Annotated in this window: 50 protein-coding genes and 1 riboswitch (1 of these 51 running past the window's edge); of the genes, 27 read left to right on the top strand and 23 right to left on the bottom strand. The window is 71.9% G+C overall.

All coding sequences use genetic code 11. The annotated features are described in order from the left end of the window. Positions 1–132 precede the first annotated feature (132 nt). Positions 133–1,659, bottom strand: coding sequence for an NAD(P)/FAD-dependent oxidoreductase (locus ACZ4MH_RS20250; RefSeq protein WP_351599214.1), 1,527 nt, complete (start codon positions 1,657–1,659; stop codon positions 133–135). A gap of 303 nt (positions 1,660–1,962) precedes the next feature. Beyond that, positions 1,963–2,856 carry a TIGR01777 family oxidoreductase gene (locus ACZ4MH_RS20255; RefSeq protein WP_351601153.1) on the bottom strand — a complete coding sequence of 298 codons (894 nt, stop codon included), beginning with the start codon at positions 2,854–2,856 and terminating at the stop codon, positions 1,963–1,965. Between the two features lie 38 nt (positions 2,857–2,894). On the opposite strand from ACZ4MH_RS20255, the gene ACZ4MH_RS20260 reads away from it, so the two are divergent. Continuing rightward, the gene (locus tag ACZ4MH_RS20260; RefSeq protein WP_351601150.1) at positions 2,895–3,425 is read left to right on the top strand and encodes a GNAT family N-acetyltransferase; all 531 of its coding nucleotides are present in this window, start codon (positions 2,895–2,897) and stop codon (positions 3,423–3,425) included. 177 nt (positions 3,426–3,602) lie between these two features. On the opposite strand, the gene ACZ4MH_RS20265 is transcribed toward ACZ4MH_RS20260, so the two are convergent. After that, on the bottom strand, positions 3,603–4,133 hold the full coding sequence (locus tag ACZ4MH_RS20265; RefSeq protein ID WP_351601159.1) for a DUF4240 domain-containing protein: 531 nt from the start codon (positions 4,131–4,133) through the stop codon (positions 3,603–3,605). A gap of 180 nt (positions 4,134–4,313) precedes the next feature. Here ACZ4MH_RS20265 and ACZ4MH_RS20270 point away from each other — a divergent pair, with 180 nt between their 5' ends. Further along, positions 4,314–5,282: an SDR family oxidoreductase gene (locus ACZ4MH_RS20270; protein WP_351601156.1), complete on the top strand. Its 969-nt coding sequence runs from the start codon at positions 4,314–4,316 to the stop codon at positions 5,280–5,282. Positions 5,283–5,357: 75 nt separating this feature from the next. On the opposite strand, the gene ACZ4MH_RS20275 is transcribed toward ACZ4MH_RS20270, so the two are convergent. The 6 genes from ACZ4MH_RS20275 to ACZ4MH_RS20300 all read right to left on the bottom strand — a co-directional run bounded on the left by ACZ4MH_RS20275 (position 5,358) and on the right by ACZ4MH_RS20300 (position 15,429). Beyond that, complete coding sequence (locus tag ACZ4MH_RS20275) at positions 5,358–6,413, bottom strand: helix-turn-helix transcriptional regulator (RefSeq protein ID WP_351601147.1); 1,056 nt, start codon at positions 6,411–6,413, stop codon at positions 5,358–5,360. 227 nt (positions 6,414–6,640) lie between these two features. Further along, entirely contained in the window at positions 6,641–9,316 is a 2,676-nt protein-coding gene (gene aceE / locus ACZ4MH_RS20280) for a pyruvate dehydrogenase (acetyl-transferring), homodimeric type (RefSeq protein WP_351601144.1), read from the bottom strand. A 284-nt stretch (positions 9,317–9,600) separates the two neighbouring features. Then, complete coding sequence (locus ACZ4MH_RS20285) at positions 9,601–10,224, bottom strand: GntR family transcriptional regulator (protein WP_351601141.1); 624 nt, start codon at positions 10,222–10,224, stop codon at positions 9,601–9,603. 145 nt (positions 10,225–10,369) lie between these two features. After that, entirely contained in the window at positions 10,370–12,106 is a 1,737-nt protein-coding gene (gene sucB / locus ACZ4MH_RS20290) for a 2-oxoglutarate dehydrogenase, E2 component, dihydrolipoamide succinyltransferase (RefSeq protein WP_467754611.1), read from the bottom strand. 54 nt (positions 12,107–12,160) lie between these two features. Next, positions 12,161–13,549, bottom strand: a complete 1,389-nt coding sequence (gene lpdA, locus ACZ4MH_RS20295) for a dihydrolipoyl dehydrogenase (RefSeq protein WP_351599318.1) — start codon at positions 13,547–13,549, stop codon at positions 12,161–12,163. A gap of 350 nt (positions 13,550–13,899) precedes the next feature. Beyond that, positions 13,900–15,429, bottom strand: coding sequence for a leucyl aminopeptidase (locus ACZ4MH_RS20300; RefSeq protein ID WP_351599317.1), 1,530 nt, complete (start codon positions 15,427–15,429; stop codon positions 13,900–13,902). A gap of 316 nt (positions 15,430–15,745) precedes the next feature. Between ACZ4MH_RS20300 and ACZ4MH_RS20305 the strand changes: the two genes are divergently transcribed. Then, positions 15,746–16,573 carry an endo alpha-1,4 polygalactosaminidase gene (locus tag ACZ4MH_RS20305; RefSeq protein ID WP_351599316.1) on the top strand — a complete coding sequence of 276 codons (828 nt, stop codon included), beginning with the start codon at positions 15,746–15,748 and terminating at the stop codon, positions 16,571–16,573. A gap of 13 nt (positions 16,574–16,586) precedes the next feature. Here the strand turns inward: ACZ4MH_RS20305 and ACZ4MH_RS20310 are convergent, their stop codons facing one another. The 4 genes from ACZ4MH_RS20310 to ACZ4MH_RS20325 all read right to left on the bottom strand — a co-directional run bounded on the left by ACZ4MH_RS20310 (position 16,587) and on the right by ACZ4MH_RS20325 (position 20,380). Then, entirely contained in the window at positions 16,587–17,396 is an 810-nt protein-coding gene (locus tag ACZ4MH_RS20310; protein ID WP_351599315.1) for an adenosylcobinamide-GDP ribazoletransferase, read from the bottom strand. A gap of 136 nt (positions 17,397–17,532) precedes the next feature. Next, on the bottom strand, positions 17,533–18,597 hold the full coding sequence (locus ACZ4MH_RS20315) for a nicotinate-nucleotide--dimethylbenzimidazole phosphoribosyltransferase (protein ID WP_351599314.1): 1,065 nt from the start codon (positions 18,595–18,597) through the stop codon (positions 17,533–17,535). 10 nt (positions 18,598–18,607) lie between these two features. After that, on the bottom strand, positions 18,608–19,075 hold the full coding sequence (locus tag ACZ4MH_RS20320; RefSeq protein WP_351599313.1) for a hypothetical protein: 468 nt from the start codon (positions 19,073–19,075) through the stop codon (positions 18,608–18,610). Positions 19,076–19,138: 63 nt separating this feature from the next. Continuing rightward, the gene (locus ACZ4MH_RS20325) at positions 19,139–20,380 is read right to left on the bottom strand and encodes a bifunctional adenosylcobinamide kinase/adenosylcobinamide-phosphate guanylyltransferase (protein WP_351599312.1); all 1,242 of its coding nucleotides are present in this window, start codon (positions 20,378–20,380) and stop codon (positions 19,139–19,141) included. 184 nt (positions 20,381–20,564) lie between these two features. Here ACZ4MH_RS20325 and ACZ4MH_RS20330 point away from each other — a divergent pair, with 184 nt between their 5' ends. Beyond that, complete coding sequence (locus ACZ4MH_RS20330; protein WP_351599311.1) at positions 20,565–20,798, top strand: hypothetical protein; 234 nt, start codon at positions 20,565–20,567, stop codon at positions 20,796–20,798. A gap of 67 nt (positions 20,799–20,865) precedes the next feature. Here the strand turns inward: ACZ4MH_RS20330 and ACZ4MH_RS20335 are convergent, their stop codons facing one another. Together ACZ4MH_RS20335 and ACZ4MH_RS20340 are read right to left on the bottom strand one after the other, a co-directional pair. Next, on the bottom strand, positions 20,866–21,573 hold the full coding sequence (locus ACZ4MH_RS20335; RefSeq protein WP_351599310.1) for a class I SAM-dependent methyltransferase: 708 nt from the start codon (positions 21,571–21,573) through the stop codon (positions 20,866–20,868). Between the two features lie 86 nt (positions 21,574–21,659). Further along, on the bottom strand, positions 21,660–22,259 hold the full coding sequence (locus ACZ4MH_RS20340) for a DUF3043 domain-containing protein (protein WP_351599309.1): 600 nt from the start codon (positions 22,257–22,259) through the stop codon (positions 21,660–21,662). Between the two features lie 252 nt (positions 22,260–22,511). Between ACZ4MH_RS20340 and ACZ4MH_RS20345 the strand changes: the two genes are divergently transcribed. The 5 genes from ACZ4MH_RS20345 (at position 22,512) to ACZ4MH_RS20365 (ending at position 29,084) form a co-directional block, all read left to right on the top strand. Next, positions 22,512–23,312 (top strand): PspA/IM30 family protein, encoded by an 801-nt coding sequence (locus ACZ4MH_RS20345; protein WP_351599308.1) that lies wholly within the window; start codon positions 22,512–22,514, stop codon positions 23,310–23,312. 56 nt (positions 23,313–23,368) lie between these two features. Beyond that, complete coding sequence (gene pspAA / locus ACZ4MH_RS20350; protein ID WP_351599307.1) at positions 23,369–23,647, top strand: PspA-associated protein PspAA; 279 nt, start codon at positions 23,369–23,371, stop codon at positions 23,645–23,647. 151 nt (positions 23,648–23,798) lie between these two features. Beyond that, positions 23,799–25,088 carry a sensor histidine kinase gene (locus ACZ4MH_RS20355; RefSeq protein ID WP_467754612.1) on the top strand — a complete coding sequence of 430 codons (1,290 nt, stop codon included), beginning with the start codon at positions 23,799–23,801 and terminating at the stop codon, positions 25,086–25,088. Continuing rightward, positions 25,085–25,762 carry a response regulator transcription factor gene (locus tag ACZ4MH_RS20360; RefSeq protein WP_351599306.1) on the top strand — a complete coding sequence of 226 codons (678 nt, stop codon included), beginning with the start codon at positions 25,085–25,087 and terminating at the stop codon, positions 25,760–25,762. The genes ACZ4MH_RS20355 and ACZ4MH_RS20360 overlap by 4 nt, the downstream gene beginning before the upstream one ends. 160 nt (positions 25,763–25,922) lie before the next feature. Continuing rightward, positions 25,923–29,084, top strand: coding sequence for an efflux RND transporter permease subunit (locus ACZ4MH_RS20365; protein ID WP_351599305.1), 3,162 nt, complete (start codon positions 25,923–25,925; stop codon positions 29,082–29,084). A 59-nt stretch (positions 29,085–29,143) separates the two neighbouring features. Here ACZ4MH_RS20365 and nadA read toward each other — a convergent pair whose 3' ends face one another. Beyond that, positions 29,144–30,340 (bottom strand): quinolinate synthase NadA, encoded by a 1,197-nt coding sequence (gene nadA / locus ACZ4MH_RS20370; RefSeq protein WP_351599304.1) that lies wholly within the window; start codon positions 30,338–30,340, stop codon positions 29,144–29,146. Between the two features lie 310 nt (positions 30,341–30,650). On the opposite strand from nadA, the gene ACZ4MH_RS20375 reads away from it, so the two are divergent. Beyond that, the gene (locus tag ACZ4MH_RS20375) at positions 30,651–31,004 is read left to right on the top strand and encodes a HesB/IscA family protein (RefSeq protein ID WP_351599303.1); all 354 of its coding nucleotides are present in this window, start codon (positions 30,651–30,653) and stop codon (positions 31,002–31,004) included. Between the two features lie 120 nt (positions 31,005–31,124). Here the strand turns inward: ACZ4MH_RS20375 and ACZ4MH_RS20380 are convergent, their stop codons facing one another. Both ACZ4MH_RS20380 and ACZ4MH_RS20385 read right to left on the bottom strand, forming a co-directional pair. Next, on the bottom strand, positions 31,125–32,744 hold the full coding sequence (locus tag ACZ4MH_RS20380) for a hypothetical protein (protein WP_467754613.1): 1,620 nt from the start codon (positions 32,742–32,744) through the stop codon (positions 31,125–31,127). 136 nt (positions 32,745–32,880) lie between these two features. After that, on the bottom strand, positions 32,881–33,114 hold the full coding sequence (locus ACZ4MH_RS20385; RefSeq protein WP_351602233.1) for a hypothetical protein: 234 nt from the start codon (positions 33,112–33,114) through the stop codon (positions 32,881–32,883). Between the two features lie 140 nt (positions 33,115–33,254). Here ACZ4MH_RS20385 and ACZ4MH_RS20390 point away from each other — a divergent pair, with 140 nt between their 5' ends. Beyond that, on the top strand, positions 33,255–34,229 hold the full coding sequence (locus ACZ4MH_RS20390; RefSeq protein ID WP_351602227.1) for a carbohydrate kinase family protein: 975 nt from the start codon (positions 33,255–33,257) through the stop codon (positions 34,227–34,229). Positions 34,230–34,238: 9 nt separating this feature from the next. Here ACZ4MH_RS20390 and ACZ4MH_RS20395 read toward each other — a convergent pair whose 3' ends face one another. Then, complete coding sequence (locus ACZ4MH_RS20395) at positions 34,239–35,633, bottom strand: aminotransferase class V-fold PLP-dependent enzyme (RefSeq protein ID WP_467754614.1); 1,395 nt, start codon at positions 35,631–35,633, stop codon at positions 34,239–34,241. Between the two features lie 313 nt (positions 35,634–35,946). Between ACZ4MH_RS20395 and ctaC the strand changes: the two genes are divergently transcribed. From ctaC to ACZ4MH_RS20415, 4 genes are all read left to right on the top strand, one after another. Further along, positions 35,947–36,909, top strand: a complete 963-nt coding sequence (gene ctaC / locus ACZ4MH_RS20400; RefSeq protein WP_351594114.1) for an aa3-type cytochrome oxidase subunit II — start codon at positions 35,947–35,949, stop codon at positions 36,907–36,909. After that, the gene (gene ctaD / locus ACZ4MH_RS20405; RefSeq protein WP_351594111.1) at positions 36,906–38,639 is read left to right on the top strand and encodes an aa3-type cytochrome oxidase subunit I; all 1,734 of its coding nucleotides are present in this window, start codon (positions 36,906–36,908) and stop codon (positions 38,637–38,639) included. Before ctaC ends, ctaD begins: the two co-directional genes overlap by 4 nt. Continuing rightward, positions 38,636–39,034 (top strand): cytochrome c oxidase subunit 4, encoded by a 399-nt coding sequence (locus ACZ4MH_RS20410; RefSeq protein WP_351594108.1) that lies wholly within the window; start codon positions 38,636–38,638, stop codon positions 39,032–39,034. Before ctaD ends, ACZ4MH_RS20410 begins: the two co-directional genes overlap by 4 nt. A gap of 141 nt (positions 39,035–39,175) precedes the next feature. After that, positions 39,176–40,426 (top strand): L,D-transpeptidase, encoded by a 1,251-nt coding sequence (locus ACZ4MH_RS20415; RefSeq protein WP_351594105.1) that lies wholly within the window; start codon positions 39,176–39,178, stop codon positions 40,424–40,426. Positions 40,427–40,515: 89 nt separating this feature from the next. On the opposite strand, the gene ACZ4MH_RS20420 is transcribed toward ACZ4MH_RS20415, so the two are convergent. Further along, on the bottom strand, positions 40,516–40,917 hold the full coding sequence (locus ACZ4MH_RS20420; RefSeq protein ID WP_351594103.1) for a DNA-binding transcriptional response regulator: 402 nt from the start codon (positions 40,915–40,917) through the stop codon (positions 40,516–40,518). A gap of 286 nt (positions 40,918–41,203) precedes the next feature. On the opposite strand from ACZ4MH_RS20420, the gene ctaE reads away from it, so the two are divergent. The 6 genes from ctaE to ACZ4MH_RS20450 all read left to right on the top strand — a co-directional run bounded on the left by ctaE (position 41,204) and on the right by ACZ4MH_RS20450 (position 48,431). After that, complete coding sequence (ctaE, locus tag ACZ4MH_RS20425; RefSeq protein WP_351594101.1) at positions 41,204–41,824, top strand: aa3-type cytochrome oxidase subunit III; 621 nt, start codon at positions 41,204–41,206, stop codon at positions 41,822–41,824. 79 nt (positions 41,825–41,903) lie between these two features. After that, positions 41,904–42,713: a cytochrome bc1 complex diheme cytochrome c subunit gene (qcrC, locus tag ACZ4MH_RS20430; RefSeq protein ID WP_351594099.1), complete on the top strand. Its 810-nt coding sequence runs from the start codon at positions 41,904–41,906 to the stop codon at positions 42,711–42,713. Next, positions 42,710–43,771 carry a cytochrome bc1 complex Rieske iron-sulfur subunit gene (gene qcrA / locus ACZ4MH_RS20435; RefSeq protein WP_351594097.1) on the top strand — a complete coding sequence of 354 codons (1,062 nt, stop codon included), beginning with the start codon at positions 42,710–42,712 and terminating at the stop codon, positions 43,769–43,771. Before qcrC ends, qcrA begins: the two co-directional genes overlap by 4 nt. Further along, positions 43,768–45,408, top strand: a complete 1,641-nt coding sequence (gene qcrB, locus ACZ4MH_RS20440; RefSeq protein ID WP_351594094.1) for a cytochrome bc1 complex cytochrome b subunit — start codon at positions 43,768–43,770, stop codon at positions 45,406–45,408. Before qcrA ends, qcrB begins: the two co-directional genes overlap by 4 nt. A gap of 158 nt (positions 45,409–45,566) precedes the next feature. Continuing rightward, a complete protein-coding gene (gene trpD / locus ACZ4MH_RS20445; RefSeq protein WP_351594091.1) occupies positions 45,567–46,631 on the top strand; it encodes an anthranilate phosphoribosyltransferase in 1,065 nt (354 codons plus the stop codon). A gap of 77 nt (positions 46,632–46,708) precedes the next feature. After that, a riboswitch (SAM riboswitch) is annotated at positions 46,709–46,825 on the top strand. A gap of 199 nt (positions 46,826–47,024) precedes the next feature. Continuing rightward, entirely contained in the window at positions 47,025–48,431 is a 1,407-nt protein-coding gene (locus tag ACZ4MH_RS20450) for an aminotransferase class V-fold PLP-dependent enzyme (RefSeq protein ID WP_351594089.1), read from the top strand. Between the two features lie 85 nt (positions 48,432–48,516). Here the strand turns inward: ACZ4MH_RS20450 and ACZ4MH_RS20455 are convergent, their stop codons facing one another. Continuing rightward, entirely contained in the window at positions 48,517–48,798 is a 282-nt protein-coding gene (locus ACZ4MH_RS20455) for an Lrp/AsnC family transcriptional regulator (RefSeq protein WP_031056779.1), read from the bottom strand. After that, positions 48,795–49,544 (bottom strand): rhomboid family intramembrane serine protease, encoded by a 750-nt coding sequence (locus tag ACZ4MH_RS20460; RefSeq protein ID WP_351594085.1) that lies wholly within the window; start codon positions 49,542–49,544, stop codon positions 48,795–48,797. Before ACZ4MH_RS20460 ends, ACZ4MH_RS20455 begins: the two co-directional genes overlap by 4 nt. Before the next feature lie 190 nt (positions 49,545–49,734). Here ACZ4MH_RS20460 and ACZ4MH_RS20465 point away from each other — a divergent pair, with 190 nt between their 5' ends. From ACZ4MH_RS20465 to ACZ4MH_RS20490, 6 genes are all read left to right on the top strand, one after another. Continuing rightward, entirely contained in the window at positions 49,735–49,974 is a 240-nt protein-coding gene (locus ACZ4MH_RS20465) for a hypothetical protein (RefSeq protein WP_351594082.1), read from the top strand. A gap of 18 nt (positions 49,975–49,992) precedes the next feature. Next, the gene (locus tag ACZ4MH_RS20470; RefSeq protein WP_467754615.1) at positions 49,993–51,363 is read left to right on the top strand and encodes an NYN domain-containing protein; all 1,371 of its coding nucleotides are present in this window, start codon (positions 49,993–49,995) and stop codon (positions 51,361–51,363) included. A gap of 315 nt (positions 51,364–51,678) precedes the next feature. Beyond that, positions 51,679–52,701 (top strand): C40 family peptidase, encoded by a 1,023-nt coding sequence (locus ACZ4MH_RS20475; protein WP_351594079.1) that lies wholly within the window; start codon positions 51,679–51,681, stop codon positions 52,699–52,701. 296 nt (positions 52,702–52,997) lie between these two features. Next, complete coding sequence (locus ACZ4MH_RS20480) at positions 52,998–54,047, top strand: C40 family peptidase (RefSeq protein WP_351594076.1); 1,050 nt, start codon at positions 52,998–53,000, stop codon at positions 54,045–54,047. Positions 54,048–54,133: 86 nt separating this feature from the next. After that, on the top strand, positions 54,134–55,399 hold the full coding sequence (locus ACZ4MH_RS20485) for a hypothetical protein (protein WP_351594129.1): 1,266 nt from the start codon (positions 54,134–54,136) through the stop codon (positions 55,397–55,399). A 99-nt stretch (positions 55,400–55,498) separates the two neighbouring features. Continuing rightward, positions 55,499–56,641, top strand: coding sequence for a glycosyltransferase family 4 protein (locus ACZ4MH_RS20490; RefSeq protein ID WP_351594074.1), 1,143 nt, complete (start codon positions 55,499–55,501; stop codon positions 56,639–56,641). Positions 56,642–56,727: 86 nt separating this feature from the next. On the opposite strand, the gene ACZ4MH_RS20495 is transcribed toward ACZ4MH_RS20490, so the two are convergent. Further along, positions 56,728–56,981 carry the 3' portion of an AMP-dependent synthetase/ligase gene (locus tag ACZ4MH_RS20495; RefSeq protein WP_351594071.1) on the bottom strand. Its footprint extends 1,540 nt past the window's final position, so 254 of the gene's 1,794 nt are visible here — the last part of the coding sequence; the start codon falls outside the window, past its right edge — the gene reads right to left on this strand; the stop codon is at positions 56,728–56,730.

Genomic DNA, 56,981 nt, shown 5'->3' on the forward strand with positions numbered 1-56,981 from the left:
GGGGGGGGGGGGGGGGGGGGGGGGGGGGGGGGGGGGGGGTGGGGGGGGGGGGGGGCGGGGGGGGGGGGGGGGGCCCCCCCCCCCCCCCCCCGCGGTGTGACGGTGTCCGCGGGCGTTCGCCCTCCGGCGGGCTCAGGCGGCGTCGGAGAGGGGGCGGCGGGAGTCGTCGGGCGCCGGGATGCCGAAGTCGAGCAGCAGGGCGCGCGCGGCCCGTCGGCCCGAGCGCAGCGCGCCCTGGACCGTGCCGGTGTCGCGGTGGTCCCCGCAGACGTACAGCCCGGCCAGCACGCGTACGGGGCGCAGCGGATCGTGCGGCGCGGGCATGGCGGGCACGGCGTACGGATCATGGTGCGCGGCCAGCAGCCGCCAGCCGTCGGTACTGGTCCCGTACAGCCGCTCCAGCTGCGGACGGACGGTCTTGTCGAGCGCGCCGGCGGGCAGCGTGGCGGCGGAGCCGAGTACCGCGGTGGTGATCAGCGGCCTGCCGGGCGGTGTGCGCGAGGGGTCGACCGCGCTCGCGGCATAGCTGTACGCCACCGGCCCCTCGGTCGGCAGGAACAGCGTCGCGTCCTGTGCCTGTGGATAACTCGGGGCGGTGTCGGCGGTGTGGTGCAACATGGTCACGGGATGGAAGTCGGGGACCCGCAGCCCCGGCAACAGCTCAGCGGCGTCGCGCGCTCCCGTGGCCACGAGCGCCGCGCGGCACCGCAGTTGACGCTGATCGGAGGTGGTGACGAGCGTGGTGGAGACGGAGACGGCGCGGACGGACGTGCGCACGGTGCCCGGCGGCAGCGAGGCGGCGAGCAGCTCGGGGACGCTCGCCGCACCTCCCGCCGGCAGACACAGCCGCCCGGTGGCGAAGGCGCGCAGGGTGAGTGCCGCGCCCAGGCTGGAGCCCTGCAGCGTGGGATCGCCGAGCAGGGCGGTGAGCAACGGACGCAGCGCGGCGGCGCGGGGCGAGAGGACGTCATGGACCGGCTGGTCGCGTCCCGGACCCGAGGCGCTGCGGGAAGCCCGTTGCGTGCCCTGGGGGACGCGCAGCGTGGGAAGAAGCGAGGTGCCGAGGCCGGGGAGCCGGGAGGTCGCGAGACCGGGAAGGCGCGACGTGCCGAGACCGGGGAGCCGGGAGGTCGCGAGCGAGGGGAGGCGGGGTGTGCCGAGTGCGGGGAGACGGGGGGACGGGCTCAGCGGTCCGCCGGGCGACGGCAGGCGGGGACCGGGCAGCGAGGGGATACGGACGCCGGTGCGCGGCGAGGGGCGTGCAGAGGCGCGCGAAAGGGCGCGCGCTGTGGCCAGTGCGACCCTTGTGCTCCGGACGGCCCCGATGCGCTGCGCGCGCCGCCCGTTGTGCAGACATATACCGGGCGCGAAGGGCCGCAGCGTGAGGTCCTCGAGCGCGGGGGTTCTGCTCAGCTCGGGATAGGAGCTGACCAGGAGCTGACTGCCGCGGTCCAGGCGGAAGCCGTCCAGCTCCTCGGTGACCGCGCGGCCACCGACGCGGTCGGCGGCCTCCAGGACGGCGACGGTGGCGCCGGCGCGGGTGAGGTGGTGCGCGGCGGCCAGGCCGGCCACTCCACCACCGATGATGACGACGTCCACGGTGTCCGCCGGGGGCGCTGGCTGGGACGAGGGGGTTCGGGAAGCGGGGCTGCGCGGCACGGGTCCCTCCCTGGGTCGGCCGGGGTTTCGGCCCACGTCTCATGCCCTTCGCACGCACCGCTGATACCCACACATTCGAACGGAACGGCGCACACGGGCTCACATGCGAGCCATGCCACGGGCAAGCCATGCGAGCTATGCAAGCTATGCCGCAGGCAAGGGCGGTGGGGGTGGGGTGGGGGGAGGGGGAGGGCCCCCGGGAGGCGGGGATCGGGGGGGGCGGATCGGGGGGCGGGACGAGCGCCGAGCCCGCCCCGGGCCCGCCCCTGCGCGCCCCGCCCCGGGCCCGTCCCGCACGCCCCCTTATGCCGTCTCGATCGCCGATGTGATGGTCGGGTGGGTGAAGGTGAAGTCGGTGTTCAGGAGGCGGGTTGGGAGGACGCGTTGGCTTTGGAGGACGTTGGTGGCGAATTCGCCGAGGGCCAGGCGGAGGGCCGGCGGGGGGACGGTGAGGAGGGTGGGGCGGCGGAGGACCTTTCCCATGGCGGCCGTTGCCTCGCGGTTGGTGACCGGCTCGGGGGCCGTGAGGTTGACCGGGCCCGACAGCGTCTCGTCGTCGATGAGGTGGCGCAGGGCGCGGATGTGGTCGTGGAGGGAGATGAACGACCAGTACTGGCTGCCGTCGCCCAGGCGGCCGCCGAGCCCCGCCTTGAACAGCGGGAAGAGCCGGCCCCAGGCGCCGCCGGTGCGCGAGACGACCAGGCCGGTGCGCGGGAAGGTGGTACGGATACCGGCCTCGACGGCCGGGTCGGCGGCGGCCTCCCAGTCGACGCAGACCTTGGCGAGGAAGTCGTCGCCGGGCGGGGCGGTTTCGTCCACGCGGCGCTCGCCGGTGTCGCCGTAGTAACCGATCGCGCTGCCGCAGACGAAAGAGCGCGGCGGGGTGTCGAGGGAGGCGAGGGCCTCGGCCATCGCGGCGGTGCCGAGCACCCTGCTGTCGCGGATCTGCTTCTTGTAGGCGGGCGTCCAGCGGTGGTCGCCGACGCCGGCGCCTGCGAGGTGCACGACGGAGTCGCAGCCGGCGAGCGACGCGGCGTCGACCGTCTGCCGTTCGGGATCCCAGGCCACTTCGTCGGCGGCGTGTGGCGCGTGCCGGACGAGGCGCAGTACCTCGTGGCCGTCCGCGCGCAGTGACCGCAGGAGTGCCGTGCCGATGAGACCGGTGGAACCGGTGATCGCGATCCGCATGGTCCCCATACTGCCCGTGGCCGCACACGCGTGGCACAGTGACCGGCATGCCCGAGCCGATCGTACGTACCGCCGTGCCCGCCGACGAGGCGGCGCTGGGGGCACTGGACAGGCGGACCTGGTCGCCGCTGCACTCCGTCCAGCCGCGCCCGGTGCCGCCGTACGACCCGTTCTTCGACGCCTGGCACGTCCCGGAGGACTTCCTGGTGGCGGAGGCGGACGGCCGGACGGCCGGGTACCTGCGGCTGGTACGGGCGATTCCGCTGGCCTCCAACGCGCACGTGCGGCAGATACAGGGGCTGGCCGTGGACGAGTGGGCGCGCGGCCGCGGGGTGGCCCGCGCGCTGCTCGACGCGGCGATCGGCCGGGCGGTGGCGGAGGGCGCGGAACGCATGACGCTGCGGGTGCTGGGGCACAACACGCCGGCCCGGCGGCTGTACGAGTCGGCGGGGTTCAGGGTGGAGGGCGTACTGCCGGGGGAGTTCCGGCTGGACGGGCAGTACGTGGACGACGTGCTGATGGGGCGGTGGCTGCCCGACGGCGAGCGAGACGGAAGGGAACGGGCCGGCAGGAACTAGCCGTGCCGGCCGGCAGGAGCTAGCCGTGTCAGCCGGCTGGGCAAAGGGAGCGGGCTGACGAGGCACGCGCCGCACCATCCGGCTGGGCAGGACGACTCCAGCTGGGCAGGCCGGCCCGGCCGGCGGGACGCCCCAACCGGCGGGATGCCCCAGCCGGTGGGACGGTCCGGCTTTCGATCAGGCGTATGACTCGCCTCGGAAGCGTTCCCACAGGGCGGGGAAGCGTTCCTCCAGGGCCGTGTCGTCCTCGAAGTCGATGACGGTGCCGAGTGGTTCGCGGGGCGCCGGGGCGATCCCGAGGTCGGGCATCACGGTGCCGGTGAGGCGTTCGTACGCCTCGTCCGCCGCGTACCCCAGGTCCTCCGCGTCGCCGTCCTCCTCCTCATCGAAGTCCGGGAGGAGGTCGGCCAGCCGGTCGGGGTCGTGCAGCGCGCCCTCGAAGACCTCGCGGCCCTGGCCGATCAGCCAGCAGCGGAAGTAGTCGAAGGCGTCGTCGCTCGCGCCGTCCAGCAGGATCACGGCAGCGGCCCACAGGTCCCAGGTGTACGCGCGGTTGTAGCGCGCCTCGAAGTGCCGGGCGAAGTCGATCACGGCGTCGGGATCGCGCCGCATCAGCCGCTCGATCAGCAGATCGGCCTGTTCCTCGGGGTCGTCCTCGGCCGCCTCGCGGGAGTCGTCGATGAGCTCCCAGAACTCCGTCTCGTCCATCACAGGGTCAAGCATCCAGCTTGCCGCCCGGCCGCGCACGCGGAGCGCGGGCATCCGTCCGGGTCGTTACCGACACGGAATTCACCGGAAAACCGGACAGGAGATGACGGGTTTGGGTGTGAGGGTCGCCGTATGCAGAGCGATACGCAGGGCGATATGCAGAGCGATATGCAGAACGGGATGCCCAACGATGGGCAGGGCGGGCAGCGCGGGCAGGACGGACAGCGGGACGACGAGCGGGCGCTGGCCGGGAAGGTGGCGCTGGTCGCCGGGGCCACGCGGGGCGCGGGGCGGGCGATGGCGGTCGAGCTGGGCCGGGCCGGCGCCGTCGTCTACGTCACGGGGCGGACGACGCGGGACCGCGTCAGCGAGGTGGGGCGGACGACCGAGACGATCGAGGGCACGGCGGAGCTGGTGACCGAGGCCGGCGGTACGGGGATCGCGGTAGCGGTCGATCACCTGGAGCCGGATCAGGTACGCGCGCTGATGGAGCGGATCGAGCGGGACCACGGGCGGCTGGACGTGCTGGTCAACGACCTCTGGGGCGGTGACCGGCACGTCGAGTGGGACAAGAAGGCGTGGGAGCACGACCTCGACAAGGGGCTGCGGGTGCTGCGGCTGGGCGTCGAGAGCCACCTGATCACCAGCCGGTACGCGCTGCCGCTGCTGATCCGCCGGCGCGGCGGGCTGGTCGTGGAGGTGACGGACGGCACGGCGGAATCCAACCGCGAGTACCGCAAGCCGCTCTACTACGACCTCGCCAAGAGCGCGCCGATCCGGATCGCGCGGGACCTGGGGGAGGAGCTGGCGGAGTACGGCTGTACGGCGGTCTGCCTCACGCCGGGGTGGCTGCGCTCGGAGGCCATGCTCGACACGTATTTCGAGGTCACGGAGGAGAGCTGGCGGGACGGCTGCGCGAAGGATCCGCACTTCGCGATCTCGGAGTCGCCGGTCTTCGTGGGGCGCGCGCTGGCGGCGCTGGCCGGTGATCCGGACGTGGCGCGGTGGAACGGGCGGTCGCTCTCCAGCGGCGGGCTGGCAGGGGAGTACGGCTTCACGGACGCGGACGGCTCGGCGCCGGACGCCTGGCGGTACATCGCGGAGGTGCAGCGGCCGGACAAGCCGGCGGATGTGACCGGGTACCGGTGATCACCGGCGGCCGTTACTGGATACCGGCGACCGCCCGCCCACGCGCCCGGTTACGAGTACACCCCGTACGCCCGGCTACGAGTACACCTCGTGCATACGGCGGGCCGCCTCCGCGAAGCGGGTGCGCAGCTCCGGCGGGGCGAGGAGCTCGGCCTCGGGGCCCAGGCCCAGCAGCTGCCCGTAGGCGACGTCGAGGGTCTCGACGGCGAGGGTGACGGTGATCCGGCCGTGGTCGTCGGGGTCCGTCGCCGTGTCCAGGGCCTCCCCGGCCGCCACGCGGTCGGTGACGTGCGGGAGCTGCCGGGCGCCCGCGGGCGTGAGCCGTACGGTCACCTCCTCGCGCAGGATCGAGCGGGCGAACTGGGCGGCCCGCTCCGCCCAGAAGGCGGGCAGGTCGAAGTCCGGGTCGCGGACGAAACGGTCCTCGCCCGCGGCGACCGCGCGGAAACGGTCGACCCGGTAGACGCGGTAGCCGCGGTGACCCCCGTGGCCGCCACGGCTGCCGTGGCCGTCGCTGCCGTCCTGACCGCCGCGGTCGTCCTGATCGCCGTGGCCGTCCTGGCCGCCGTCCGTGCGCGCCGCCAGGTACCAGACCCCCGCCTTCAGGACCAGTCCGTACGGCTGCAGGACCCGTTCGACCTCGGTGTCCTTGCGGCGGTAGCGGGCGGTCAGTACGCGGTCGTCCCAGAGGGCCTCGGCGATCGCGGGGAGCAGTTCGGGGGTGCTCGGTGCCTGGTACCAGCCGGGCGCGTCGAGGTGGAAGCGCTGGGCCGCGCCCGCGGCGGCGTCGCGCAGCTCGGGGAGGAGTGCCGCGGAGACCTTCAGGCGGGCGGCGGAGGCGGCGTCGGCCAGGCCCAGCTCGCGCAGCGCCGAGGGGACGCCGGAGAGGAAGAGAGCCTCGGCCTCGCTGCGGCCGAGGCCGGTGAGGCGGGTGCGATAGCCGCCGATGAGGCGGTACCCGCCGGTCCGGCCGCGGTCCGCGTAGACGGGGATGCCGGCCTCGGAGAGGGAGAGGACGTCCCGGGCGACCGTGCGCTCGGAGACCTCCAGCTCGCGGGCCAGCTCGGCCCCCGTCATCGAGGGCCGGGACTGGAGCAGCAGCACCATCTTGATCAGCCGGGCGGCACGCATGAGTTCATGATGCCGCGCGGCACTGACAACGCGATGGAGAAAGGTTCCCGTGCGGAGGTCCGGGCGCGGGTGGATTGCCTCCGCACGGGAGCTGTGGGGCGTACGGGCGCGCGGCCCGTACGCGGGAGGGGTGGCGCCGGGGCTCCCTCACGGCCCCGACGCCCACCGGAGCGCTAGGGCCCCGATGTCTCAGACACGAGTCGCATGACTCGCACGAGTCGCACGGCTCACAGGCCGTACTTCTCGGCGGCCTCCTTGACCGTCTCCGCCTTGACCTCGCCGCGCCGGGAGAGCGCCGCGAGCACCTGGACGACGACGGACTGCGGGTCGACGCCGAAGTAACGGCGGGCGGCCTCACGGGTGTCGGAGAGGCCGAAGCCGTCCGTGCCGATGGAGACCCAGTCCTGCTCGACCCAGGGGGCGATCTGGTCGGGCACGGCCCGCATCCAGTCGCTGACCGCGACGACCGGACCCTCGGCGCCGGCCAGCGCACGCGTCACGTACGGCACGCGGTCCTCGCCCTTCAGGCGCGCCGCGTCGCACTCCAGCGCGTCCCGGCGCAGCTCGCCCCACGAGGTCGCGGACCACACGTCGGCGGCCACGTCCCACTCCTCGGCGAGCATCCGCTGCGCTTCGAGCGCCCAGTGGATCGCGGTGCCGGAGGCCAGCAGCTGGGTGCGGGGGGCCTTGCCGGTGGCGCCCTCGGCCTCCTTGAAGCGGTACAGGCCCTTGACGATGCCCTCTTCGACGCCCTCGGGCATCGCGGGCTGCACCTTCGGCTCGTTGTAGACGGTGAGGTAGTAGAAGACGTTCTCGGCGTCCGGACCGTACATCCGGCGCAGACCGTCCTTGACGATCACCGCGATCTCGTACGCGAAGGCCGGGTCGTAGTTGAGCGACGCCGGGTTCGTGGAAGCGGTCAGGTGCGAGTGGCCGTCGGCGTGCTGGAGGCCTTCACCGGTCAGCGTCGTACGGCCGGCCGTCGCGCCCACGATGAAGCCCTTGCCGAGCTGATCGGCGAGCTGCCACATCTGGTCGGCGGTGCGCTGCCAGCCGAACATCGAGTAGAAGATGTAGAACGGGATCATCGGCTCGCCGTGCGTCGCGTACGACGTCGCGGCGGCGATGAAGTCGGCCATCGCGCCGGCCTCGGTGATCCCCTCGTTGAGGATCTGGCCGTCGGTGGCTTCCTTGTAGTACATCAGCTGGTCGCGGTCGACCGGCTCGTACGTCTGGCCCTTGGGGGAGTAGATGCCGGCCGACGGGAAGAGCGACTCCATACCGAACGTACGGGCCTCGTCGGGGACGATCGGCACCCAGCGCTTGCCGGTCTCCTTGTCCCGGATCAGGTCCTTGACCAGCCGGACGAAGGCCATCGTGGTGGCCATCTCCTGCTTGCCGGAGCCCTTGTACAGCGCCTTGAAGGCGCGCTCCTCGGGCTGGGGCAGCGCGGCGGAGGCGTGGAGGCGGCGGGCCGGGGCCGGGCCGCCGAGGGCCGCGCGGCGCTCCTGGAGGTAGCGGATCTCGGCGGAGTCGGCGCCCGGGTGACCGTAGGGCACCAGCTCCTCGTCCAGCTTGGAGTCCGGGATGGGAAGGTCGAGCAGGTCCCGCATGGCGCGGAACTCCTTGCCCGAGAGCTTCTTCATCTGGTGGTTGGCATTCTTGGACTCGAAGCCGGCACCCAGGGTGTAGCCCTTGACGGTCTGCGCCAGGATGACGGTCGGCGCGCCCTTGAACTCGACGGCCGCCTTGTACGCCGCGTACACCTTGCGGGCCTCGTGGCCGCCGCGGGAGGTGTGGAAACACTCGGCGATCTTCGCGTCGGTCAGCAGCTTCGCCAGCTCGACGAGGGCCGGCTCGGCGCCGAAGAAGTGCTCGCGGATGTAGGCCGCGTCGCGCGTCTGGTACGTCTGGAACTGCGCGTCCGGCACCTGGCGCAGCCGGCGGACCAGCGCGCCCGTGGTGTCGAGCTGGAACAGCTCGTCCCAGGCGGAGCCCCACAGGGACTTGACGACGTTCCAGCCGGCGGCGCGGAACTGCGCCTCCAGCTCCTGAACGATCTTGAAGTTGGCGCGGACCGGGCCGTCGAGCCGCTGCAGGTTGCAGTTGATGACGAAGGTCAGGTTGTCCAGGCCCTCGCGGCCCGCGAGCGCCAGTGCGGCGGTCGACTCGGGCTCGTCCATCTCGCCGTCGCCCAGGAAGGCCCAGACGTGCGAGTTGGCGGTGTCCTTGATGCCGCGGCCCTGGAGGTAGCGGTTGAAGCGGGCCTGGTAGATCGCCGACAGCGGGCCGAGGCCCATGGAGACGGTCGGGAACTCCCAGAGCCAGGGGAGGCGCCGCGGGTGCGGGTAGGAGGGGAGGCCGTTGCCGCCGGCCTCCTGGCGGAAGTTGTCGAGCTGCTGCTCGTCCAGGCGGCCGTCGAGGAAGGCGCGGGCGTAGATGCCGGGCGAGGCGTGGCCCTGGATGTAGAGCTGGTCGCCGGAGCCGTCGCCTTCCTTGCCGCGGAAGAAGTGGTTGAAGCCGGTCTCGTACAGCCAGGCCGCGGACGCGAAGGTCGCGATGTGGCCGCCGACGCCGAACCGGGAGCCGCGCGTCACCATGGCGGCGGCGTTCCAGCGGTTCCAGGCGGTGATCCGGGCTTCCATCGCCTCGTCACCGGCGAAGTCCGGCTCGTCGGCGGTGGGGATGGTGTTGACGTAGTCGCTCTCCAGGAGCGGGGGGAGCGCGCTGCCTTCGTTGCGCGCGGTGTGCTCCAGGGCGCGGCGCATCAGGTAGTCCGCGCGCTGCGGGCCCGCTGCCTTGGTGACGGCGTCGACGGACTCGCGCCACTCGGCCGTCTCCTGCGGATCCCTGTCCGGGAGCTGGTCGAGCTGGCTGTACGGAGAACGTACGGGATCGGGCATGGGTGGCCCCTTTCCGGACGGAGGGAGGGAGGTGCGAGGTTTTGCTGGCAGGCAGGGTGTCGCGCCCCGAGGAGTGACGATACGCCCCTGATCGATGATCGATCAACGCTCCGAGGCGGAATAACCGCAGGTCGGCACGGGGTGCCGTCGATTTGGGCACCGCGTGCCAGCCTCAAATGAGCCTGCGGAGGCTCACTCCGCTACGGCTCGTCACCCACCCTCAAGATCCTTCCGGCACCTCGCTCAAGATCCTCCGAGCCTCCCGCAAGATCCTTCCGGACCCCTCAGACGCGAGGTGCGCAGCTCAGGACGTGTGCCTTGAGGATTTCGCCGATCCTGGGGTCGCGCCGCCGGAACGCGTCGACCAGATCCTGATGGTCCTGGGCGTGCGAGCGCGGGTCGGGCGAGAACCAGCGGATCGACAGCGTCGTCCACACCTCCACGCCCAGCGACTCCCAGGTGTGCAGCAGTACGTCGTTCCGCGCGGCCCGGACGATCTCGCGGTGGAAGGCCACCGTGTGCCGCACCTGCGCCTCGCCGTCCCCCGCGGCGTCGGCCGTGGTGAGCGCCGAGACCTCGCGCTCCAGGGCCGTCACATCGTCCGCCAGCCGGCCGGCCGCCAGCTCCGCCGCGACCTGCTCCAGGCCCGCCCGGACCGGGTAGCTCTCCTTCAGGTCGGCCGCGGTGAGGTTCCGTACGCGTACGCCCTTGTTCGGTGCCGACTCGATCAGCCGCAGGCTCTCCAGCTCGCGCAGGGCCTCGCGTACGGGCGTCTGGCTGACCTCCAGCTCCACCGCGATGCGCCGCTCGACGATCCGCTCGCCCGGCTGCCAGCGGCCGCTGACGATCCCCTCGAGGATGTGCTCGCGGATCTGCTCGCGCAGCGAGTGGACGACGGGTGGGGTCATGCGGTGCTCCTTAGCGGCGGACGGGCCGGCGCACGGGACGGGCAGGCCAACGGTTCATTATCTGCGGGGACGCAACGGGGGACGGCCCCGGTTCGTACGAACCGGGGCCGTCCCCTTCGTCACACCCGCTGATGGCCGGGCCGGATCAGAGACCGATCTCGGTCTCGAACTCGGCGGCCTCCAGGATCTGCTTGACCGTGGTCAGGTAGCGGGCGGCGTCGGCGCCGTCCACCAGACGGTGGTCGTAGGAGAGCGACAGGTACGTCATGTTGCGGACCGCGATGGTCTCGCCCAGCTCCGGGTGGTCCACGACCACCGGGCGCTTGACGGTGGCGCCGATGCCCAGGATGGCGACCTGGTTCGGCGGCACGATGACCGTGTCGAACAGCGCACCGCGCGAGCCGGTGTTGCTGATCGTGAAGGTCGCGCCGGACAGGTCGTCCGGGCTGATCTTGCTCGCGCGGACCTTGCCGGCCAGCTCGGCGGTCTTCTTGGCGATACCCGCGATGTTCAGGTCGCCGGCGCCCTTGATGACCGGGGTCATCAGGCCCTTCTCGTTGTCCACCGCGATTCCGACGTTCTCGGAGTCGAAGTACGAGATGGTGCCCTCGTCCTCGTTGATCCGGGCGTTGATGACCGGGTGGGCCTTCAGCGCCTGGACAGCGGCCTTGACGAAGAACGGCATCGGGGACAGCTTGACGCCCTCACGGGCGGCGAAGGCGTCCTTGGCCTTGTTGCGCATCCGCATGATCTTGGTGATGTCCACCTCGACCACGGAGGTCAGCTGCGCCTGGCCGTGCAGGGCCTTCATCATGTTGTCGCCGATGACCTTGCGCATCCGCGGCATCTTGACGGTCTGGCCACGCAGCGGCGACGCCTCCAGGGCCGGAGCCTTGGGGGCGGCGGCGGCAGCCGGGGCGGCAGCGGCCGGAGCCGCGGCCTTGGCGGCCTCGGCGGCGGCGATGACGTCCTGCTTGCGGATGCGGCCACCGACGCCGGTGCCCTTGACCGCGCCGAGGTCCACGCCGTTCTCCTGGGCCAGCTTGCGGACCAGGGGGGTGACGTAGGCGCCGTCGGGCTCACCGGCCGGGGCGGCCGGGGTGACCGGGGCGGGCTGTGCGGCGGGGGCCGGAGCCGGGGCCGGGGCCGGGGCGGCCGGAGCCGCGGGGGCGGCCGGGGCCGGAGCCGGGGTGGGCTCGGGCTGCGGGGCCGGGGCGGGCTGCTCGGCGGCCGGGGCGGGCGCCGGAGCGGCCGGGGCCGGGGCAGCCGCGGGGGCAGCGCCGGCGGCACCGATGACGGCGAGCTTGGCGCCGACCTCGGCGGTCTCGTCCTCGGCCACCACGATCTCCAGCAGGGTGCCGGAGGCCGGGGCGGGGATCTCGGTGTCGACCTTGTCGGTGGAGACCTCGAGCAGCGGCTCGTCGGCCTCGACGGACTCGCCGACCTCCTTCAGCCACCGGGTGACGGTGCCCTCGGTGACCGACTCGCCCAGCGCGGGCAGCACGACGTCGGTGCCCTCGGCACCACCGGCCGGGGCGGCGGGGGCCTCGGCGGCGGCCGGGGCCGGAGCCTCGGCAGCGGGGGCGGGCTCGGGCTGCTCGGCCGGAGCCTCGGCAGCGGCCGGGGCCTCGGCCGGGGCGCCGGAGCCGTCGTCGATGATGGCCAGCTCGGCGCCGACCTCGACGGTCTCGTCCTCGGCGACCTTGATGGACGCCAGGACGCCGGCCGCGGGGGCGGGGATCTCGGTGTCGACCTTGTCGGTCGACACCTCCAGCAGGGGCTCGTCGGCCTCGACGCGCTCACCCTCGGCCTTGAGCCAGCGGGTGACGGTGCCCTCGGTGACGCTCTCGCCGAGCGCCGGAAGGGTTACGGAAACCGCCATGGTTTCAGTTGCTCCTTACGAATTGCGGATGTGGTCGTCGCGCCCGGACTGGGGTCAGTCGTGGGAGTGGAGGGGCTTGCCGGCCAGGGCCAGGTGGGCCTCGCCGAGCGCCTCGTTCTGCGTGGGGTGCGCGTGGATGAGCTGCGCAACCTCGGCCGGCAGAGCCTCCCAGTTGTAGACCAGCTGGGCCTCGCCGACCTGCTCGCCCATACGGTCACCGACCATGTGGACGCCGACCACGGCACCGTCCTTGACCTGGACGAGCTTGATCTCGCCCGCGGTCTTGAGGATCTTGCTCTTGCCGTTGCCCGCGAGGTTGTACTTCAGAGCGACGACCTTGTCGGCGCCGTACAGCTCCTTGGCCTTCGCCTCGGTGATACCGACCGAGGCGACCTCCGGGTGGCAGTACGTCACGCGCGGCACGCCGTCGTAGTCGATCGGCACGGTCTTGAGACCGGCCAGTCGCTCCGCAACCAGGATGCCCTCCGCGAAGCCGACGTGCGCGAGCTGGAGCGTGGGGACGAGGTCGCCGACGGCGGAGATCGTCTCCACGTTCGTCCGCATGTACTCGTCGACGAGGACGTAGCCGCGGTCCATGGCGACCCCGGCCTCCTCGTAACCGAGACCCTGGGAGACGGGGCCGCGGCCGATCGCGACCAGCAGCACCTCCGACTCGAAGGTCTTGCCGTCGGCAAGGGTGACCTTGACGCCGTTCTCGGTGTACTCGGCCTTCTCGAAGAAGGTGCCGAGGTTGAACTTGATGCCCCGCTTGCGGAAGGCGCGCTCCAGCAGCTTGGAGCTGTTCTCGTCCTCGACCGGGACGAGGTGCTTGAGGCCCTCGATCACGGTGACGTCGGTACCGAAGGACTTCCACGCCGAGGCGAACTCGACGCCGATGACGCCGCCGCCCAGGATGATCGCGGACTCCGGCACGCGGTCCAGCGTCAGCGCGTGGTCCGAGGAGATGATGCGGTTGCCGTCGATCTCCAGACCCGGCAGCGACTTCGGCACGGAGCCGGTCGCCAGCAGGATGTGGCGGCCCTCGACGCGACGTCCGTTGACGTCGACGGAGGTGGGGGAGGACAGTCGGCCCTCACCCTCGATGTAGGTCACCTTGCGGGAGGCGACCAGACCCTGCAGACCCTTGTACAGGCCCGAGATCACGTCGTCCTTGTACTTGTGGACCCCGGCGATGTCGATGCCCTCGAACGAGGCCTTGACACCGAACTGGGCGGCCTCACGGGCCTGGTCCGCGATCTCACCGGCGTGCAGCAGCGCCTTGGTGGGGATGCAGCCGTTGTGCAGGCAGGTGCCGCCGAGCTTGTTCTTCTCGATCAGGGCGACGTCCAGGCCCAGCTGAGCCCCGCGCAGGGCAGCCGCGTAGCCGCCGCTTCCGCCTCCGAGGATCACTAGGTCGAAAACGGTGCTGGCGTCGTTCGCCACGTCACGTCCTCCATGCATGGGTACGCCGGAGCCGGTCTCCGATGACCGGACGGCGGCTGTTGTTCGGCCGCTAGTACTTCGGCCCTGGGTAAGGGGGGCCCTGTCCTGCCGAGCCCCATCTTCGCACTTGTTGAACACGGGCGGGACGGCGGGCCGGGCCCGGGGCCCGTCGATCGGCCGCCCGGACGGGCTACTCAGCCGTACGGACCTACGGATTTCGTCGAGAGCGAACACCTGTCCGCGCCCGTACGCATCGCCTGTCCGCGCCCGCACGTACGGCCCCGTGCGAAGAGCCCGGGGCCGTGTCGATGCGCTGCGTCCGCAGCAGGTCAAGCAGCAGGTCGAGCGGGTCAGAGCAGGTCGCCCGCGGCGGTGCGCTCGGCGAGCCGGACCAGGGTGCGGACCGAGGAGCCGGTGCCGCCCTTGGGGGTGTAGCCGTAGGGCGCGCCCTCGTGGAAGGCCGGGCCCGCGATGTCCAGGTGCGCCCAGGTGATGCCCTCGCCGACGAACTCCTGGAGGAACACGCCGGCCAGCAGGCCGCCGCCCATCCGCTCACCGATGTTCTTGAGGTCGGCGACCGGGGAGTCCAGGGTCTTGCGCAGCTCTTCGGGCATCGGCATCGGCCAGGACTCCTCGCCGACCTCCTCCGCGATCTCGTGGAGGGAGCTGCGGAAGGCGTCGTCGTTGGCCATGATGCCGAAGGTGCGGTTGCCCAGCGCCACGACCATCGCGCCGGTCAGCGTCGCCACGTCGACGATCGCGTCCGGGGTCTCCTCGGAGGCGCGGGTGATCGCGTCGGCGAGGACCAGGCGGCCCTCGGCGTCGGTGTTCAGCACCTCGACGGTCTTGCCGCTGTACATGGTCAGCACGTCGCCCGGGCGGGTGGCCGAGCCCGAGGGCATGTTCTCGGCCAGCGCGAGCCAGCCGGTGACGTTGACCGGGAGGTTCAGGCGGGCGGCCGTGACGACCGCGGCGAACACCGCGGCGGCGCCGCTCATGTCGCACTTCATCGTCTCGTTGTGGCCGGCCGGCTTCAGGGAGATGCCGCCCGAGTCGTAGGTGATGCCCTTGCCGACCAGCGCCAGGTGCTTCTTCGCCTTGGCGTGGGTGTGGCTGATCTTCACCAGCCGCGGCGGGTTCTCCGAGCCCTGGCCGACGCCCATGAGGCCGCCGAAGCCGCCCTTCTTGAGCGCCTTCTCGTCCAGCACCTCGACCTTGAGGCCGTACTCCTTGCCCGCGGCCTGCGCCTGCGCGGCGAAGGCCTTGGGGTTCAGGTCGTTGGACGGGGTGTTGATCAGGTCGCGGGCGCGGTTGATCTCCGCGGCCAGCGCCTGCGCACGCTCGGCGGCGGCCTTGTGGGCCTTGTCGCGCGGCTTGGCACCCAGGACGGCGATCTCGGCCGGCGGCGCGGACTTGTCCGCTGCCTTCTTGGCGTCGCCGTTGGTGTTGCGGTAGGCGGTGAAGCTGTACGCGCCGAGCAGCGCGCCCTCGGCGACCGCGGCGACCGCGTCGGCGTCCTCGACGGGCAGCGCGAAGGCGGCCTTCTTGGCGCCGGTCAGCGCACGCGCGGCGGCACCGGCGGCGCGGCGCAGCGCCTCGTTGTCGTAACCCTCGCCCTCGGCCGGGGCCTCGCCCAGGCCGACCGCCAGTACGACCGGCGCCTTGAGCCCGCCGGCGGCCGGAACCTTGGTCACCTCGCCCTCGGCGCCGCTCGCGCCCAGGGTTTCCAGGACGTCGGCCAGCTTGCCGTCGAAGGCCGTCTCCACGGCCTCGGCGCCGGGCGCCACGACGGGGCCCTTGGCGCCCTTGGCGAGGCCGACGACAACGGCGTCCGCGCGCAGCGTCGCGGCGGATGAAGTACTGAGGGTCAGTGCAGTCACGGTATTGAAGGTCCTGTTCCGTCCGGGGAATCCATGGGCACTCGTGGCGCCGCTGGCGCCGAGCCTACGCTCGGGTGCCCCGCCCGGTCCCGCCCGATGCGCTACCTGTTCCCCCGGCCGACCGGTCGAATTGCCGCCCGGGGAAGCGAACGCCCTTGGTTTTCCTGGTACTTGGGTGACTTGGAGGCGGTATGGCGGATTTATCCGGAGGGTGAGCCACCGGATAAATCCCCGTCCGGGCAACCACCCACCGGTGATCACCGTCCTCAAGGCGGGGCGCACCACCGTGCCTCCTCGCAGACAGGAGAGCCGGTACATGACACGGCCGTTCGTCCATGCCCTGGCCGTGTTGCTGCTGGCCTTCGCCACGGCCTGTACGACGGCCCCGTCCGACCGCGCCGACGGCGGGCGGCCGGCAGGGGAGCGGTGGCGGCCGAAGCCGGGTACGGACTGGCAGTGGCAGCTGAGCGGCCGCCTCGACACGGACGTGGACGCGCCCGTCTACGACATCGAGGGCTTCGACCACGGCACGGCCACCGTCGCCGCGCTGCACCGCCGCGACCGCAAGGTGATCTGCTACCTCAGCGTCGGCGCCTGGGAGGACTGGCGCCCGGACGCGGCGGACTTCCCGCGCTCCGTCATCGGCCGGTCCAACGGCTGGAAGGGCGAACGCTGGCTGGACATCCGGCGGCTGGACGTGCTGGAGCCGCTGCTGGCCGAGCGGTTCGACATGTGCCGCGACAAGGGCTTCGACGCCATCGAGCCGGACAACGTCGACGGCTACGCGAACCGCTCCGGCTTCCCGCTGACCGCCGCCCACCAGCTGGAGTTCAACCGCATGGTGGCCCGCCTCGCGCACGAGCGCGGCATGGCGGTCGGCCTGAAGAACGACCTCGGCCAGATCCCGCGGCTGGTGGACGACTTCGACTTCGCGGTCAACGAGCAGTGCGCGGAGTACGACGAGTGCGAGAAGCTCACGCCGTTCGTCCGCGCGGGCAAGGCCGTCTTCCACGTGGAGTACGACCTGCCGCCGGAGCGCTTCTGCGCGACGTCCCGGAAGCTGAGGCTCAGTTCGCTGCAGAAGGAGATGGACCTGACGGCCTGGCGGAAGACCTGCAGAAAAGAAAGCCCGTCCGGCGATTGAGGACCACTCGGCGTCAGCCGAGTGCCATCACCACAACCGTTGCGAGCCCGGCCGTTTCCGCGAGCCCGCCGAAGACGTCTCCCGTCACGCCGCCGAAGCGCCGCACGCAGTGCCGCAGCAGTACCTCGCCGGCGGCGAGGCCGAGGAGGACGGCGACGGCCGCGTGCACGGCGCCGTACGGATCGCCGTACGCACCGAGCCCCGTGGCTGCCACCACGGCGACCACGGCAACCCCGACGGCGCAAGCCGCCCGTACGGGCACCGTCCCCGCGACCGCCGCCCCCAGCCCCTCAAGCCGGGCCGCCGGTACGCCCGTCCGGGAGGCGAGGGTGAGGGCCAGGCGGGCCGTGACCGCGCCGGCCACCGCCGCCACCGCGCCCGCCGCCCAGCCGGCCGCGTACAGCTCGTACAGCGCGGCGACCTGGGCGAGCAGCGCCAGGAGGAGCACGAGCACGCCGAACGGGCCGATGTCGGACTGCTTCATGATGCGCAGCGCGTCGTCCGCCGGCTTGCCGCTGCCCAGTCCGTCGGCGGTGTCCGCGAGCCCGTCCAGATGCAGGCCGCGGGTGAGCGCCGCGGGCACCGCGACCGTGCCGACGGCCGCCAGCAGCGGGCCGCCGCCCAGCAGGAGCAGGGCCGCGCCGAGCGCCGCCGCGCACAGCCCGACGACCAGCCCGGCGAGCGGCGCGCAGAGCATGCCGCCGCGGGCCGTCGGGCGGTCCCAGCGGGTCAGCCGTACGGGCAGCACGGTCAGCGTGCCGAACGCGAAACGGAGCGCGTCGGAGGTGGCCTTGGCGGCCGGCTGGTCGGGGGTGTCGCTCACCGCGGCAGGTTAGCCTGCGGCCTTGTGGGGGCGGGCGCTGGGGCGGAACCAGGGGTGCCCCCGTGAGCGCCGTTGCCGACTGCTGCGTCGTCGTGGCCGGTCGCGCAGTTCCCCGCGCCCCTGGCGGGGCGCGGTCTCACTCCCCCGTGGGCTCCTCGTCCCGTACCGGCAGCTCCGCTGCCAGGGAGGCCGCGGCCTGGACCAACGGCAGTGCGAGGAGGGCGCCCGTGCCCTCGCCGGCTGTGACGCCGTGGTCGAGCAGCGGGGTGAGCGCGATCCGGTCCAGCGCCTTGGCCTGCGCCGGCTCGCCGCCGGACTGCCCGGCCACCCACCAGTCCGGCGCGCGGAACGCGATCCGCTGCGCCACCAGCGCGCAGGCGGCGGAGACCACGCCGTCCAGGATCACCGGCGTCCGGCGCACCGCGCTCTGCAGCAGGAAGCCGGTGGCCGCGGTCAGGTCGGCGCCCGCCGTGGTGGCCAGCAGCGCGAGCTGGTCGCCCAGTACCGGGCGGGCCCGACGCAGCGCGTCCCGGATCGCCGCGCACTTGCGCATCCAGGCCAGGTCGTCGATGCCGGCGCCGCCGCGCCCGGTGACCACCGAGGCGTCGGTGCCGCACAGCGCGGCGATCAGCGCGCCGGCCGCGGTGGTGCCGCCCACGCTGAGGTCGCCGAGCACGACCAGGTCCGTACCGGCGTCCGCCTCCTCGTCGGCGATCGCCATGCCCGCGCGGAACGCCTGCTCGGCCTCCTCCGCGGTCAGCGCGTCCTCGATGTCGATCCGGCCGGAGCCGCGCCGCACGCGGTGCCGGGTGACGTCCTCGGGCAGCTCGCCGGGGTCGCAGTCCAGCGCCATGTCGACCACGCGCGGCGGGGCGTCGAACCGCCGCGCCAGCACCGCCGCCGGGCTCGTCCCCTCCAGCACCCCGCGCACCAGGTCCGTCGCGCTGCCCGCAGGGCGGCCGGAGACGCCCAGCTCGGCCACCCCGTGATCGCCCGCGAACAGCACCGTACGGACCCGGTCGAGGGGCCGGGCCGGAACCTGCTGCTGCACGGCGGCCAGCCAGTCGCCCAGCTCGTCGAGGCGGCCCAGCGCGGCGGGGCGCACGAGGCGGCGCTCCCGCCGCTCCTCGGCGTCCCGGCGCAAGCCGCCGTCGGGGCGCTCGATCAGGTTCGCGAAGTCATCGAGGTTCAGGGCGCTCATTCGGCGCAGGTTACCGGCAACGTCGCCCCCGGTGCGCGGACGGCCGGTACCGGCGCCGGAGCGGGGCCTCCAGCAGCAGCGTCGAGCCCGGCAGCCGGCGGGCGCACAGGGCACGCAGCTCGCGCAGCGCCTCGGCGCCGGGCGGCGGTCCGAAGGCGAGGACCAGGACGCCGAGCGCGGGGCGGGCGACGGCGGCGGGCCAGTGCGGCCCGGTGAGCCGGCCGGTGAGGGTGCGCCACCGGGGGCCGTCCGGCAGCAGCATCCGGCGCAGCGCCGCGGTCGCCGGCTCCTCGACGGTCAGCCAGCGCAACTGCCCGTTGTCCACCCGCCAGAAGCCGGGGTCCAGGCCCTCGCCCAGCGCCACGACCGTGGCCTGCGGCCGGTCGCGCAGATAGCGGCGCACCGCCTCGTCGAACCGGCCGGCGGGCCGAGAGCGCCGGGCGAGCGTGGTGCGGTCCGTGCCGTGGGACGGTTCCATGCCGTCAGGTGACGGTACGGAAGGCCGTCCGGCAAGCGGGACACGGGCCGCCGCCCGCGCGCGTCACCCGCGCAGCGTAATGGCCTGCCCCGCGACGACCAGCAGCACGTGCTCGCACTCGGCGGCGAACGCGGCGTTCAGGCGGCCCAGTTCGTCCCGGAAGCGGCGGCCCGCCGGGGTCGCGGGGACCACTCCGGAGCCGACCTCGTTGCTGACCGCCACCAGCGACCTGCGGGTGGCGCGCACCGCGGCCACCAGCTCGTCCACCCGCGCGTGCAGCGCCCGTTCGCCGCCGTTCGCCCAGGTCTCGTCGTCCCAGGCGCCCACGTCGTCCATGGCGTGCGTCAGCCACAGGGACAGGCAGTCGATCAGCAGCGGGGAGGCGGCGGTCTTCTCCGCGGTGCCGGAGCCGTCGCCGTCCTCGTCCTCGCCCGCCAGCAGCGGCACCAGGTCGCAGGTCTCGGCGGTCCGCCAGGAGGACGGGCGGCGCTCGCGGTGGGCGCTGACCCGGGCGGCCCACTCGGTGTCGCCGTCCCGCAGGCCGCCGGTCGCGACGTACAGCACGTCGGGGAAGGCGGTGAGCCGGCGCTCGGCCTCGACGGACTTGCCGCTGCGCGCGCCGCCCAGCACCAGCGTCCTGCGCGGCAGGTCGGGCACCGCGTGGTACTCGCCGACCAGCAGCGACGTGCCGTCCGGCACGGCGCGCGCGCCGACCGCCGCGAGCCGCCGGTGCAGCTCCTCGCCGGGCGGGACGGCGTGGTCGATGTGCACCGCGAGCACGTCGGTCGCCGCGTCCACCGCGCCGCTCGCCCGCAGCCGGGCCAGCGCGTCGGGGCGCCCCAGTATGTCCAGTACGACCATTTCGTACGGCCCCTTGCCCTCGGCGGCCCCGGCGGGCGCGGCGCCCGGCGGCAGGTACAGCAGCCGCTCGCCGTAGGTGCCGCCGATCTCGTAGCCGGTGCCCGGCACGTCCACCGCCACCGCGCGTACCCGGTGCCCGTCCAGCAGCGCCAGCTCCCGCCCGTCCGCGACCCGGCCCGGCTGCGGCACCCCGGTGGGCACCTCGACGGCGGGTCCCTCGTGCGGGTGCGTCAGGAGCACTTGGCGCACGCCGGTGAGCGACTGCCCGGCGCGGGCCGCGGCGAAGGCGGCGCCCGGGGTGAGGTCGAGGAGCAGCGCGCCGTCCAGGAGCAGCGCGGTGGCCGCCCGCGCCGCGTCGCCCGTGGCGGCGGCGCAGGAGGCGCAGGGGCAGCCGGGGCGGGGCAGGCCCTCGGGGGCCCCGGTGCCGAGCAGTGTCAGTTCCACCCGCCGATTTTCTCCTGTCCCCGGCCGACGGGCGCGCGGGGGGACGTCTCGACACGGCCGTTAGGCTGCTGATCAGTATTCGAGGACCAGTACGGGACATGTCACCTGAGCGGCAGCACAGGGCATGACCACTGCACGGCACCAGCACGAGCAAGCACGTACCCGGTGGTACCAGGAGGCGGACATGGCGTGGACGTGGCGGTTCGAGAAGGCCGACGGTACGGAGGCACCCGCGGGGGAGGCGCCGGAGGACTTCTCCACGCAGGGGGACGCGGAGTCCTGGATCGGCGAGGAGTGGAAGACGCTCCTGGACCGCGACGTGGACCAGGTGGTCCTGTTCGAGGACGGCGTGAAGATCTACGGCCCGATGAGCCTGCACGCCGAGGCCGAGGAGGGCGACGAGGCGGCGGAGGGCTGAGCGGCTCCCGGCACGCGTGAGGGGCGGGGGGCCCGAGGGCCCGCCGCCCCTGTCACGTTCCGCGTGCTCAGTCCCGCACGCCGCACAGGTGCAGCAGGGCCGCCACCGCGCGGTACGGGTCGGTGCGCCCGGCCCGTTCCTCCGCGGCCAGCAGCCGGGTCAGCTCCTCGACGGGCGGCGGCACGGCGTCGTCGGCCGCGAGGTCGGTGAACAGCCGCACGCCGTACCAGGCGTGCAGCGGGGCGCCGATCCCGGCGAGGGTGGTGGTGAGCGCGTCGAGCCGGTCGGCGCGCACCATGAGGCCGAGCCGGTTCTTGTACCGGGGCGAGTCGAACGCGGCCGTGGCCGCGTCCCAGTCGCCGGACAGCCCCGGGCGCAGCGCGAGCGCGTCGGCGTTGCGCACCAGGACGGACAGCAGGCCGCCGGGCGCCAGTACCCGGGCCAGCCCGGCCAGCATCGGGTCGGGCTCCTCGACGTACATCAGGACGCCGTGGCAGAGCACCACGTCGAAGGTGCCGGGCAGGAAGTGCACGCCGGTGTCCCGGCCGTCGCCCTCGATCAGCCGGACCCGCTCCTGGATGCCGGCCGGCTCACCGGCCAGCGACGCGCGGACCGCGGCCAGCATCGTCGGGTCGGACTCCAGCCCGGTGACCTTGTGGCCCGCGCGGGCCAGGCGGAGCGCCTGCGTGCCCTGGCCGAGGCCGACGTCCAGGACGCGCAGCCGCTGGCCCACCGGGAACCGCGCGGAGATCTGCTCCTCCAGCTGCCGGGCCACCAGCTCCTGCCGGACGGTGTTCCGGATGCCCCCGAGCTCGTCGAGCCAGGGGCCGGCCCCTCCGGCAAAGCCGGAAGAAGCCGTGTTCAGGGTCGCTCTCCCCGCTTGACCTGCGGCTTGGGGAGCCGCAGGCGGCGCATCTGGAGGGTGCGCATCAGGGCGTAGGGCTTGACGCCCTTGAGGTTCTCGTTCGGGAACCGGTCCTTGAGGCGCTTGGTCAGGCCGATCCAGACGGCGATCGAGTCGAGCACGATCAGCAGGATCACGACCAGCCACAGGATGAGCGCGATGCTCTGGATCTGCGGCACCCGGACCATGGTCAGCACCAGGATGACCACGGCCACCGGCAGGAAGAACTCCGCGACGCACCAGCGCGAGTCGACGTAGTCCCGCGCGAAGCGGCGGACCGGGCCCTTGTCCCGGACGGGGAGATACCGCTCGTCGCCCTTGGCCAGCGCTTCGCGCTGCCTGGCCATGTCGGCGCGGCGGGCCTCCCGCTGGGCCTTGACGGCCTCCTTGCGGTTGGCCGGTGCCGACTGCGCGCGAGTACGGCGCTGAGTCTGCGCCTGACTGCGCTTCGGCGTCGGGCGGCCCTTGGGGGCCTGCGGGTCGCGTGGCTGCTGGGGCTGGTCCGCGGTCACCTTGGAGGTCGCGGACCGCTCATCCTTCGAACGGCTTCGGAACACAAAGCCCAAGGGTACGCGGTCGCCCTCCGTGGGCCAGAGCCCGAGGGGAACGATCCGGCAACGGCCGGGCGGGTACCCGTACCCCGCCTACTCCCTGCGCCGGAGAAAGGGAGATACCTGATCGTCCTGCAGGAGGAGCACATCCGGGTCCAAGCAGTGCGGTAATGGAACCGGGGCCCGTACTGTGGGGTCTGTAGATGTGCTGGAGCCGAAGCCCGAAGAAACTCGGTCAGAAGGGGGCGCTCGAGGCCCATGAGCGACGGTGTCATGAAGCGGATGGGGATGATCTTCCGCGCGAAGGCCAACAAGGCCCTTGACCGGGCCGAGGATCCGCGCGAGACCCTCGATTACTCCTACCAGAAGCAGCTGGAGCTGCTCCAGAAGGTCCGGCGCGGGGTCGCCGACGTCGCGACCTCCCGCAAGCGCCTGGAGCTCCAGCTCAACCAGCTCCAGGGCCAGTCGTCCAAGCTGGAGGACCAGGGCCGCAAGGCCCTCGCGCTCGGCCGCGAGGACCTGGCCCGCGAGGCGCTCTCCCGCCGGCAGGCCCTGCAGCAGCAGGTCACCGACCTGGAGACGCAGCACCAGACGCTGCAGGGCGAGGAGGAGAAGCTCACGCTCGCCGCGCAGCGCCTCCAGGCCAAGGTGGACGCCTTCCGTACGAAGAAGGAGACCATCAAGGCCACCTACACCGCGGCCCAGGCGCAGACCCGGATCGGCGAGGCCGTCTCCGGCATCTCCGAGGAGATGGGCGACGTGGGCCTGGCCGTGCAGCGCGCCGAGGACCGGACCGCGCAGATGCAGGCCAGGGCCGGGGCAATCGACGAGCTGCTGGCGTCCGGCGCGCTGGACGACCCGACCGGCATGGCCAAGGACGACCTCACGGCCGAGCTGGACCGGATCTCCGGCGGCGGCGACGTCGAGCTGGAGCTGCAGCGCATGAAGGCCGAGCTGGCGGGCGGGTCCTCCGCGGGTCAGCAGGCCATCGAGGGCGGCCAGGGCGGTCAGGCCCAGCAGGCACCGCAGCAGGACCAGCCGCGTTTCGACAAGCAGTGAGCGGCGGGCGCGGATAGCCTCGTCGGGATCGCCGGACCGGACCAGAGGAGACCGTCGTGATCGTACGGATCATGGGCGAGGGGCAGGTAACGGTGGCGGACAGCCACCTCATCGAGCTCAACAAGCTGGATGACGAGCTGCTCGCCGAGATGGAGAGCGGCGACCAGGACGGCTTCCGGCGGACCCTGGGCGCGCTGCTCGACGCCGTACGCCGGCTGGGCGAGCCGCTGCCCGACGACTCCCTGGAGCCCTCGGAGCTGATCCTGCCAGGGCCCGGCGCCACTCTCGACGAGGTCCGCGAGATGCTCAGCGACGACGGCCTCATCCCGGGCTGACCAGCCCGCTCCGGCGGCCCCGTCCCCGTGCCCGCGGGGACGGCGACCGCCCGGCTTCCTCCAGCACGTACGCGCCCCGTTCGCCGGGCCGCCGCCCGCCGACCACCTCGGCGGGCCGCGTCCGGCGGCCGGGGCGCTACCGTTTCCTGTCGTGACTCCCCTCGCCACCGGACAGGGCCCGCTGCCCGGGCCCGCGCTCCTCGCCCGGCTCCGCGCGCACCCCGTCGTGCTCGACGCGGTCCTGGCGGTGGCCGTCTTCGCGGTGATCCTGGTCGGCGCGGCGGCCGGCCCGCACGGCCGGTACGGGCCGCGCTTCGGCGCCCACCCGCTGGAGCCGACGGCGGTCCTCCTCGCCGCGCTGGCCTGCGCCGCGCTCGTACTGCGCCGCCGTTACCCGCGCAGCGTCCTCGCCTTCACCTGCGCCATGACGCTGGCCGAGCTGGTGACCGCCAGCAGCGAGCCGCGCGCCCCGGTGGCCGTGGCCTCGGTCATCGCCGTCTTCACCCTCGCGGCCCGCACCGACCGCCCCACCACCTGGCGGATCGGCGCGCTGACCGTCCTGGTGCTCACCGCCGCCGCGATGCTCACCAGTACACGCCCCTGGTACGCCCAGGAGAACCTGGCGATCTTCGCGTGGACGGGCATGGCGGCCGCGGCCGGTGACGCGGTCCGCAGCCGCCGCGCCTTCGTGGCCGCCATCGAGGAGCGGGCCGAGCGGGCCGAACGCACCCGCGAGGAGGAGGCCGGACGCCGGGTCGCCGAGGAGCGCCTGCGCATCGCCCGCGAGCTGCACGACGTCGTCGCGCACCACATCGCGCTGGTCAACGTCCAGGCCGGGGTCGCCTCGCACGTCATGGACAGCCGCCCCGACCAGGCCAAACAGGCCCTCGCGCACGTCCGCGAGGCGTCCCGGTCCGCGCTGGACGAGCTGCGCGCCACGGTCGGCCTGCTGCGCCAGTCCGACGACCCGCACGCGCCCACCGAACCGGCCCCGGGCCTCGGCGTCCTGGACCAGCTGATCGACGGGTTCGTACGCGCCGGGCTGCCCGTCGAGCTGGAGCTGCCGCCCGGCAGCCCCGAGGGCCTGCCCGCCTCGGTCGACCTCACCGCGTACCGCATCGTCCAGGAGGCGCTGACCAATGTGCACAAGCACGCGGGGGAGGGCGCCCGGGCCACGGTACGGATCGTCCGCTCGGCCGAGGCGCTGACGGTGACGGTGCTGGACGACGGCGGCGGGCGGCCCGCCGGACCGCGCCCGCGCCCCGGCGAGCAGGAGGGACCGGAGGACCGTACGGACGGTGGCGGGCACGGACTGATCGGGATGCGGGAACGGGTCGTGGCGCTGCGCGGCACGGTGGAGACCGGGCCCCGCCCGGCCGGCGGATTCAAGGTACGGGTGCGGCTGCCGCTGCAGCCCGCGCGCACGGGGGAGACGACATGACGATCAAGGTGCTGCTCGCCGACGACCAGGCGCTGCTGCGCAGCGCGTTCAAGGTGCTGGTGGACTCCGAGCCCGGGATGCGGGTGGTGGGCGAGGCGTCGGACGGCGCCGCGGCGTACGAGCTGGCCCGCTCCGCGGCGCCCGACGTGGTCCTGATGGACATCCGGATGCCCGGCGTGGACGGCCTGGCCGCCACCCGCATGATCAGCGAGGACCCGGAGCTGGCCGGCGTACGGGTGGTGATCCTGACGACCTTCGAGGTCGACGACTACGTGGTGCAGGCGCTGCGGGCGGGCGCCAGCGGCTTCCTCGGCAAGGGCGCGGAGCCGGACGAGCTGCTGAACGCGATCCGTATCGCGGCGGCCGGCGAGGCGCTGCTCTCGCCCGTGGCCACCAAGGGGCTGATCGCGAGGTTCCTGGCGCAGGGGAGCGGCGAGGACGGCGCCGAAGGGCCGGACGCCGCGCGGCTGGCGTCGCTGACCGGCCGGGAGCGCGAGGTGCTGGTGCTGGTCGCGGGCGGCCTGTCCAACGACGAGATCGCCGGGCAGCTGACCGTCAGCCCGCTGACGGTCAAGACGCACGTGAACCGCGCGATGGCCAAGCTGGGCGCCCGCGACCGGGCGCAGTTGGTGGTCATAGCGTACGAATCCGGACTCGTCCGCCCGCGGGTGTAGCAGCGGGTGGAGCGGGGCGTACTACGGACGCGGTACGCCCCGACGCCGGAAATGGACCTGGGTGCTAGGGAAACGACGCTTCTCGTGCCGGATGGTGTAAGCGGGCCCGCCATGGCCCGTTGCCGAGAAGGTTTACGAACAAAAGAGAGAGACCCCACCCATGTTCAGGCTGTCCCGACTCAGCCTCGCACAACGGGGCCTGATAGCACTGATGTCGATCGTGGCGATCGTCTTCGGGGCCATCGCGATCCCACAGCTCAAGCAGCAGCTGCTGCCGTCCATCGATATGCCCATGGTGTCCGTCGTGGCGCCGTACCAGGGTGCCTCGCCCGACGTCGTCGAGAAGCAGGTCGTCGAGCCTCTTGAGGACGGCATCCAGGCGGTCGACGGCATCACCGGCGTCACCTCGACGGCCGGCGAGGGCTCGGCCGTGGTGATGGCCGAGTTCGACTACGGCAACGACTCCAAGGCGCTGGTCGCCGACGTCCAGCAGGCCGTCAACCGGGCCCGCGCCAAGCTGCCCGACGACGTCGACCCGCAGGTCGTGGCGGGCTCCACCGACGACCTGCCGACCACCGTGCTGGCCGTCTCCTCGGCGGGCCAGGACCAGCAGGCCCTCGCCGACCGCCTGGACCGCAGCGTCGTCCCGTCCCTGAAGGACATCGACGGCGTCGGCCAGGTCACCGTGAGCGGCGTGCGCGACCGCGTCGTCGCCGTCACCCCGGACGACGCCAAGCTCGCGAAGGCGGGACTCACCCCGGCGGCGCTCGGCCAGGCCCTGGAGGCGGGCGGCGCTTCCGTACCGGCCGGCTCCTTCTCCGAGGACGGCAAGAGCCGCACCGTCCAGGTCGGCAGCGGCTACACCTCGCTCCAGCAGATCAAGGACCTCACCGTCTCGCCGGCCGCTGCCGGTGCCGCGGCGGGCAAGCCCGGGGGCGGCGCGCCGGTACGCGTCGGCGACCTCGCCACCGTGCGGCAGGAGTCGGCCACCCCGACCTCCCTGACCCGCACGGACGGCAAGCCGAGCCTCGCCGTCCAGATCACCATGGACCAGGACGGCAGCGCCGTCGCCATCTCCGACGCGGTCAAGGACAAGCTCCCGCAGATCCGCGCCGACCTCGGCAAGGACGCGGACGTCACGGTCGTCTCCGACCAGGGCCCGCAGGTCTCCAAGTCCATCGAGTCCCTCACCACCGAGGGCCTGCTCGGCCTGGTCATGGCCGTGATCGTGATCCTGGTCTTCCTGCTGAGCCTGCGCTCGACGCTGGTGACCGCGGTGTCCATCCCGCTGTCCGTCGTCATCACGCTGATCGTGCTGTGGACCCGCGACCTGTCGCTGAACATGCTCACCCTGGGCGCGCTGACCATCGCCATCGGCCGGGTCGTGGACGACTCCATCGTCGTACTGGAGAACATCAAGCGGCACCTGGGCTACGGCGAGGAGCGCAAGCCCGCCATCCTCACCGCGGTCCGCGAGGTCTCCGGCGCGATCACCTCCTCCACCCTCACCACGGTCGCGGTCTTCCTGCCGATCGGCGTGGTCGGCGGCATGGTGGGCGCCCTCTTCGGCGACTTCTCGATCACCGTCACCGTGGCCCTGCTGGCCTCGCTGCTGGTCTCCCTCACCGTCGTGCCCGTCCTCTCGTACTGGTTCCTGCGCGCCCCGAAGGGCGCCGAGGGCGGCGACCCCGAGGCGCTGCGCAAGGCCGCCGAGGAGAAGGAGAGCCGCAGCGCGCTGCAGCGGCTCTACGTACCGGTGCTGCGTTTCGCGACCCGGCGCCGGATCACCAGCGTGGTCATCGCCGTGGTCATCCTCATCGGCACGTTCGGCATGGGCCCGCTGCTCAAGACCAACTTCTTCGACCAGGGCGACCAGGACACCCTGTCCATCAAGCAGGAGCTGGCGCCCGGCACCAGCCTGACCGCCGCCGACAAGCAGGCGAAGCGGGTCGAGAAGGTGCTCGCGGACACCGACGGCGTGCAGGACTACCAGGTCACCGTCGGCTCGTCGGGCATGATGGCGGCCTTCGGCGGCGGTTCGGCCGCCAACCAGGCGTCGTACCAGGTGAAGCTGGCCGACGCCGATGACTCCGACCGGGTCGTCGCGGACATCCGGGACGGGCTGAAGAAGCTCGGCAAGGGCATCGGCGACACCACCGTCTCGGCCGGCCAGGCGTTCGGCAACCAGGACCTGAGCGTGGTCGTCAAGGCCGCCGACGGCGACGTACTGAAGGACGCCGCCGAGCAGGTGCGCAAGAAGGTCGCGGGCCTGGACGACGTCACCGACGTCACCAGCGACCTGGCGCAGAGCGTGCCCCGGATCTCCGTCACCGCCAACAGCAGGGCGGCGGCCGCCGGTTACACCCAGGCCACCCTCGGCCAGGCCGTCGGCCAGGCGGTACGCGGCACCACCAGCGGCACGGCGCTGCTGGACGACGCCGAGCGGGACGTCGTCGTGAAGTCGGCGCACCCGGCCACGACGGAGGCCCAGCTGAAGAAGCTGGCGCTGCCGGGCCCGTCGGGCGTGGTGCGGCTCGGCGACATCGCCGAGGTGCGGACCGTGCCGGGCCCGGTGCAGCTGACCCGCATCGACGGCGCCCGGTCCGCGACGGTCACGGCCAAGCCGACCGGTGACAACACCGGCGCGGTCACCGCCCAGCTGCAGTCCGAGCTCAAGGACCTCGACCTGCCCAAGGGCGCCACGGCCGAGATCGGCGGCGTCTCCGCGGACCAGGACGAGGCGTTCGGCTCGCTCGGCCTGGCGATGCTCGCGGCCATCGCGATCGTGTTCATGCTGCTGGTCGCGACCTTCCGGTCGCTGATCCAGCCGCTGATCCTGCTGGTGTCGATCCCGTTCGCGGCGACCGGCGCGATCGGCCTGCTGGTCGCCACGGGCACCCCGATGGGCGTCCCCGCGATGATCGGCATGCTGATGCTCATCGGCATCGTCGTCACCAACGCGATCGTGCTGATCGACCTGATCAACCAGTACCGGGCGCAGGGGTACGGCGTGGTCGAGGCGGTCATCGAGGGCGGCCGCCACCGGCTGCGGCCCATCCTGATGACCGCACTGGCCACGATCATGGCGCTGCTGCCGATGGCCCTGTCGGTCACCGGCGACGGCGGCTTCATCTCCCAGCCGCTGGCGGTGGTCGTGATCGGCGGTCTGATCACTTCGACGCTGCTCACCCTGCTGCTCGTCCCGACGCTGTACGCGATGATCGAGCTCCGGAGGGAACGGCGGGCGACGAAGAAGGCGGCCAAGAACGCCGGGCCCGTAAAGCAGGACGAGGACCGCACGCCGGAGCCGGCCGGCGTTTGATCCGTAACAGCACGTGGGGCCCGTACCGAATCCCGGTACGGGCCCCACGTACGTGACGGCTATGGCAGCGCCAGCATCCGCTCAAGCGCCAGCTTCGCGAAGCTCTCCGTCTCCTTGTCGACCTCGATCCGGTTGACGAGCTTGCCGTCCGCCAGCGACTCCAGGGTCCAGACCAGGTGCGGCAGGTCGATGCGGTTCATCGTCGAGCAGAAGCAGACCGTCTTGTCGAGGAAGACGATCTCCTTGCCCTCGGGAGCGAACCGGTTCGCCAGGCGGCGGACCAGGTTCAGCTCCGTACCGATGGCCCACTTGGACCCGGCAGGGGCCGCCTCCAGGGCCTTGATGATGTACTCCGTCGAGCCGACGTAGTCCGCCGCCGCCACGACCTCGTGCTTGCACTCCGGGTGCACCAGCACGTTCACGCCCGGTATCCGCGCCCGTACGTCCTCGACCGACTCCAGCGAGAAGCGGCCGTGCACCGAGCAGTGGCCGCGCCACAGGATCATCTTCGCGGCGCGCAGCTGCTCGACGGTGAGCCCGCCGTTCGGCTTGTGCGGGTTGTAGACCACGCAGTCGTCCAGGGACATGCCCATGTCGCGGACGGCGGTGTTCCGGCCGAGGTGCTGGTCGGGCAGGAACAGGACCTTCTCGCCCTGCTCGAACGCCCAGTCCAGCGCCCGCTTCGCATTGGACGACGTGCAGATCGTGCCGCCGTGCTTGCCGGTGAAGGCCTTGATGTCGGCGGAGGAGTTCATGTACGAGACGGGCACGACCTGCTCGGCGACGCCCGCCTCGGTCAGCACGTCCCAGCACTCCGCGACCTGCTCGGCGCTGGCCATGTCGGCCATCGAGCAGCCGGCGGCCAGGTCCGGGAGGACGACCTTCTGGTCGTCGCCCGTGAGGATGTCGGCGGACTCGGCCATGAAGTGCACGCCGCAGAAGACGATGTACTCCGCGTCCGGGCGGGCCGCGGCGTCCCGCGCGAGTTTGAAGGAGTCGCCGGTGACATCGGCGAACTCGATCACCTCGTCGCGCTGGTAGTGGTGCCCGAGCACGAAGACCTTCTCCCCGAGCTTCGCCTTGGCGGCGCGGGCCCGGGCCACGAGGTCGGGGTCGGAAGGAGCGGGCAGGTCGCCGGGGCACTCGACGCCGCGCTCGCTCTTCGGGTCGGCCTCCCGGCCGAGCAGCAGCAGTGCGAGCGGCGTGGGCTGCACGTCGAGGTCCTGACGGGGCTGGGCGGTGGTCACGACACGCACCCTCTCTTTTCCTGGTCGAGCGCGGCGAAGCCGCTCCGGTGGAGCCGGTGCCTGCACCGGGCTTTTCGTCGATATGACGTTATCTATCATAGCCGCTTCACGTCAGTTTGACGACGGGCATTATGTCGATGTGACGCATCACCCGGCAGGCCGTTTCCGGCGGGCACTGACCCAGGGCTGCGGGTATGCGAGCATGAGGAGGGGGTCAGCTGATTTCCCCAGAAACTCAATGAGCCCGCCCGGAATGAATCCGGGGCCCCGTCGGTTACTTCCGAGGGCAAGGGGTCCGTACAACCCGGGAGAGATGTAGATGAGCGTTCAGGACGAGACCACCGTCAGCGACGGCATCATCCTTTCTGACACGGCCGCGTCGAAGGTCAAGAGCCTGCTGGAGCAGGAGGGCCGGGACGACCTCGCGCTGCGGGTGGCCGTTCAGCCCGGTGGCTGCTCCGGCCTGCGCTACCAGCTCTTCTTCGACGAGCGCTCGCTCGACGGCGACGTCGTGAAGGACTTCGGCGGCGTGAAGGTCGTGACCGACCGGATGAGCGCCCCGTACCTGGGTGGTGCCTCCATCGACTTCGTCGACACCATCGAGAAGCAGGGCTTCACGATCGACAACCCCAACGCCACCGGCTCCTGCGCCTGCGGCGACTCCTTCAGCTGAGCCGACCGGCTCCGGCTCACGGAGACGGGCTCCGGCACACGGAGACACAGACGAAGGCGGCGTTCCCCTCCGGGAGCGCCGCCTTCGTCATGACCGCCTACCGGCGGCTTCGGCCCGCCGTCACTTCTGCGTCTGCGGCACCGTTTCGCCACTGGAGGCGTCGATGACCTCCCGCCCGTCCAGCGGGGAGTCCAGCGTCACCGTCTCGGTGAACTGCTTGGCGACCTTGATGCAGACCCCGCCGGGCTTCTTGTCCTTGCCGGTGACCTGCGCGGTCACGGCCGTACCCGACTGGTCGGCGCTCGCGGAGTAGTCGCTGCACACCCCGCCCCAGAAGTGCAGCGTCAGCTTCTTGCCGCCGTCGGCCACCGAGTACGACTCCAGGCCCGTCGCGCCCTTCTTGCCCTGCTTGCCGCCCTGCGGCGGATGCGCGGGCCGCTGCGTCGCGGCGTCCCCGGCGTCCCGGTCCACCACGAACTTCGGGTCGACGGCCGGATGCGCGACCGTGGTGCGGGCGTCCTTGCCGCTGGTCGAACCGGGCTGCCGCACCTCGTACAGCCACGACGGCACCAGCGCCTGGCTGCCGTTCACGAACTGCACCGACAGGCCGAACCGGGCACCGGTCACCTCGGCGGGGGCGGGCTTCCCGGGCGCCGGCTCGCACGGCGCGACGCTCTTCCCGTCGCCCTTCCCGTCCGCCTTCTCGTCCGCGTCGCCCTTAGCGCCCTTGTCCGGCAGCGGCGTGGCACACGGGGCGCCGGAGTCCTTGCCCGTGCCCGTGCCGGCCCCGCCGTTCAGGTGCGCCAGCGTCTTCGCCGCGCTCAGCACCGGATACGTGTCGCCCTTGAGCGGCCGCGCGAGCTGGCCGCTGCCGCCGACCACCTGGCCGTCCGCGCCGACCTGCAGATCGCTCTGCCAGCCGTACGTCGGCAGGCCGCCGATCACCGGGTCGGCCGAGACGATGCGCACCGCGCCGGACAGCCCGCCGGCGTTCAGCTTCGCGTCCTGCTGCCCCAGCGCCGCGAGCACCGGCCGCACCGCCTCCTTCGCCTTCTCCTGGGAGACCGCGCCCTTGCCGCTGCCGTCGTCCTCGGTCGTGGCGTCCCGGCCGCGGTACGAGGGGCAGCCGGGCCCGTCGGAGGAGTGGCCGGTCTTCTCGTCCGCCTCCTTGCCCTTGGGCGTCGCGGGCAGCGCGCAGTTCACGCCGCCCGGCGTGCCGTACTGCGCGAACGTCCAGGAGCCGGTGCCGGCCTTGGCCACCTGCAGCACGGGCCCGCGGGAGTCCTTGTCCTGGCCGCCGACCTTCCATGTACCGCCTTCGGAGCGGACCTGGCCCGCCACGTCCAGCGCCTTGGCCAGCCGCGCCACCGCGTCCTTGCCGATCGGGCCCTGGGGCCGGTACACGGGCGCGTCGGCCGGGCCGTCCGGCAGCTCGGCGACCGCGCGGTACCCGGCGCCCTGCGGGTTCGGCTCGCCCGGCGCGATCCCGTCGTGGGACTGGGACTGGCCGTAGCCCTCCAGGGCCAGCGGCGGCGGGTCGGCCGCCGCGCCCGCGCCGCCCGCGCCGTCCTGGCCGCCGGAAGCGCCCGACGCCCAGTACGCCGCGCCGCCGCCGGCCAGCAGCACGGCCGCGGCCATCGAGGCGACCACCAGGGGCCTGCGCCCACGACGCCCGGCGGCGGTGGGGTTCTCGGTGGGGTTCCCGCCGCCGGCGGCAGGGGGAGTGTCCTCGGTGCTCACCGCATCGCTCCTTCGGCTCCGCTGAACAACTGATGCGCCATCCTCCGTGAGGGGGACGCCGATTGGACGGAGCCGGGCCGCGGGCGGTTCCGCCCGCGGCCCGTGGAAGAGCGGTGGAGGATACGTATCGCCGTACTCAGTCGCCGTACTCGGACATCCCTTCCAGCAGTTTCGCAGAGGCGGCGGGGACCGTGATCCCGCGCAGCTCGGCGGCCGGGGACGGCGGCGCGGTGAAAAGATCGGCGGTCTTCCAGTGCGGCGCCATGCGGGCGCAGTCGCCGCGCAGTTGCTCCATCGAGTCGTGCTCGCCGCCGTCCGGGCGACGGCCGGCGGGGTGAGCTGCTGTGACGGGCTTCACATGCTGGGTCATACGCGCACCGTACGCACCCTTCGCCCCGGGGAAGAAGACCTACTATCGGGTAGTTTCGCCAGGTCGGAGCGGTACTGCCGAGCGGGTAGCGTTGGGTCACGTCCGTCACCGCCCCACGCCTCCCGCAGGAGCGAACCGCCGTGCGTATCGCAGTCACCGGCTCCATCGCCACCGACCACCTGATGACCTTCCCCGGACGCTTCGCCGACCAGCTGGTCGCCGACCAGCTCCACACGGTCTCCCTCTCCTTCCTCGTCGACCAGCTGGACGTGCGGCGCGGTGGTGTCGCCGCGAACATCTGCTTCGGTATGGGCCAGCTCGGCACCGCGCCGGTCCTGGTCGGCGCCGCCGGCAACGACTTCGGCGAGTACCGCGCCTGGCTGGACCGGCACGGCGTGGACACCGCGTCCGTACGGATCTCCGAGGTGCTGCACACCGCCCGCTTCGTGTGCACCACCGACGCCGACCACAACCAGATCGGCTCCTTCTACACCGGCGCCATGAGCGAGGCCCGCCTCATCGAGCTGCACCACGTCGCCGAGCGCGTGGGCGGCCTGGACCTGGTCCTGATCGGCGCCGACGACCCCGAGGCGATGATCCGGCACACCGAGGAGTGCCGCTCGCGGTCCATCCCCTTCGCCGCCGACTTCTCGCAGCAGATCGCCCGCATGGACGGCGACGACATCCGCACCCTCATGGACGGCGCGGCCTACCTCTTCTCCAACGAGTACGAGAAGGGCCTCATCGAGTCCAAGACCGGCTGGACCGCCGAGGAGATCCTCGGCAAGGTCGGCACCCGCGTCACCACCCTCGGGGCCAGCGGCGTCCGCATCGAGCGCACGGGCGAGCCCACCATCGAGGTCGGCGTGCCCGAGGAGAACGCCAAGGCCGACCCGACCGGCGTCGGCGACGCCTTCCGCGCCGGCTTCCTCTCCGGCCTCGCCTGGGGCGTCGGCCTGGAGCGCGCCGCGCAGGTCGGCTGCATGCTGGCCACCCTCGTCATCGAGACGGTCGGCACCCAGGAGTACGAACTGCGCCGCAGCCACTTCCTGGACCGCTTCACCAAGGCGTACGGCCACGAGGCGGCCGCCGAGATCCAGCAGTACCTGGCCTGAGGGCCACCGCTAGACGCGGCGCCGCACCACGTATGCGGCGCCGCGCTCCGGCGGCTCCGGGGCCTCGCCCAGGTACTCCTGACCCTGCGTCCAACACCATGCCGGGATGTCCAGCGCCGCCACCTCGTCGTCGGAGAGCACCGTCACCGTGCCGCCGACCGGGACCTCTGCGATCGCCTTGGCCAGCTCGATCACCGGGACCGGGCAGCGGGCGCCGAGCGCGTCCACGACGAGCGCGCCGGACGTGCCCTCGGGCGCCCGCGCGGGCCGCTCCGCGGGCGCGCCCAGCTGTTCCCGTACGGCGGCGACCGCGCCCGGGAGCACCTCCAGGAAGCGCTCCACGTCGGCGTCGGAGGTCCCGGCCGGCAGCGACACCCGGACGTTGCCCTCCGAGAGCACGCCCATCGCCTTCAGGACGTGGCTGGGGGTGAGCGTGCTGGAGGTGCACGAGGAGCCGGAGGAGACGGAGAACCCCGCCCGGTCCAGGGCGTGCAGCAGCGTCTCCCCGTCGACATAGAGACACGAGAAGGTCACCAGGTGCGGCAGCCGCCGCTCCGGGTCGCCGACCACCGCCACGTCCGGCACCAGCTCCGGCACCCGGGACCGGATCCGGTCCACCAGGCCGCGCAGCCGGGCCGCCTCGGTCGCCGCCTCCGCCCGCACCGCGCGCAGCGACGCGGCGGCGGCCACCACCGCCGGGATGTTCTCGAAGCCGGGGGCGCGCCCCGACTCGCGCTCGTCGGCCGGGCCCCGGTGCGCGAAGCGGGTGCCCTTGCGTACCGCCAGCAGCCCCACCCCGGCCGGGCCGCCCCACTTGTGCGCGCTGCCCGCCAGCAGCGACCAGGCACCCGGCACCGGGCCCCAGGCCAGCGACTGGGCGGCGTCCACCAGCAGCGGCACGCCCGCCTCCCGGCACGCCTCCGCCGCCTCGCCCACCGGCTGTTCGGTGCCCACCTCGTGGTTGGCGGACTGCAGGGCGGCCAGCGCGGTGTCCGGGGTGAGCGCGGCGGCGAACTCCGCCGGGTCGACCCGGCCCGTACGGTCGCAGCCCACCACGGCCACGCTGCCGCCGGCCGCCTCGTGGGCCTCCGCCGCGTGCAGTACGGAGGAGTGCTCGACGGCGGAGTGGACCAGCCGGCCGCCGACACGCCGCCGGCCGGCCAGCGCGCCCGCCACGCCCGTGTGCACCGCGCCGGTGCCCGAAGGGGTGAAGACCAGCTCGTCGGGGCGGCAGCCGACCGCCTCCGCCGCGGCCTCGCGCGCGGCGTCCAGCAACAGCCGGGCGCGCCGCCCCTCCCGGTACAGCCGGGCCGGATCGGCCCAGCCCTCGTCCAGCGCGGCGTGCAGCGCCTCGCGGGCGACGGGGTGCAGGGGAGCGGAGGACGCGGCATCGAAGTAGGGCACGGGCGAAACGCTAACGCGTGCGGCCCGGCGCGCCGGGCGCGGCGTCGGATGCCGGAAGGAGCGGCCGGGCGCGGCGTCAGAAGCCGGGAGGAAGCGGGGAATCCGGATGCCGCGGGGGTCCAGTGGGAGGGGATGGCCACCCCTTCGGGGGGTGACGCGCCGCGTTGGGCACCCTCCCCGCGCGACGCCAAATAGCGTCCAGTAGGGTTTGGTCCGCATAAACATCCAAACCCCTGCCCGTGACGGGCCGGCGACCGACCAGCTGAGACGGCCGCAGCCGGTTCTGCGGGCGAGACTCTCGGGAAGGCGCTACGTGAGTCCCAACGGCTCCGACCGCTCGTCGCGGCGCCCGATGCGGCGGAAGCTGCCGCAGGTGCTGGCTGCGGGCCTGGTCCTGGCAACCGCGACCGGTTGCACATACAAGGACTTCCCCCGCCTCGGCATGCCAACGCCCGTCACCGACGAGGCGCCGCGGATCCTCTCCCTTTGGCAGGGCTCCTGGGCCGCCGCCCTCGCAACGGGCGTGCTGGTGTGGGGTCTGATCATCTGGAGCTGGATCTTCCACCGCCGCAGCCGGACCAAGGTGGAGGTCCCCGCACAGACCCGGTACAACATGCCGATCGAGGCGTTGTACACCATCGTCCCGTTCATCATCATCGCGGTGCTGTTCTACTTCACCGCGCGCGATGAGAACGAACTCCTGAAGACTTCGAAGAAGCCCGACCACGTCGTGAACGTCGTCGGCTTCCAGTGGAGCTGGGCGTTCAACTACATGGAGGACGTCGACGGCAACAAGTCGAACTCGGCGGTCAACTCCAAGGACCTCTCCGCGATCCCGGACAAGTGGAAGAAGTCGGCGCCCAAGGGTGCCGAGGGCGTCTACGACCAGGGCACGCCGGGCCAGCGGAATCCGCAGAACGGCATGCCAGGGCCCACGCTGTGGCTGCCCAAGGGCGAGACCGTCCAGTTCATCCTGACCTCGCGCGATGTCATCCACTCGTTCTGGGTGGTGCCGTTCCTGATGAAGCAGGACGTCATCCCGGGTCACACCAATGTCTTCGAGGTGACTCCCAACAAGGAGGGCACCTTCAGGGGCAAGTGCGCCGAGCTCTGCGGCGTTGACCACTCCCGGATGCTCTTCAACGTCAAGGTCGTGTCTCCTGAGCGGTATCAGGAGCACCTGAAGGACCTGGCGAAGAAGGGCCAGAACGGTTACCTGCCGGCCGGTATCGAGCAGACCGACCACGCCAGGAACGCGGAGACCAAGAACAAGTGAGCATCCTCAACGAACCTCAGGGTGCCGCCGCCGCATCGGCTCCGGCAGCACCACCCGTACGCAGGAAGCAACCCGGCAACGTCGTGGTGAAGTGGCTGACGACCACCGACCACAAGACGATCGGCACGCTCTATCTGGTGACGTCGTTCGCCTTCTTCTGCATCGGCGGCCTGATGGCGCTCTTCATGCGCGCCGAGCTGGCCCGTCCCGGCACGCAGATCATGTCGAACGAGCAGTTCAACCAGGCGTTCACGATGCACGGCACGATCATGCTGCTGATGTTCGCGACGCCGCTGTTCTCCGGGTTCGCGAACTGGATCATGCCGCTGCAGATCGGCGCGCCCGACGTGGCGTTCCCGCGGCTGAACATGTTCGCCTACTGGCTGTACCTCTTCGGCTCGCTGATCGCGGTGGCCGGCTTCCTCACCCCGCAGGGTGCGGCCGACTTCGGCTGGTTCGCCTACTCCCCGCTGTCGGACGCGGTCCGCTCGCCGGGCGTCGGCGCCGACATGTGGATCATGGGTCTGGCCTTCTCCGGCTTCGGCACGATCCTCGGCTCGGTCAACTTCATCACCACGATCATCTGCATGCGTGCCCCCGGCATGACGATGTTCCGGATGCCGATCTTCACCTGGAACGTCCTGCTGACCGGTGTGCTGGTCCTGCTGGCCTTCCCGGTGCTGGCCGCCGCGCTGTTCGCCCTGGAGGCGGACCGTAAATTCGGTGCGCATGTGTTCGATGCGGCAAATGGTGGCGCACTACTCTGGCAACACCTCTTCTGGTTCTTCGGCCATCCAGAGGTGTACATCATCGCGCTGCCATTCTTCGGCATCATTTCCGAGGTCATTCCGGTCTTCTCGCGCAAGCCGATGTTCGGTTACATCGGCCTGATCGCGGCGACGATTTCGATCGCGGGTCTGTCGGTGACCGTGTGGGCGCACCACATGTACGTCACGGGTGGCGTGCTGCTGCCGTTCTTCTCCTTCATGACGTTCCTCATCGCGGTACCGACCGGTGTGAAGTTCTTCAACTGGATCGGCACGATGTGGAAGGGCTCGCTGTCCTTCGAGACTCCGATGCTGTGGGCGGTCGGCTTCCTGATCACCTTCACCTTCGGCGGTCTGACCGGCGTCATCCTGGCCTCCCCGCCGCTGGACTTCCACATCTCCGACTCGTACTTCGTCGTGGCGCACTTCCACTACGTCGTCTTCGGTACGGTCGTCTTCGCGATGTTCGCCGGCTTCCACTTCTGGTGGCCGAAGTTCACCGGCAAGATGCTGGACGAGCGGCTCGGCAAGATCACGTTCTGGACGCTGTTCATCGGCTTCCACGGCACCTTCCTGGTCCAGCACTGGCTGGGCGCCGAGGGCATGCCGCGTCGTTACGCCGACTACCTGGCGGCCGACGGCTTCACCGCCCTGAACACGATCTCGACGATCAGCTCCTTCCTGCTGGGTCTGTCGATGCTCCCGTTCATGTACAACGTCTGGAAGACGGCGAAGTACGGCAAGAAGGTCGAGGTCGACGACCCGTGGGGCTTCGGCCGCTCGCTGGAGTGGGCGACCTCCTGCCCGCCGCCGCGGCACAACTTCCTCACGCTGCCGCGCATTCGCTCCGAATCCCCGGCGTTCGACCTGCACCACCCTGAGATCGCCGCGCTCGACGTGCTCGAGAACGACGGTCAGAAGGACACGGCGCTCATGGGCGGCACGAAGGAGGCCGGCAAGTGAAGATCCAGGGCAAGATGTTCATCTGGCTCTCCGTCTTCGTCCTCGCCATGGCGTGCGTCTATGGCGTCTGGTCGAAGGAGCCGGCGGGCACCACCGCGCTGTTCCTGGCGTTCGGCCTGTGCATCATGATCGGCTACTACCTGGCCTTCACGGCCCGGCGGGTCGACGCGGGCGCACAGGACCGCAAGGACGCGGACGTCGCGGACGACGCCGGTGAGGTGGGCTTCTTCAGCCCGCACAGCTGGCAGCCGCTCTCGCTGGGCATCGGCGGTGCGTTCGCCTTCCTGGGCGTCGTCTTCGGCTGGTGGCTGCTGTACTTCTCCGCTCCGATCATCCTCGTCGGCCTGTTCGGCTGGGTGTTCGAGTACTACCGGGGCGAGAACCGCACGCAGTAAGCGCCGCTCTCGTACGGACGGGTCGGGCCCGGTCACTCCAAGGAGTGGCCGGGCCCGACCCATTTGCAGTCCTTGAACGCGCCGCACCGGCGTGGCTGTTCGTATTTTGGGCTCATGAGCCATATGCCACGATCCCGGACGGTGCTCAGCTCAGCGCTCCTGCTGCTGCCCCTGGCGGCGGGGGCCACCGGGTGCGGCGGCGGGGCCACGTCGGATCCGCTCGCCGCCCAGCCCTACGACGCGGCCGGCCAGATCGCGGCCAACGCCCCGGCGGGCGCGCGCAAGGCCGACCCCGACCGGCCACTGGAAGTCACCACCACGGGCGACGAGGCGCGGATCACGGACGTCACCGCGACGGACACCGCGGGGCGCCACATCCGCGGCCGGCTGTCCACCGACGGCACCCGCTGGCGCAGCTCCGTACCGCTCGCCGCCGGCACCCGCTACACGGTGCGGGTGAGCACCGAGGACAGCGACGGCAAGCCGGGCCGCAAGGTCCTGCGGATGGAGACGCGGGGCGGCGGCGACCGGCGGTTGCGGGTCACCTTCGGGCCCGACAGCGGCACGTACGGCGTCGGCCAGCCGCTCACCGCCGAGCTCAGCCGGCCGGTGCACGGCGCGCGCGCCAAGGTCCTCGTGGAGGGCGCCCTGAAGGTCGACAGCAGCCCGCGCGTGGTGGGTTCCTGGCACTGGGTCGACGAGCGGACGCTGCACTACCGCCCGCGCTCCTACTGGCCCGCGCACGCCTCCGTCGAGGCGTACAGCAACCTGCAGGGCCTGAAGGTCGCCAAGGGCCTGTACGGCGGGCCCGGCAAGCCCGTGCGGATCCGTACCGGCGACCGGGTCGTGGCGGTCACCGACGCCGCCGCGCACCGGATGACGGTCCGGCGCAACGGCAAGGTGATCAAGACGCTGCCCGTCACCACCGGCAAGGCCGGCTTCGAGACCCGCAACGGCATCAAGACCGTGCTGGGCAAGGAGGCGTTCGTCCGGATGCGCAGCACCACGGTGGGCATCTCCCGGAGCAGTTCGGAGGCGTACGACCTGCCGGTCCACTGGGCCACGCGGGTCACGTGGAGCGGCGAATACGTGCACGCGGCGCCCTGGTCCGTGGGCTCGCAGGGCGCGGCCAACGTCAGCCACGGCTGTACGGGCATGTCGACCGGCAACGCGCACTGGTTCTTCGACCACGTACGGGTCGGCGACGTCGTCCAGGTGGTCAACAGCAAGGGCGACAAAATGGTCCCGTTCGACAACGGGTTCGGCGACTGGAACCTGTCCTGGGGCAAGTGGCGCGCCGGCAGCGCCCTGGGCGGCGGCGTGAGCGGCGCCCAAAGCGACGAGGAGGGCGCCGCGCCCGCCGACGCCGCCAGACTGCGCCCGCGGGTGTGAGCGGCCCGCAGAACGGCACACAGCGCCCCGTCCGGGCCATTCCCGCCCGGACGGGGCGCTGCTGCGTCCTCGGTGCCGCCCGGCGGCCCTCAGGTCTGCGCGAGCAGGCGGCGGCGCAGCAGCCCCGCCAGCGCGTCCGCGAACGCCACCGGGTCGACCGGGTGGGTCACCGCGGCGTCGGCCCGGCTCCAGGTCGCGAGCCAGGAGTCCTGCGGGCGGCCCATCAGCAGCAGCACCGGCGGGCAGTGGAAGATCTCGTCCTTGATCTGCCGGCACACGCCCATGCCGCCCGCCGGGGCGGTCTCGCCGTCCAGGACGCAGACGTCGATGCCGCCCTGCTCCAGGGCCGTGAGGACGGCCGGGAGCGTCGCGCACTCCACAATCTCCACCTGCGGCACGTCGGCGGCGGGCCGCCGGCCGGCCGCGAGACGCACCTGCTCGCGGGTGCCCGCGTTGTCGCTGTAGACCAGCACCGTGGCAGTCGCCTGCATCGTTCCTCCACGCTTTTGGGGAGCACCGTCGACGGGAGCACCACTGGGGCCGGTCCCGTTCAGCGGATGCTACTGCCCGGAAGGGCCCGCGCAGGAGGGTTCGTACGGATCAATGCTCCGCCCGACGGCCCGTCAGGACTGGTCGGAGCGGGGGTGTCAGGGGTGTGCGGAACGTGTGCTTCCCCCCTTCGGGGGATGCCGGCACTGGACCGTACGGGCAGCGCACACCCCCTTGACACACCGAACGGCACCCCCCGGAGTGAGCGCAAGATAAGCGACCGACATAATGTCGGTCGTGGCGACAGCAACAGCAGTAGAAACCGGGCACGCGCACCCGTCGGTCAATCGGCCGAACCTCACCAGCGTCGGAACCATCATCTGGCTGAGTTCCGAGCTGATGTTCTTCGCGGCCCTCTTCGCGATGTACTTCACCCTCCGATCGGTGACCGGAGCTGATTACTGGAAGGAATCCGCCGATGCGCTGAATCTTCCGTTCTCCGCGACGAACACGACGATCCTGGTGCTCAGCTCTCTGACGTGCCAGCTCGGTGTTTTTGCGGCCGAGCGCGGCGACGTCAAGAAGCTCCGGGCCTGGTTCGTGATCACCTTCATCATGGGTGCGATCTTCATCGGCGGTCAGGTCTTCGAGTACACGGAGCTGGTCAAGCACGAGGGTCTCTCGCTCTCGTCCGGCCCGTACGGCTCGGTGTTCTACCTGACCACCGGCTTCCACGGACTGCACGTGACAGGCGGTCTGATCGCCTTCCTGCTGGTCCTGGGCAGGACGTACGCGGCAAAGAGGTTCACCCACGAACAGGCCACCGCGGCCATCGTCGTGTCCTACTACTGGCACTTCGTCGATGTCGTCTGGATCGGCCTCTTCGCCACGATCTACCTGATCCGGTAACAGGTCCCGCACCGGACCCGCATTCGGAACAGACACAGCCAAAGCATCGACGCAGAAGATCCTGACACCGGGGTAATCCGTGAAAAAGCTCTCCGCACGACGGCGCCATCCGCTGGCGGCGCTCGTCGTCCTACTCTTCGCGCTGGCGGTCACTGGGGGGCTGTACGCCGCGTTCGCGCCGGCGGACAAGGCTCAGGCCGATGACACCGCCCAGTCTCTTGCCATCAAGGAGGGCAAGAAGATCTTCGCCGTGGGCTGCGCCAGCTGCCACGGCACCGGCGGTCAGGGCACCTCCGACGGCCCGAGCCTGGTCGGCGTGGGCGCTGCCGCCGTCGACTTCCAGGTCGGCACCGGGCGTATGCCCGCGCAGCAGCCCGGCGCCCAGGTGCCGAAGAAGAAGAACATCTACAGCCAGGCCGAGATCGACCAGCTGGCGGCGTACGTCGCGTCGCTCGGCGCCGGTCCCTCCGTGCCCGGCAAGGAGCAGTACAGCAAGGACGGAGCGGACATCGCCAAGGGCGGTGAGCTGTTCCGTACGAACTGCGCGCAGTGCCACAACTTCACCGGTAAGGGCGGTGCCCTGACCAACGGAAAGTTCGCACCGGCGCTTGACGGTGTGGACCCGAAGCACATCTACGAGGCCATGGAGACCGGCCCGCAGAACATGCCTTCGTTCGGTGACGGCACTCTCTCGCAGTCCAACAAGAAGGACATCGTCGCTTACCTCGGTGAGGTCAACGGCGACAAGACCGCGAGCCCCGGCGGCATGGACCTCGGCGGTCTCGGCCCGGTCAGTGAGGGCCTCTTCGGTTACATCTTCGGCCTGGGCGCACTGGTCGCGGTCGCCATCTGGGTCGCAGCCCGGACAGCGAAGGCCAAGAAGTCATGAGTGAGACTGGACGACACACAGACGTGCCAGAAGAAAACCTGCCCAGTGGGCGCGAGGGCGCTCACGGTGACGTGGCGACGAAGGAGAACCCCTTCGCCGACCCGGGCCTGCCCCCCCACGAGCACCGCATCCAGGACATCGACGAGCGGGCGGCCAGGCGCTCCGAGCGCACTGTGGCTCTGCTCTTCACGGTGTCCATGCTCGCGACGATCGGCTTCATCGCCTCGTACGTGATCTTCCCGATCGACAAGATCATCTACGTCTGGCCGCTCGGCCACATCAGCGCGCTGAACTTCGCGCTGGGCCTGACGCTGGGCGTGGCGCTGTTCTGCATCGGCGCCGGCGCGGTCCACTGGGCCCGCACGCTGATGTCGGACGTGGAGGTCGCCCAGGAGCGGCACCCGATCGAGGCCGAGCCCGAGGTCAAGGCCAAGGTCATGGCCGACTTCCGGGAAGGCGCCGCGGAGTCCGGCATGGGCCGCCGCAAGCTGATCCGCAACACCATGTTCGGCGCGCTGGCCCTGGTGCCGCTGTCCGGTGTGGTGCTGCTGCGCGACCTCGGTCCGCTGCCGGAGAAGAAGCTCCGGACCACGGGCTGGAAGAAGGGCATCCGCCTGGTCAACCAGTCCACCAACCTCCCGCTGCGTCCCGAGGACATCGCGGTGGGCTCCCTCACCTTCGCCAAGCCCGAGGGCCTGGAGGAGAGCGACGAGGAGTTCCACCAGAAGATCGCCAAGGACGCCCTGATGCTCGTGCGGATCCAGCCGCAGAACATCAAGGACAAGCAGGAACTTGAGTGGTCGCACGAGGGCATCGTGGCGTACTCGAAGATCTGCACCCACGTCGGTTGCCCGATCTCCCTGTACGAGCAGCAGACGCACCACGTGCTCTGCCCCTGCCACCAGTCCACCTTCGACCTTTCCGACGGTGGCCGCGTGATCTTCGGCCCGGCGGGTCACCCCCTGCCGCAGCTGCACATCACGGTGAAGGACGGCTACCTCGAAGCCGTCAGCGACTTCGCGGAGCCCGTCGGCCCGAGCTTCTGGGAGCGCGGATGAGTAACGAGACGAGCGCGACCAACGCGCGCCGCGGCCAGGCGCCGCGGGGCGAGCGGATCGCCGACTGGGCGGACGGCCGGCTGGGCATCTACAGCCTCGCCAAGTCCAACATGCGCAAGATCTTCCCGGACCACTGGTCCTTCATGCTCGGTGAGATCTGCCTCTACAGCTTCATCATCATCATCCTGACCGGCGTCTACCTGACGCTGTTCTTCCACCCGAGCATGGCCGAGGTCGTCTACCACGGCTCCTACGTGCCCATGCACGGCATCCGGATGACGCAGGCCTTCGAGTCGACGCTGGACATCAGCTTCGACGTCCGCGGCGGCCTGCTGATCCGGCAGATCCACCACTGGGCCGCGCTGGTGTTCCTCGCCGGCATGATGGTCCACATGATGCGGGTGTTCTTCACCGGCGCCTTCCGCAAGCCGCGCGAGGTCAACTGGCTGTTCGGCTTCCTGCTGTTCGTCCTGGGCATGTTCACCGGCTTCACCGGTTACTCGCTCCCCGACGACCTGCTGTCCGGCACCGGTGTCCGCTTCATCGAGGGTGTCATCCTGGCGATGCCGCTGGTCGGCTCGTACCTGCAGATGTTCATCTTCGGCGGGGAGTTCCCCGGCCACGACATCATTCCGCGGTTCTTCACGGTGCACGTCCTGCTGCTGCCGGGCATCATGCTCGGCCTGCTGGTGGCGCACCTGATCCTGGTCTTCTACCACAAGCACACGCAGTTCCCGGGTGCCGGCAAGACCGAGAAGAACGTGGTCGGCATGCCGCTGCTGCCGGTCTACATGGCCAAGGCCGGAGGCTTCTTCTTCCTGGTCTTCGGTGTGATCTCGGTGATCGCCGCGATCGCGAGCATCAACCCGGTGTGGGCCATCGGCCCGTACCGTCCGGACCAGGTGTCCACCGGCGCCCAGCCCGACTGGTACATGGGCTTCGCCGAGGGTCTGATCCGCGTCATGCCCGGCTGGGAGTGGAACATCGCGGGCCACTACACCATCAACTTCGGTGTACTGATCCCGATCGTCATCTTCCCGGTGGTGCTGGCGGCCATCGCGGTCTACCCGTTCATCGAGTCCTGGGTCACCGGCGACAAGCGTGAGCACCACCTGCTGGACCGCCCGCGCAACGCCCCGACCCGTACCGGCTTCGGTGTGGCCTGGCTCTTCGCCTACCTGGTCATGCTCGTCGGTGGTGGCAACGACCTGTGGGCCACGCACTTCCACCTGTCGATCAACTCGATCAGCTGGTTCGTCCGGATCGCGTTCTTCGTGGGCCCGGTGCTGTCCTTCATCATCACCAAGCGGATCTGCATGGGTCTGCAGCGGCGCGACCGCGACAAGGTGCTGCACGGACGCGAGTCCGGCATCATCAAGCGGCTGCCGCACGGTGAGTTCATCGAGGTGCACGAGCCGCTCACGCAGGACCAGATGCACGCGCTCACCCAGCACGAGCAGCCCAAGCCGCTGGAGATCGGCCCCGAGGTCGACGAGAACGGCGTCAAGCGCAAGATCAAGCGCTCGCACAAGCTGCGCGCCAAGCTCTCCAAGGGCTTCTACGGCGAGGACAACTACATTCCGAAGCCGACGGTGGAGGAGTACGAGGAGATCACCAGCGGCCACGGCCACCACTGATCTCCGCGGGGCCGCGGTATCGACACCGTGACCCCGAGCACGTAGCAAGGAACGCCACCCAGAGGGCCCTGTCCGCGCACCGGACGGGGCCCTCCGGCGTACCTACGGGCCCGATAGGCTCGCTGTGAAGATTTTTGACTCACCCAGGAGCGTGGACCATGAACGTTGTGACCCCGGATGGCGGCGGCAGCGTGGCGGCCCGCACCTGGCCGGGCGTGCTGAACGCCCTCCTCGAAGGCAGTGACCTCTCCGCCGACTCCACCGAGTGGGCGATGGACCGGATCATGCGCGGCGAGGCCAGCGACGCGCAGATCGCCGGCTTCGCGGTGGCGCTGCGCGCCAAGGGCGAGACGGTCGCGGAGATCTCCGGGCTGGTCAGCGCGATGTACCGGCACGCCAACCTCATCGAGGTGCCGGGCCCCAGCGTGGACATCGTCGGCACCGGCGGCGACGGCGCCAAGACCGTGAACATCTCCACGATGTCCTCGATCGTGGTGGCCGGCACGGGTGCGAAGGTCGTCAAGCACGGCAACCGCGCCGCGTCCTCCGCGAGCGGAGCCTCCGACGTCCTGGAGAAGCTCGGCGTGAACCTGGACCTGTCGCCGCGCCGGGTGGTGGAGGTCGCCGAGGAAGCAGGCATCACCTTCTGTTTCGCGGTGAAGTTCCACCCCTCGCTGCGGCACGTCGCACCCGCCCGCAGCCAGCTGGGCATCCGCACGACCTTCAACGTGCTCGGTCCGCTCACCAACCCGGCCAAGGTCACGGCCCAGGCCACCGGCGTGGCCGATGCCCGGATGGCGCCCATCCTGGCCGGCGTGCTCGCCGAGCGCGGCTCCTCCGCGCTGGTCTTCCGCGGCGACGACGGCCTGGACGAGCTGACGACCACGGCCACCTCCACGGTGTGGGTGGTCCGGGACGGCACCGTGCGCGAGGTGTCCTTCGACCCGCGCGACGTCGGCATCGAGCTGGTGCCGGTGGACGCGCTGCGCGGCGCGGACGCCTCGTACAACGCGGACGTCGCCCGCCGCCTGCTGGCCGGCGAGCCGGGTCCGGTACGGGACGCGGTCCTGCTGAACTCCGCTGCGGCGCTGGTGGCACTGGCCCCGACGGACGCGCCGCTGAACGAGCAGATCGCGGCGGGGATGGCGAAGGCGGCGGAGTCGATCGACTCGGGCGCGGCACGGGCGACGTTGGAGCGCTGGGTGGCTGCTTCGAACGCGTAACGTCCCGCGGCGCGAGGGGGTGTCCGCATCCCGGACACCCCTTGCGGCGTTCCGATCATGTGGCATGATTCTCGGCAGGTCACGAGTGACAGCGATTAGGCCCCGGCTTGCTGTCCGGCAACCCTCCGTCCGTGGCGGGGTGCCCCGGGTGATGACCAGGTCGCAGGCAGCAAGGCCGGCGGCAAGCGCGGATCCCTCGCCAGGGATCCTGGTTATCGAGGGAGCTCTTCCGTGATGCAGCGAATGCGCTAGGGCCTGTAGGCCCCTTTTTCCCAACACCCCGCCTGTGGCGCCCCTCTGTCCGAGGTACCTGTGCGCCCGCGGGTCTTTCCACGCCCTGTGCGTGTCATTCGCCTACTTCGCACATCTCGTGCATCCCCGGGAGACTCCGCCATGTCCGTGCGCCCTGAAACCGCCCTCGCCACCGCCGACACCGCCGACGCCGAGCCCGCCTGCACCGCCGCCGCGCCGCTCCCCGTCCTCGGCAGCGACGTGCGCGTCCCGCTCGTCACCGGCGGCGAGGTCACCTACGCCGCGCTGGACTACGCCGCCAGCGCCCCGGCCCTGCAGCGGGTGTGGGACGACGTGGCCGCGTACGCGCCGTACTACGGGAGCGTGCACCGCGGCGCCGGGTACCTCTCCCAGCTCTCCACCGACCTCTTCGAGAACAGCCGGAAGACGGTCGCGGAGTTCCTCGGCTGCCGGGAGGCGGACCAGGTCGTCTTCACCCGCTCGACGACCGACTCGCTCAACCTGCTGGCCGGCGTGCTCCCCGCGCACACCCGGGTGTTCGTCTTCGAGACCGAGCACCACGCGTCGCTGCTGCCCTGGGAGCAGCGGGCGGACATCGGCGTGACGTACCTCAACGCCCCGCGGACCCCGCAGCAGGCGGTCGACACGCTGGAGCAGGCGCTCGCGGACCGCGAGCCCTACGGCCCGGCGCTGGTGTGCGTGACCGGCGCGTCGAACGTGACCGGTGAGCTGTGGCCGGTGCGCGAGCTGGCCGCCGCGGCGCACGCGCACGGCGCGCGCATCGTGCTGGACGCCGCGCAGCTGGCCCCGCACCACCCGGTGGACATCGCCGAGCTGGACGTGGACTGGGTGGCCTTCTCCGGCCACAAGCTGTACGCGCCCTTCGGGTCCGGCGTGCTGGCCGGCCGCGCCGACTGGCTGCAGGACGCCGAGCCGTACCTGGCCGGCGGCGGCGCGAGCCGCAAGGTCGCGCGGCGCGAGGACGGCGGGGTGCAGGTGGAGTGGCACACCACGGCCGCCCGGCACGAGGCCGGTTCGCCGAACGTGATCGGGGTGTACTCGATCGCCTCCGCGTGCAAGGCGCTGACCGAGGCCGGGTTCGACAACCTGGTCGCGCGGGAGCAGGAGCTGATCGGCACGGTGCGGGCCGGGCTCGCCGAGGTGCCCGAGGTGAAGGTGCTCTCGCTGTTCGGCGACGACGCGCCGCGGGTGGGCGTGCTGTCGTTCGTCGTGGAAGGCTGGAACAGCTCGCACTTCGCCGCCGCGCTGTCCGCGGAGTACGGTATCGGCGTACGGGACGGGCTGTTCTGCGCGCACCCGCTCGTGCGGACGCTGCTGGGCAGTGACCCGCAGGACCCGGGCGAGTGCGGCGCGCCGGACGCCAGGCCGGGGGAGCGGTCGCTGAACGCCATCCGGGTGAGCTTCGGCGCCGGGACGCCGGACGAGCACGTGGAGCGGTTCGTCACGGCGGTGAAGGAGCTCGTGCGGGACGGCGCGCGGTGGTCCTACCGGACCGAGGAGGGGCGCTGCGTCCCGGACCGCGGCTGAGCCGGGCCGGCCTACGGCCGGTGTCCTCAATCGCCGGACGGGCTTGATTTTGCGGCCTGTCCGGCGATGACGTGCGGGCGGTGTTTCAGGCGTCCAGTCCGATCGCGAACGCCGCTTCCAGGTCGTGCTGGGAGTACGTGCGGAACGCGATGTGGGTCTCGGTGGCGGCGACGCCGGGGACCTTGCTGATCCGGCCGGGGATGACGTCGGCCAGTTCGTCGTGCTCGGCCACCCGGACCATCGCGATCAGGTCGTGCGCGCCGGTGACCGAGTAGACCTCGCTGACGCCGTCGAGCGCCGCGATCTTCTCGGCGATCTCCGGGATCTGGTCCACGCTGGTCTTGATGAGCACGATCGAAGTGATCACGGTTGGCTCTCTCCCTCGGTCGGCCGTTCTGTGGGCTCCACCCTACCGGGGAGGCCCGGCGCGGCCTGCGGTGGAGCGGCCGGGACGTGGTAGCGGACCCAGGCGTACAGGAAGCCCAGCAGGAAGCCGACGACGTGGGCCAGGTAGGCGACGCCGGGGCCGTTGACCGCGCGCTGTGCGGCCAGCCACTGCAGCGCGAACCAGAAGAGCAGCACCGCCCAGGCGGGGAAGCGCAGCGGCAGGAAGAAGAGGAACGGGAAGAGGCTGGTCACCCGCGCGCGGGGAAAGAGGTAGAGGAAGGCGCCGAGCACGCCGGAGATCGATCCGGACGCGCCGACCAGGGTCTGGCCCGACTCGGCGTGCGCCGCCGCGTAGCCCATCAGGGCCACGTAACCGGTCAGGACGTAGAAGACCGCGAAGTGCAGCCGGCCCATTCTGGCCTCGGCCATGCCCCCGAAGACGTAGAGGAAGAGCATGTTGCCCAGCAGGTGCAGCCAGCTGCCGTGCACGAAGAGCGCGGTGAGCGGGGTGAGCAGGGCCTTCGGATCGCCGCTCCACAGGTCGCGGGGGATGACGCCCCAGCGGGCGAAGTACGCGCTCTGTGCCTGCAGGAGCGATTCGCCGGTGCCGTGTATCCCGTTCAGCCCCGAGGCCGGGCCGATGACGAACACCACGCAGCAGATGCCGATGAGGACGTTGGTCATACGGGAGAACACGGTCCGCGGGGACGGAAACGAGGCCGACATGAAGTGATCATGGCGTAATAGCCACAAAGGGGACAGAGTGCCTCGCCGTGTTCCGGTACCCGGGCGGGGACGGCACCCGGTCGCCACCAGGCCGTAGGGTTACGGGCAGTACTTTCCGTACTTCCGCAGTCCGACGGCGCACCGCGAGAACCCGCACAACGTACGACGCTTGACGAAAGAGGACGACACAATGGCTGTTCCCCTGCCGACGGCCGAAACCCGGTGGCGCTGCACCCTGTGTGGCAACCTCACGCGTTTCGACGTGACCCGCCAGTCCAAGGTGGTGGAGTACGTCCACCTCGACCTGGCCGGCGAGCCCAAGGTCGAGGAGCGCGAGGTGCTCAGTGAGAGCATCGAGTCCGTCCGCTGCCGCTGGTGCAACGCGGTCGACCAGATCGAGCTGGTGGACCGCCCCGGCGCGGACGTCTGAGATCGGAGCGGTGCAGCAGTGGTGGAGCGTCCAGCAGGGCATGAGGGGGAAGAGCGCGATCCGGAGGCCGGTGCGGCCGACGAAGTGCTCGACCGTCCCCTGCCCGAGGGCGTGCGGCGCCGTGTCGTGGCGCTCACCGCGGAGTCCTTCGGCGGCCTGACGGTCGCCGAACTCCCGCCACCTCTGCGCCAGTACGCCCGCTTCACACCCTCCCGGCGGGTGAAATTCGCGGGCAACGCGATGGCCGCGTCGCTGGAGAGCGATCCGGTCTTCCGGCAGCGGATCGCGGCCCGGCTGCGCGAGACCCAGGCCGAACTGGCCGAAGCCCTGCAGCAGGGCACCCCGCCCGCCGCCGCCGACCCGATGGATGTCGCGGCGGCGGCCTACGTTCTGCGCCCGCCGGGCTGGGCGAAGCTGGTCGCCGCCGTGGGCGAGGAGGTCCGGCGCGCGGACGAGCAGCGGGCCGGCGAGGAGGCCGAGCGGGAGCTCGCCCGGCTGCGGGAGGAGCTGGCCGAGGCGCGGGCGGCGTCCCGCGCGGAGGCCGACCGGGCGAGAGGCGAGCTCGAAGCGGCGCGCAAGGAGAACGACGCGCTGCAGCGCAAGCTGCGCAGCGCGCTCAGCGACGTGAAGCGCGCGCAGGCCGCGGCGCGCAAGGCGGAGGACGAGACCGAGTCGCTGCGCTCCGCCGCGGCCACGGACAAGGCGACCAGCGACAGCGAGATGCGCCGGCTCAAGGCCCGGGTCGCGGAGGCGGAGTCGGCGCTCGAAGCGGGGCGCCGCGCCGCGCGGGAGGGGCGCAGCGTCGAGGACATGCGCCTGCGACTGCTCCTGGACACCGTCCTGGACGCGGCGCAGGGTCTCCGCCGCGAACTGGCGCTGCCGCCGGCCAATGTGCACCCCGCCGACACGGTCGACGCGGTCGAGCCGGGCCGGATGACCCCGAAGGACGTCGCGGCGCGCGCCCTGTCCGACATGGACCCGGCGCTGCTGGACCAGCTCCTGGCGCTGCCGCAGGCCCACCTCGTGGTGGACGGCTACAACGTCACCAAGACCGGCTATCCGACGATGCCGTTGGACAAGCAGCGGCTGCGGCTGCTGGGCGGGCTGGCCGTGCTGGCCGCGCAGACCGGCGCCGAGATGACATGTGTCTTCGACGGCGCCGAGCTGGCCGCGCCGGTACTGCTCGCCCCACCGCGGGGCGTACGGGTTCTTTTCAGCAAACCGGGCGTAACGGCCGATGAGTTGATTCGTCAGCTGGTACGGGCCGAACCGCCCGGCCGCCCCGTCGTGGTGGTCTCCACCGACCGCGAAGTGGCCGACGGCGTGGCGAAGGCGGGGGCCCGCCCGGTGGCATCGGCCCTTCTTCTCAAGCGACTTGCCCGTACCTGAACGGGCGTCGGGCGTGGTGCGGAAGGTGTGGGATAGAACACTCCGCAGCCCTTCAGGCGGTCTCGGAGCGTCAGTTACCTGCTACGGGCGGTGCCACATTGGTAAAGGATGCGCGTGTGGCCAAGTTTTTTCCCGTGAAGATTTGAAGCGATCACAACTCGGTTACTAAGGTCAGGCCCGAGCCTTCATGCAGTTGATCATCCAACCGGGATGAACAGTGAAGGAACCGCCGAGTCCGCGGCGTTCACGCGGAGCCGGGGATCCCAGTTCCCCCACCACCCGGTAGGCGGCTGAAGGAAGAAGGAGCTCGCCCCCGTGGCGTCCCACCGTCGACCCAAGCAGCCGAGCCGCACGCGCGTCACCGTGTTCACCGCGACCGCCGCCGCTGCGGTCGCCCTGTCCTCCCAGGCCGCCCAGGCCGCGCCGAAGCAGACCAAGGAAGAAGTCAAGTCCGAGGTCGACAAGCTCTACGAGCAGGCGGAGCAGGCCACCGAGAAGTACAACGGTGCCAAGGAGGACCAGCAGAAGCTGCAGAAGGAGGTCGACCGCCTCCAGGACAAGGTCGCCCGTGGCCAGGAAGACCTGAACAAGCTCCGCAAGGGCATCGGCACGGTGGCCTCGGGCCAGTACCGCAGCGGAAGCATCGACCCCTCGGTGCAGCTCTTCCTCTCCGGCGACCCGGACACCTATCTGGAGAAGGCCTCCACGCTCGACCAGTTGAGCGGCAAGCAGGCCTCGCAGCTGAAGGTCATCGCGGACAAGCAGCGCACCCTGTCCCAGGAGCGCGAAGAGGCCGCCGGCAAGATCAAGGACCTCTCCGACACCCGTAAGGCGCTGGGTGACAAGAAGGACGAGATCCAGGGCAAGCTCGCCAAGGCGCAGAAGCTGCTCAACACCCTCACCGCCAAGGAGCGCGCGGCGCTCCAGGCCAAGGAGGAGCGCGCCAACCGCGCCAACAGCCGGGTCGACCTCGGCAGCGCCGTCCCCAGCTCGCAGCGGGCCGCCGCGGCCCTCGCCGCCGCGAAGACGAAGATAGGCTCGCCCTACGTCTGGGGCGCCACCGGCCCGTCCTCCTTCGACTGCTCGGGCCTGACCTCCTGGGCGTACCAGCAGGCCGGCCAGTCGCTGCCGCGCACCTCGCAGGAGCAGGCGACCGCCGGCACCCAGATCGGCCGCGGCCAGCTCAAGCCCGGCGACCTGGTGCTCTTCTACAGCGACCTGCACCACATCGGCCTGTACGCGGGCAACGGCCAGGTGCTGCACGCGCCGAAGCCGGGCGCCGCGGTGCGCTTCGAGTCGATGGACAACATGCCCTTCATGTACGGCGTCCGCGTCTGACATGTACGGCGTCCGCGTCTGACGCGCTACGCGGCCGACGCTGCGTGACGACGGGCGGCTCCGACACGCCGGAAACGTCCGAACGTGCCGCCCGATCGGGGGAATTGCGGCAGCCGCCCCTGACTTACCGCCTCGCCGGTGACCTGCACAGTCACCGGCGAGGCGGATTTTTGTGCGGGTTCGGAGGTCTTTGGCCGGGGTGTACCGGCGCGATTACTGTCTGCCCTCGCAGCCGCCGGACACGGACCGCCCGCCCCGGGCGGCAGGGGCTGCACGGGAAGGGAGTGCGGCCTCACGTGGCGTCCCACCGCCGTTCCTCGCCGGCCGGCCCGCAGGGCCCGGCACGGATCACGCTGATGTCGGCCGCCGCCGCGGCCACCGCCGCCGCGCTGACCGCGGTCCCGGCGACCGCCGACCCCGGTACCGGCACCGGCCGCACCGCGAGCCACGCGCAGCTCACCTCGCGCGTCGACGCGCTCTACGCCCGCGCTGAACGGGCCACCGAGCGGTACAACGGCGCCAAGGAACGCACCGCCGAGCTGCGCGACCAGGTGGCGGTACTCCAGGACCGCGCGGCCCGCGCCCAGGAACGCGTGAACCGCCTGCACGACCGGCTCGGCGCGATGGCCGCCGCCCAGTACCGCTCCGGCGGCGTGGACCCCTCGCTCGCCCTGATGCTCTCCGCGCGCCCCGCCGACTACCTCGACAAGGCGCAGACCCTGAACCGGCTCGGCACCGCCCAGGCCGGACGGCTGAACCGGCTGGTGGACGCCGAGCGGGTGCTGCAGCGCGAGCGCCGGGAGGCCGCCGGCCGGCTGGCCCGGCTGGAGGAGGCCCGGCGCGCCGTCGCCCGCCACAAGCACGCCGTCGAGCGGAAACTCGGCGCGGCCCGGCAGCTGCTCGCCTCCCTGCCCGCGCGCGACCGGGCGGCCTACGCCCGCGCCTCGCGCGGCGCCCGCGACGGTGTGCTCCCGGAGCTCACCGAACTCTCGGGGCTCTCCGGCCGGTCCGCGCTCGCGGTGGCCGCGGCCCGCTCGGCGGTCGGCGCCCCGTACGTCTGGGGCGCCTCGGGCCCGCGCTCCTTCGACTGCTCCGGGCTGATGCAGTGGGCGTACGCCAGAGCTGGGGTCTCCCTGCCGCGCACCTCGCAGGCGCAGCGGTACGCCGGACGCCAGGTCCCGCTGTCCCAGGCCCGCCCCGGCGACCTCGTCATCTACCGCTCCGACGCCAGCCACGTCGCGATGTACGTGGGCAACGGGCAGGTCGTGCACGCGCCGCACCCGGGCGCGCAGGTGCGGTACGACCCGGTCGGCATGATGCCGGTGTCCGGGGTGACCCGGGTCTGAGGCCGGTCCCACCGGAAGCGGCTGACGAGCGTCCGAATGTTGTCCGCCGGTATCCGCTCACGCGTACGATTCGGCGCGTGGTGGAAATGCGGCGGCCGTACCGGCGGCACACGGCGGTGACCTGGGCGGCGGCCTGTCTGGCCCTGCTGCTCGCGGTGCTCACGGGCTGCGGCGGCCCCTCCCGCGAAGTGACCGACAGTACGGCCGTGCGGCAGGTGCTGGACGCTCGCGCCGCCGCCGTCCGCGACCGGGACGAAGGCGCCTTCCTCGCCTCGGTGGACCCGGCGGCGGACGGCTTCCGGGACCGGCAGCGGGCGATGTTCGCGAACCTGCGTGGCGTGCCGCTCGCCGACTGGCGCTACCGCCTCGTGCGCACCGGCGCCTTCCCGCTCCCCGCCGCGGCGGGCGGCGGCCCCCGCGTCGCCGCCGAGGTCCGGCTCCGCTACCGCCTCGCCGGATACGACACCGCGCCCGTCACGGCCGTCCAGTACCTCACCCTCACCCGGCGCGACGGCCACTGGCGGATCACCTCGGACACCGACGGCGCGCCGAACGGCAAGCGGACGGCGCGTCAGCTGTGGGACCAGGGCCGGGTCCGGCTCGTGCGCGGCGAGCGCAGCCTGGTGCTGGGCACCGGGCAGTCCGCGGCGCGGCTGCGCGAGCTGGCCCGGCGCACGGACGCCGCGGTGCCGGCCGTCGCGGACGCCTGGCCGGGCCGCTGGTCGCGCAAGGTGGTGGTCGAGGCGCCGGACTCGGTGCGCCGCATGGCCGAGCTGCTGGGCTCCTCGGACGACTCCGCGTACACGGGGATCGCGGCCGTCACCACGGGCGAGGCGGGCGCCTCGAACCGGGCACCGGCGGACCGGGTGATCGTGAACCCGCAGGCGTACGGGGAGCTGAGCGACCTCGGCCGCCGCATCGTCCTCACCCACGAGACGACCCACGTCGCCACGCGTGCCGTGACGACGGCCGCCACCCCGCTGTGGCTCTCCGAGGGCTTCGCCGACTGGACCGCCTACCGCACGGCACGGCGCACGCCGCGCGCCGCCGCACCGGAACTGACCCGCGCGGTGGCCGCGGGCCGCCTGCCGGAGCGGCTGCCGACCGCGGCGGACTTCACCTTCGACGCGGGCGCCGACCGCCTGAACCGCGCGTACGAGGGCGCCTGGCTGGCCTGCCGCCTGATCGCCGACACGTGGGGCGAGGACCGCTTGGTGGCCTTCTATCGGGCGATGGCCCATGCGCCCGAGGGCGCGGCGGGCCTGGACCGGACGATGCGCGAGGAGCTGCATCTCTCAACGGCAGAGTTCACGGCCAAGTGGCGAACGTACGTGCAGCGTGCGCTGGGCTGAGGTACGAGGTCCGTACCTTTCCCGCCGCTGTGGTTGCTCGCGCAGTTCCCCGCGCCCCTCACGGGGCGCCCCATGCGGCACGCGCTACTGTCGGCCCTGATGGACAAGACCCTCATCGTCACGAACGACTTCCCGCCCCGCCCCGGCGGCATCCAGGCATTCCTGCACAGCATGGCGCTGCGTCTCGACCCGGAGAAGGTCGTCGTCTACGCCTCGACCTGGAAGCGCGGCGCGGACGGCACCGCGGCCACCGCGGCCTTCGACGCGGCGCAGCCGTACCCCGTCTTCCGTGACCGCACCACGATGCTCCTGCCGACCCCCCGGGTGACCCGCCGCGCAGCGGCCCTGCTGCGCGAACACGGCTGTACGTCCGTGTGGTTCGGCGCCGCGGCCCCGCTCGGGCTGATGGCGCCCGCGCTGCGCGCGGCCGGCGCGCGCCGGATCGTGGCCACCACCCACGGCCACGAGGCGGGCTGGGCGCAGCTGCCGGGCTCGCGGGAGCTGCTGCGGCGGATCGGCGAGGGCACGGACACGATCACGTACCTGGGCGAGTACACCCGCTCCCGGATCGCGCGGGCGCTGACCCCCGCGGCCGCCGGGCGGATGGCCCAACTGCCGCCCGGCGTGGACGAGAAGACCTTCCACCCCGGCTCCGGCGGCGAGGAGGTACGGGCCCGCCTGGGGCTCGCCGACCGCCCGGTCGTGGTGTGCGTGTCCCGGCTCGTGCCGCGCAAGGGCCAGGACACCCTGATCGAGGCCATGCCGCGGATCCGGGCGGCGGTGCCGGGCGCGGCCCTGCTGATCGTGGGCGGCGGCCCGTACGAGAAGGACCTGCGCGCCCTCGCGGACAACCGCGGTGTGGCCGACGACGTGTACTTCACCGGCGCCGTCCCGTGGGAGGAGCTGCCCGCCCACTACGGCGCGGGCGACGTCTTCGCGATGCCCTGCCGCACCCGGCGCGGCGGCCTGGACGTGGAGGGCCTGGGCATCGTCTACCTGGAGGCGTCCGCCACCGGGCTGCCGGTCGTGGCGGGCGACTCGGGCGGTGCCCCGGACGCGGTGCTGGACGGCGAGACCGGCTGGGTCGTGCCGGGCGGCTCCCCGACCGCCGCCGCCGACCGCATCGTCCCCCTCCTCCAGGACCCGGCCCTGCGCCGCCCCATGGGCGAGCGCGGCCGCGCCTGGGTCGAGGAGAAGTGGCGCTGGGACCTGCTGGCTGAACGCCTGAAGGAGCTGCTCTAGCCCCCGGGAACGAGGGCAGCCGCTCCGGAACGACGCCGGCCGGCCCGCGGACAAGCGGGCCGGCCGACGTCGTACGTACGGGGCGCTCAGCCCCGGTACAGCGCTTCGATGTCCTCGGCGAAGTCCTTCGCGACCACGTTGCGCTTGAGCTTGAGCGACGGGGTGACGTGCCCCGACTCCTCGGTGAACTGGTTCGGCAGGACGCGGAACTTGCGTACCGACTCGGCGCGCGAGACCGCCGCGTTGCCGTCGTCCACCGCGCGCTGGACCGCGGCCAGCAGCTCCGGGTCCTCGGTCAGCTCGGCGGCGCTCTTGCCCACCTTGCCGTGCTCCGTGGCCC

The organism is Streptomyces sp. NPDC026301 (assembly GCF_055567935.1).

Bases quoted from the DNA above. Each gene is read 5' to 3' on its own strand.
- ACZ4MH_RS20255 (WP_351601153.1), bottom strand. From the start codon at position 2,856: ATGGGGACCATGCGGATCGCGATCACCGGTTCCACCGGTCTCATCGGC.
- ACZ4MH_RS20260 (WP_351601150.1), top strand. From the start codon at position 2,895: ATGCCCGAGCCGATCGTACGTACCGCCGTGCCCGCCGACGAGGCGGCG.
- ACZ4MH_RS20265 (WP_351601159.1), bottom strand. From the start codon at position 4,133: ATGGACGAGACGGAGTTCTGGGAGCTCATCGACGACTCCCGCGAGGCG.
- ACZ4MH_RS20270 (WP_351601156.1), top strand. From the start codon at position 4,314: ATGCCCAACGATGGGCAGGGCGGGCAGCGCGGGCAGGACGGACAGCGG.
- ACZ4MH_RS20275 (WP_351601147.1), bottom strand. From the start codon at position 6,413: ATGCGTGCCGCCCGGCTGATCAAGATGGTGCTGCTGCTCCAGTCCCGG.
- aceE (WP_351601144.1), bottom strand. From the start codon at position 9,316: ATGCCCGATCCCGTACGTTCTCCGTACAGCCAGCTCGACCAGCTCCCG.
- ACZ4MH_RS20285 (WP_351601141.1), bottom strand. From the start codon at position 10,224: ATGACCCCACCCGTCGTCCACTCGCTGCGCGAGCAGATCCGCGAGCAC.
- sucB (WP_467754611.1), bottom strand. From the start codon at position 12,106: ATGGCGGTTTCCGTAACCCTTCCGGCGCTCGGCGAGAGCGTCACCGAG.
- ACZ4MH_RS20305 (WP_351599316.1), top strand. From the start codon at position 15,746: ATGACACGGCCGTTCGTCCATGCCCTGGCCGTGTTGCTGCTGGCCTTC.
- ACZ4MH_RS20315 (WP_351599314.1), bottom strand. From the start codon at position 18,597: ATGAGCGCCCTGAACCTCGATGACTTCGCGAACCTGATCGAGCGCCCC.
- ACZ4MH_RS20320 (WP_351599313.1), bottom strand. From the start codon at position 19,075: ATGGAACCGTCCCACGGCACGGACCGCACCACGCTCGCCCGGCGCTCT.
- ACZ4MH_RS20330 (WP_351599311.1), top strand. From the start codon at position 20,565: ATGGCGTGGACGTGGCGGTTCGAGAAGGCCGACGGTACGGAGGCACCC.
- ACZ4MH_RS20345 (WP_351599308.1), top strand. From the start codon at position 22,512: ATGAGCGACGGTGTCATGAAGCGGATGGGGATGATCTTCCGCGCGAAG.
- ACZ4MH_RS20360 (WP_351599306.1), top strand. From the start codon at position 25,085: ATGACGATCAAGGTGCTGCTCGCCGACGACCAGGCGCTGCTGCGCAGC.
- ACZ4MH_RS20365 (WP_351599305.1), top strand. From the start codon at position 25,923: ATGTTCAGGCTGTCCCGACTCAGCCTCGCACAACGGGGCCTGATAGCA.
- ACZ4MH_RS20375 (WP_351599303.1), top strand. From the start codon at position 30,651: ATGAGCGTTCAGGACGAGACCACCGTCAGCGACGGCATCATCCTTTCT.
- ACZ4MH_RS20385 (WP_351602233.1), bottom strand. From the start codon at position 33,114: ATGACCCAGCATGTGAAGCCCGTCACAGCAGCTCACCCCGCCGGCCGT.
- ACZ4MH_RS20420 (WP_351594103.1), bottom strand. From the start codon at position 40,917: ATGCAGGCGACTGCCACGGTGCTGGTCTACAGCGACAACGCGGGCACC.
- ctaE (WP_351594101.1), top strand. From the start codon at position 41,204: ATGTCGGTCGTGGCGACAGCAACAGCAGTAGAAACCGGGCACGCGCAC.
- qcrA (WP_351594097.1), top strand. From the start codon at position 42,710: ATGAGTGAGACTGGACGACACACAGACGTGCCAGAAGAAAACCTGCCC.
- qcrB (WP_351594094.1), top strand. From the start codon at position 43,768: ATGAGTAACGAGACGAGCGCGACCAACGCGCGCCGCGGCCAGGCGCCG.
- trpD (WP_351594091.1), top strand. From the start codon at position 45,567: ATGAACGTTGTGACCCCGGATGGCGGCGGCAGCGTGGCGGCCCGCACC.
- ACZ4MH_RS20450 (WP_351594089.1), top strand. From the start codon at position 47,025: ATGTCCGTGCGCCCTGAAACCGCCCTCGCCACCGCCGACACCGCCGAC.
- ACZ4MH_RS20460 (WP_351594085.1), bottom strand. From the start codon at position 49,544: ATGTCGGCCTCGTTTCCGTCCCCGCGGACCGTGTTCTCCCGTATGACC.
- ACZ4MH_RS20465 (WP_351594082.1), top strand. From the start codon at position 49,735: ATGGCTGTTCCCCTGCCGACGGCCGAAACCCGGTGGCGCTGCACCCTG.
- ACZ4MH_RS20485 (WP_351594129.1), top strand. From the start codon at position 54,134: ATGCGGCGGCCGTACCGGCGGCACACGGCGGTGACCTGGGCGGCGGCC.
- ACZ4MH_RS20490 (WP_351594074.1), top strand. From the start codon at position 55,499: ATGGACAAGACCCTCATCGTCACGAACGACTTCCCGCCCCGCCCCGGC.